Origin of the sequence: Micromonospora sp. WMMA1363 (genome assembly GCF_030345795.1) — a bacterium.
Classification (GTDB): Bacteria; Actinomycetota; Actinomycetes; order Mycobacteriales; family Micromonosporaceae; genus Micromonospora.
Genome location: NZ_JAUALB010000001.1, coordinates 512197 through 569404 on the forward strand (window position 1 = coordinate 512197; position 57208 = coordinate 569404).

Sequence of the window (57208 nt, forward strand, 5' to 3'; positions counted from 1 at the left end):
AAAATCCCGGCACCAGTACGAATGTCGCCATCGCGATCCCCAATCTCGTGGTCTGGACGACAACTGTAGGATCGAATCCGGACAGATCCTGCCCGTTTTCGAGGAGTGTGCCGTGTCACATCCCGCCGGGAGAGTGCTCGGGCTGCTGGAGCTGTTGCAGAGCCACCACCGGCTCACCGGGGCCGAGCTGGCCACGCGGCTCGGCGTCGACGGGCGTACTGTCCGCCGGTACGCGGCCACGCTCGTGGAACTGGGCATTCCGGTGACCGCCGACCGGGGCCGGTACGGCGGGTACCGCCTGCGCCCCGGCTACAAGCTCCCCCCGCTGATGCTCACCGACGACGAGGCGGTCGCCGTCCTGCTCGGCCTGCTCGCCGCCGACCACCTCGGCCTCGGCACCGAGCAGCCGGCCACCGCCACCGCCACCGCCAAGATCCGCCGGGTGCTGCCCGCCGCGCTGGCCGACCGGCTCGCCGCCGTGGTGGAACACCTCGGGTTCACCCTGCGTCGCGTCGAGTCGACCGCCCGCCCCGCCACCGACACCCTGCTCGCGCTCGCCGACGCGGCCCGGCACGGCCGGCGCGTCCGGGTGACGCACCGTTCGCGGGCCGGCGACACCGCCGAGCGGGAGCTCGACCCGTACGGGCTGGTCTTCCACGCCGGCCGGTGGTACGTCACCGGCCACGACCACCGGCGCGCGGAGGTCCGCACCTTCCGGCTGGATCGGCTCGGCGCGGTGACGTCGGGGGACGAGACGTTCGTCGCGCCCAAGGGCTTCGACCCGGTGGCCCAGGTGGCCCGGTCCCTGGCCGCCGTCCCGTGGGCACACGAGGTCGAGGTGCTCCTGGCGGTCGACCTGGCAACCGCCCGGCGCCGCCTGCCGCCCAGCACGGCCGAGCTGTCCGCCACGGCCGACGGGGTGCTGATGCGGGTCCGGGCGGAGCGTCTGGACGGGATGGCGGTGCTGCTCGCCGGGCTCGGCTGGCCGTTCACGGTGGTCCGGCCGGACGCGCTGCGTGACGAGGTGGCCGCCCACGCGGAGCGGCTCGCCGACTGGGCGCGCCGGTGATCCCTACCTGTGGACGATGCGGGCGACGCGGGCCGTGGCTGGACTAGGCTGCCGGCGATGGACGAGGTGACCCGGATCCCGGTCGGCGGCGAGCGGCCGTACGACGTGCTGGTGGGCCGCGATCTGCTCGGCGAGCTGCCCGCCCTGCTGCCCGAGGCGACCCGCGCGGCGGTGCTGCACGCGCCGCCGCTCAAGGAATTGGCCGACGCGATCGGCGACCGGCTCCGGACCGCCGGAGTCACCCCGCTGCCGATCGAGGTGCCCGACGCCGAGGGTGGCAAGCACATCGATGTCGCGGCGGCCTGCTGGGACCGGCTCGGCGAGGTGGGCTTCACCCGTACCGACGCTGTGGTCGGCGTCGGCGGCGGCGCGGTCACCGACCTGGCCGGCTTCGTGGCGGCCTGCTGGCTGCGCGGTGTGCGGTGGGTGCCGGTGGCGACCTCCCTGCTCGGCATGGTGGACGCGGCCGTCGGCGGCAAGACCGGGATCAACACCGCCGCAGGCAAGAACCTGGTCGGGGCGTTCCACCCGCCGGTGGGGGTGCTGGCCGACCTCGGCACGCTCGACAGCCTGCCGACCGTGGACCTGGCGGCCGGGCTGGCCGAGGTGGTCAAGTGCGGGTTCGTCGCCGATCCGGTCATCCTCGACCTGGTCGAGCGGGACCCGGCCGTGGCCACCGACCCGGGTGCTCCGGTGACCCGCGAGCTGATCGAGCGGGCGATTCGGGTCAAGGCCGACGTGGTCTCCGGCGACCTGCGCGAGTCCGGTGTCCGCGAGGTGCTCAACTACGGCCACACGCTCGCCCACGCGATCGAGAAGGTCGAGGGCTACCGTTGGCGGCACGGCCACGCGGTGGCCGTCGGTCTGGTGTACGCCGCGGCGCTGGCCCGGCTCGCCGGCCGGCTCGACGGGGCCACGGCGGAGCGGCACCGCGCCGCGGTGGCCGCGCTCGGGCTGCCGACCCGGTACGCCGCCGACGCGTGGCCGCGGCTGCTGGCCACCATGCGGGTCGACAAGAAGGCCCGGGGCGACCGGCTGCGCTTCGTGGTGCTCGACGGTCTGGCTCGCCCGGGGGTCCTCGAGGGGCCCGACGACGAACTGTTGGCCGCGGCCTACCGCGAGGTCGCCGAATGAGGGTGTACGTGCTGAACGGCCCGAACCTGGGCTGCCTGGGCACCCGGCAGCCCGCGGTGTACGGCGGCACCAGCTACGCCGACCTGGTAGAGCTGTGCGAGCGGACCGGTCGGGGCCTCGGGCTGGACGTGACGGTGCGGCAGACCGACGCCGAGCACGAGTTGCTCGGCTGGCTGCACCGCGCGGCCGACGAGGAGGCGGCGGTGGTGCTCAATCCGGCGGCCTGGTCGCACTATTCGATCGCGCTCCGGGACGCCTGCGCGATGCTGCGTGCCCCGCTGGTCGAGGTGCACATCTCCAACATCCACGCCCGGGAGGAGTTCCGGCACCATTCCGTCGTCTCCGCCGTGGCGACCGGGGTGATCTGCGGGCTGGGTGTGGACGGCTACCGCCTCGCCCTGCACCACCTGGCGGCCCGCTCCGCCTGATCGGTGAAACGTCACGACACGTCCGGTCGTGGACACGCCGCGCCATGCGGAGCGTGAAGCGGGGGCCCGCCCGGTCGATCGCCGTCGCGCCGTTCATCACCGGGTCGTGGTACGGGCGCGTGCAGGACGAGGGCGCGGAGCCCGTCGGTTGCCGGCCGCGCGGTGTGACCGCGGGTGGACGGTGGCGGGCGGGGCGCCGCCGACGCTGCTAGTAGACTTGGCAGGTCTGTCCGCCAATTGATGATCAAGGCAGGAAATGGCCACCACCAACGACCTGAAGAACGGCCTGGTACTCAACCTCGATGGTGAGCTGTGGGCCGTCGTCGAGTTCCAGCACGTCAAGCCTGGTAAGGGTGGTGCGTTCGTGCGTACCACGCTGAAGAACGTGCTCTCCGGCAAGGTGGTCGACAAGACCTTCAACGCGGGCACCAAGGTCGAGACCGCCACAGTCGACAAGCGCACCATGCAGTACCTGTACGCCGACGGCGAGGACTACGTCTTCATGGACCTGGAGACGTTCGACCAGATCACCGTCCTCGGTGGCACGGTCGGTGAGGCGGCCAACTACCTGCTACCCGAGGCCGAGGTGATCGTCGCCACCCACGAGGGCGTGCCGCTCTACGTCGAGCTGCCGACCAGCGTGGTGCTGGAAATCACGTACACCGAGCCCGGCCTCCAGGGTGACCGCTCGACCGGCGGCAACAAGCCGGCCACCGTCGAGACCGGCGCGACCGTGCAGGTGCCGCTCTTCATCACCACCGGCGAGAAGATCAAGGTCGACACTCGCGACGGCCGTTACCTCGGCCGCGCCTGATGGCCGAGGGTCCCAAACAGCAGATGCCGGCGCGCCGCAAGGCGCGCAAGCGGGCGCTGGACGTGCTCTTCGAGGCCGACCTGCGGGGCCGTCCACCGATCGAGGTGCTCGCCGGCTACGTCGAGCGGATCGAGAAGCCGCGCCCGGAGCACCTGGGGTATGCGGTCAGCCTGGTCGAGGGGGTCGCTGGCCACCTCGACCGGATCGACGAGCTGATCGCCAGCTACGCCGAGGGTTGGACGCTGGACCGGATGCCGGCAGTGGACCGCAACCTCGCCCGGATCGCCGTCTACGAGCTGCTCTACGTCGACGAGATCGACGACGCGGTGGCGATCAGCGAGGCTGCGGAGCTGGCCCGGCAGATGTCGACCGACGACTCGCCACGCTTCCTCAACGGAATCCTGGGGCGGATCGCCGAGTACGCGACCCGCTGAGCTGTGTCGGCGCGCGACGCGACAGGAACTTCGTCGCGCGACGCGACAGGGACGACGAAAGGGCCCGTGCCGGACGCGGACGGCACGGGCCCTTTGCGGTCGTCGGTGCTCAGGAGGCGAAGAACGCCCGCGGATCGGCGACGAGCACACCGTGCTCGGTCAGCCGCTCGATCAGTCCGGACGGCGAGGCGTCGTAGACGATCGCCAGGGCGCGCAGGTCGTCGGCGCGGATCGACAGGACCCGTCCGTTGTAGTCCCCGCGCTGCTGCTGGATCGCCCGAGCGTACCGGGCGACGTAGGCGAGCTCCTCCGAGGCCTCGTCGTAGAGCCGCTCGAGGTCGAGCACGATCTTGCTGGTTGGCTCGTGGCGGACACCGCTGCCGTCGGGCAGCAGCTCGGAGACGGGAACGCGGTAGAAGTCGGCCAGCTCGGCGAGACGGGACACGGTGACGGCTCGGTCGCCGCGCTCGTACGAGCCGACCACCACGGCCTTCCACCGCCCGTTCGACTTCTCCTCCACGCCCTGCAGGGACAGGCCCTGCTGCTGGCGGATGGAGCGCAGGCGGGCGCCCAGCGACTTGGCGTACTCAGAGGGCATTCGGACACTCCCAGTGCTGCTCGGGGTTCTCCCGTCGATCGCTACGGAGCGTGACGGTACGGGGATTGCGACAGCCGGTCAAGTGGTCGTGACCTTACCGTTGGGAGTGCTGCGGGAGTTGTCCCCATTTCGTCGCCCTGAGCGCCGGGTCAGCGCCCGGCGACTGTCCGGGCCGTGACCACTGGTAACGTGGTCAGAGCCCCGGCCGGTCCCTGCGATTCGTGCCGGTCTTCCGACGTCCTTTAACGACCCGTCCCGTGAGGCGGGAAAGGGGGTCCGCCGTGGCCTACTCACCGGCTGCCCGCTCGACGACCGCGCCGCAACCCTCGGTGAAGGTGATCCTCGCCAGTGCCGACGTGCAGCGCGTGGTCGACCGTATCGCCCACCAGATCCTGGAGAAGACCCAGGGCGCCCAGCACACCGTGCTGCTCGGCATCCCGACCCGAGGTGCGCCCCTCGCCCGGCGGCTCGCCGCCCGGATCAGCGCCTTCGAGGGGGTCGACGTCCCCGTCGGCGTGCTCGACATCACCTTGTACCGCGACGACCTTCGCCAGCACGCCACCCGCGCGGTCGGGCCCACGGAGCTGCCTGTCGGCGGTATCGACGGCAAGCGGGTGGTCCTCGTTGACGACGTGCTGTTCTCCGGCCGTACCGTGCGTGCCGCGCTCGACGCGCTGAACGACGTCGGCCGCCCCGCGTCGGTCCAGCTCGCCGTCCTGGTCGACCGCGGCCACCGCGAGCTGCCCATCCGCGCCGACTATGTCGGCAAGAACATCCCGACCTCGCTGGCCGAGAGCGTGAAGGTCACCCTCGCGGAGACCGACGGCACGGACGAGGTCAAGCTTTTCGGGGGTGCCGCGTGAGCGCGAGGAGTGAGCTTGCGAGCCCCGCAGTCGCGAACGAGAGGTGGCGTCCGTGAGCGCGAGGAGTGAGCTTGCGAGCCCCGCAGTCGCGAACGAGAGGTGGCGTCCGTGAGCGCGAGGAGTGAGCTTGCGAGCCCCGCAGTCGCGAACGGAAGACCGGCAGAGCCCCGCATGATCCGTCACCTGCTTTCCGGCGCGGATCTGGACGCCGCCACCGCGACCCGGATCCTGGACACCGCCGCCGAGATGGCCACCGTCGCCGGGCGTGAGGTCAAGAAGCTGCCTGCGCTGCGCGGCCGGACCGTGGTGAATCTCTTCTACGAGGACTCCACCCGCACCCGGATCTCGTTCGAGGCCGCCGCCAAGCGGCTCAGCGCCGACGTGATCAACTTTTCGGCGAAGGGCTCCAGCGTTGCCAAGGGGGAGAGCCTGAAGGACACCGCGCTGACCCTCCAGGCGATGGGTGCCGACGCTGTCGTCGTCCGGCATCCCGCTTCCGGAGCGCCGCACCGGCTCGCCGACTGGGTCGACGGCTCGGTGGTCAACGCCGGCGACGGCACCCACGAGCACCCGACCCAGGCGCTGCTCGACGCGTACACGATGCGTTCCCGGTTGGGTCGGCTCGCCGGTCTCTCGGTCGCGGTGGTCGGGGACGTGTTGCACAGCCGGGTCGCCCGCTCCAACGTCCTACTGCTGTCCACCCTCGGCGCGAAGGTCACCCTGGTCGGCCCGCCGACACTCATCCCGGTGGACATCGCGGCGGCGCTCGCACCCGGCACCGACGTCTCGTATGACCTGGACGCGGTGCTTCCGCACTCGGACGTGGTGATCATGCTGCGGGTGCAGCGTGAGCGGATGAGTGACTCCTACTTCCCGTCCGCCCGCGAGTACGCCCGCCGCTACGGCCTCGACGGCCCGCGCATGCGCCGGCTGCCCGAGCACTCGATCGTCATGCATCCCGGCCCGATGAACCGGGGCATGGAGATCACGCCAGAGGTGGCCGACTCGCCCCGCTCCACCATCGTCGAACAGGTCGCCAACGGCGTTTCTGTCCGGATGGCCGTCCTCTATCTGCTGCTCGGAGGGAGCAACCGGTGACCGCGTACCTGATCACCAACGTGAGTGTCGTCGGCGCCGAGCCGACCGACCTGCTGATCCGCGACGGTGTCGTGACCGGGACCGGCGCGGGCATCGTCGCGCCGGACGCCACCGTGGTCGACGGCACCGGCCTGGTCGCTCTGCCCGGCCTGGTCGACCTACACACCCACCTGCGCGAGCCGGGCCGAGAGGACGCCGAAACGGTCGAGACCGGCTCGCGGGCGGCGGCGCTGGGCGGCTACACGGCGGTGTGCGCGATGGCGAACACCTCGCCGGTGGCCGACACCGCCGGAGTGGTGGAGCAGGTCTGGCGGCTGGGCCGGGAGGCCGGGTTGGTCGACGTGCAACCGATCGGCGCGGTCACCGTCGGCCTCGCCGGCGAGTACCTGGCCGAGTTGGGCGCGATGGCCGATTCCGCCGCCCAGGTAAGGATCTTCTCCGACGACGGGCACTGCGTCGCCGACCCGAAGCTGATGCGCCGGGCCCTGGAGTACGTCAAGGCGTTCGACGGCATCATCGCCCAGCACGCCGAGGAGCCCCGGCTCACCGAGGGCGCGCAGATGCACGAGGGTGAGGTGTCCACCCGCCTCGGCCTGACCGGCTGGCCGGCGGTCGCCGAGGAGGCGATCATCGCTCGGGACGTGCTGCTCGCCGAGCACGTGGGCAGCCGGTTGCACATCTGCCACGTCTCCACCGCGGGTAGCGTCGAGGTGCTGCGCCAGGCGAAGGCGCGGGGTGTGCGGGTCACCGCCGAGGTGACCCCGCACCACCTGCTACTCACCGACGAGGTCGTGGGCGGGAGGGGCGAGCTGGCGAGCCCCGCGCTCGCGAAGGACTGGAGCCCCACAGGCGCCTACGACCCGGTGTACAAGGTCAACCCACCGCTGCGCACCGGCGTCGACATCGCCGCGCTGCGCACCGCGCTGGCCGAGGGCGTGATCGACATCGTCGCCACCGACCACGCCCCGCACGCCGTGGAGGACAAGGAGTGCGAGTGGGCGTACGCCCGGCCGGGCATGCTCGGCCTGGAGACGGCGCTGTCGATCATGCTGGACGTGCTCGGCCCGCAGTGGGATCTCATCGCCGAGCGGATGTCCCGCGCCCCGGCCCGGATCGCCGGCCTGGCCGACCACGGCCACGATCCGGCACCCGGCGCGCCGGCCAACCTGACCCTGGTGGATCCGGCCGCCCGCCGCGCGATCGAGCCGGCGGAGTCGGCCAGCCGAAGCCGCAACACACCGTACGCCCGGATGACGCTGCCGGGTCGCATCGTGGCGACCTTCCTGCGCGGCGAGCCGACGGTCCTGGACGGAAAGGCTGTCAAGTGAGCGCGAGGAGCGTAGCGCGGCGGGGTACCGCAGTCGCGAACGAAAGGCGGGCACGGTAAATGGGCAGGCGCAGGCCCGCGATCCTCGTTCTCGAGGACGGGCGCACGTTCCACGGCGAGGCGTACGGCAGCGTCGGGGAGACCTTTGGCGAGGCCGTCTTCAACACCGGTATGACCGGCTACCAGGAGACCCTCACGGACCCGTCATACCATCGGCAGGTGGTGGTGCAGACCGCGCCCCACATCGGCAACACCGGCGTCAACGGTGAGGACGACGAGTCCAGCCGGATCTGGGTCGCCGGGTACGTGGTCCGCGACCCTGCGCGGGTCGGCTCGAACTGGCGTGCCACCGGCGGCCTTGAGGACCGGCTGGCCGCCGAGGGTGTGGCCGGCATCAGCGGCGTCGACACCCGGGCGCTGACCCGACACCTGCGTGAGCACGGCGCGATGCGGGTCGGCGTGTCCAGCGTCGAGACCGACCCGCGGGCGTTGCTGGCCCGGGTTCACGGGTCGCCGCAGATGGTGGGCGCGGACCTCTCCGCCGAGGTGACCACCCCGAAGCCGTACGTGGTCGATGCGGTGGGCACCCACCGGTTCACGGTCGCGGCCCTCGACCTGGGCATCAAGCGCAACGTGCCCCGGCGGCTCGCCGCGCGCGGCGTCACCACCCATGTGCTGCCCGTCCACTCGACCGTGGATGACCTGCTCGCCACCGGTGCCGACGCGGTCTTCTTCTCGCCCGGCCCGGGTGACCCGGGCACCGCCGACGGGCCGGTTGCGCTTGCTCGCGAGGTGCTGACCCGCGAGGTGCCGTTGTTCGGCATCTGCTTCGGGAGCCAGATCCTCGGCCGGGCGCTCGGCTTCGGCACGTACAAGCTGGGCTACGGCCACCGCGGCATCAACCAGCCGGTGCTCGACCGCGCCACCGGCAAGGTCGAGGTGACCAGCCACAATCACGGCTTCGCGGTCGCCTTCCCCGGCACCGAGCCGGGTGCCGTCGTGCCGAACCAGGTGATCGACACCGAGTTCGGGGGCGTCGAGGTCTCCCACGTGTGCCTCAACGACAACGTGGTCGAGGGGCTGCGGGCGAAGGACGTGCCCGCCTTCACCGTCCAGTACCACCCGGAGGCGGCGGCCGGTCCGCACGACGCGGACTACCTCTTCGACCGCTTCGCCGAGCTTATCGAAGGCGGGAAGAATGCCTAAGCGGACCGACCTGAAGCACGTCCTGGTGATCGGCTCCGGGCCGATCGTGATCGGGCAGGCCTGCGAGTTCGACTACTCCGGCACCCAGGCGTGCCGGGTGCTGCGCAGCGAGGGGATCCGGGTCAGCCTGGTCAACTCGAACCCCGCGACGATCATGACCGACCCGGAGTTCGCCGACGCCACCTACGTCGAGCCGATCACCCCGGAGTTCGTCGAACTGGTCATCGCGAAGGAGCGTCCGGACGCGGTGCTGCCCACCCTGGGCGGCCAGACGGCACTCAACACGGCTGTCGCGCTGCACGAGGCCGGTGTGCTGGAGAAGTACGGCGTCGAGCTGATCGGTGCCGACATCGACGCGATTCGGCGGGGTGAGGACCGGCAGCTGTTCAAGGACATCGTCGTCAGGGCGGGCGCCCGGATCGGTGTGCAGGATCCGGCCGCGCTGGTGCCCCGCTCCCGGGTCTGCCACTCGATGGACGAGGTCCGCGACACCGTCGGTGAGCTGGGCCTGCCGGTGGTGATCCGGCCCTCGTTCACGATGGGCGGCCTCGGCTCCGGCATGGCGCACACCGACGGGGACCTGGCGCGCATCGCCGGCGCCGGCCTGGCCGCCAGTCCGGTGCACGAGGTACTCATCGAGGAGAGCGTGCTCGGCTGGAAGGAGTACGAACTCGAGCTCATGCGGGACCGGCACGACAACGTGGTGGTGGTCTGCTCGATCGAGAATGTCGACCCGATGGGCGTGCACACCGGCGACAGCGTCACCGTGGCGCCGGCCATGACGCTCACCGACCGGGAGTACCAGCGCCTGCGCGACCTGGGCATCGCGGTGCTGCGCGAGGTCGGCGTGGACACCGGTGGCTGTAACATCCAGTTCGCGGTGAACCCGGCCGACGGTCGGATCGTTGTGATCGAGATGAACCCACGGGTGTCCCGCTCGTCGGCGCTCGCGTCGAAGGCGACCGGCTTCCCGATCGCGAAGATCGCCGCGAGGCTCGCCATCGGCTACACCCTCGACGAGATCCCCAATGACATCACGGGCAAGACCCCGGCGGCGTTCGAGCCGGCCCTGGATTACGTGGTGGTGAAGATCCCCCGGTTCGCGTTCGAGAAGTTCCCCGGCGCGGACCCGGAGCTGACCACCACGATGAAGTCCGTCGGCGAGGCGATGAGCCTGGGCCGCAACTTCACCGAGGCGCTCAACAAGGCGATGCGCTCGATGGAGACGAAGGCAGGCGGATTCTGGACGGTGCCGGATTCGGTCGTCGCTGCCGCGACGGGCGCCGGCCCGGCGGGCGCGACGAAGGAGGACACCCTCGCCGCCCTGCGGGTGCCGCACGACGGGCGGCTCTACACCGTCGAGCGGGCGCTGCGGCTGGGCGCGTCGGTCGCCGAGGTCGGCGCCGCGTCCGGCGGCATGGACCCGTGGTTCCTGGACCAGATCGCCGGCCTGGTGGAGCTGCGTGCCGAGATTGTCGACGCCCCGGTGCTCGACGTCGACCTGCTACGCCGCGCCAAGCGGGCCGGCCTGTCCGACCGGCAGCTCGCCGCGCTGCGTCCGGAGTTGGCGGCAGAGGACGGCGTCCGGACCCTGCGGCACCGGCTGGGTGTCCGGCCGGTCTACAAGACGGTGGACACCTGCGCCGCCGAGTTCGCGGCGACGACCCCGTACCACTATTCGTCGTATGACACGGAGACCGAGGTGCGCGGGTCGGACCGGCCCAAGGTGCTGATCCTCGGGTCGGGGCCGAACCGGATCGGGCAGGGCATCGAGTTCGACTACTCCTGCGTGCACGCGGTGATGGCGCTGCGGGACGTCGGCTTCGAGACCGTCATGGTCAACTGCAACCCGGAGACTGTCTCCACCGACTACGACACCGCCGACCGACTCTACTTCGAACCGTTGACCTTCGAGGACGTCCTGGAGGTGTGGCACGCCGAGCACTCCTCCGGGCGGGCGGCCGGCGGCCCGGGTGTGGTCGGGGTGATCGTGCAGCTCGGCGGGCAGACCCCGCTGGGCTTGGCGCAGCGGCTCAAGGATGCCGGCGTGCCGGTGGTCGGCACCTCCCCGGAGTCGATCCACCTGGCCGAGGAGCGGGGCGCCTTCGGTTCCCTGCTGGCGCGGGTCGGGCTGCGCGCTCCGGCGCACGGCACCGCCACCTCGTACGACGAGGCGAAGGCGATCGCCGAGGAGATCGGCTACCCGGTGCTGGTCCGCCCCTCGTACGTGCTCGGCGGGCGCGGCATGGAGATCGTGTACGACGACTCGACGCTGCGCGGCTACATCGGCCGGGCCACCGACATCTCACCGGACCACCCGGTCCTGGTGGACCGCTTCCTCGACGACGCGATCGAGATTGACGTGGACGCGCTCTGCGACGCCGACGGTGACGTCTACCTTGGCGGCGTGATGGAACACATCGAGGAGGCCGGCATCCACTCCGGTGACTCGTCCTGTGCGCTGCCGCCGATCACCCTCGCCGGCTCGCACGTCGCCCAGGTTCGTCGGTACACGGAGGCGATCGCCCGGGGCGTCGGCGTGCGCGGCCTGCTCAATGTGCAGTACGCGCTCAAGGACGACCAGTTGTGGGTGTTGGAGGCGAATCCACGCGCGTCGCGGACCGTTCCGTTCGTGTCCAAGGCGACGGCGGTGCCGCTGGCGAAGGCGGCGGCCCGGATCGCCCTCGGCGCCACCATCGCCGAGCTGCGCGCCGAGGGGCTGCTCCCGCCGAGCGGGGACGGTGGCTCGTTGCCGCCGGACGCGCCGATCGCGGTCAAGGAGGCGGTACTGCCGTTCAAGCGGTTCCGCACGCCGACCGGTAAGGGGATCGACTCGCTGCTCGGCCCGGAGATGAAATCCACCGGCGAGGTGATGGGCATCGACACGGCCTTTGGGCATGCCTTCGCCAAGTCGCAGTCCGCCGCGTACGGCTCGCTGCCGACCGCCGGCAAGATCTTCGTCTCGGTGGCCAACCGCGACAAGCGCGGGATGATCTTCCCGATCAAGCGCCTGGCCGATCTGGGCTTCGAGATCATCGCGACCGCCGGCACCGCCGAGGTGTTGCGTCGGCACGGCATCGCCTGCGAGCAGATCCGCAAGCACTACGAGTCCGGCGCGGGCGAGGACGCGGTGTCGATGATCCTGGGCGGCGACGTGGTGCTGGTGGTCAACACCCCGCAGGGCTCCGGTGCCAGCGCCCGCTCCGACGGGTACGAGATCCGCAGCGCCGCGGTCACCGCGGACATCCCCTGTGTCACCACGGTCCCTGGCGCCGCGGCTGCGGTGATGGGCATCGAGGCGCACATCCGTGGCGACGTGCAGGTCCGGCCCCTGCAGGACCTGCACGCGACCCTGCGGGCGCCCCGGTGACCGGCCGACCACCCGCACCCCGTCGTCTCGCAGCGACCGGTGGGCCGCCGGTTCCCCGGCGCCTGTCACCTCCGTGGCCGAGCCGGTGATCTGGTGGGGAGGTCGGCGGTGATCTTCGAGCGGGTTGTGCGGCCGATGCTGTTCCGGGTCGGAGGTGGCGACGCGGAGGCAGCGCACGAGTTCGCGCTGCGGCGGCTCGCGGGCCTGTCCCGGATGCCGGCGGCGCTGGCGGCGGTGCGGGCGCGGTACGCCGTGCGGGCGCCGCGGACGGTGTTCGGTGTCCGGTTTCCGAACCCGGTCGGGCTGGCCGCCGGGATGGACAAGGACGGTGTGGCGTTGCCGGCGTGGCCGGCGCTGGGCTTCGGGTTCGTCGAGGTCGGCACGGTGACCGCGCGTCCGCAGCCGGGCAACGACCGGCCGCGGCTGTTCCGGCTGCGCGACAGCGAGGCCGTGGTGAACGGGATGGGCTTCAACAACGCCGGCGCCGAGGCCCTCGCGGCCCGGCTGGCGGCGTTGCCCCGCCCGATCGGCGTGCCGCTGGGCATCTCCCTCGGCAAGTCCAAGGTCACTCCGCTGGCGGAGGCGGTCGAGGACTATCGGGCGTCGTATCGCGTGTTGCGGGCCCACGGCGACTACTTCGCCGTGAACGTCTCCTCTCCGAACACGCCGGGTCTGCGGTCGTTGCAGGACCGGACGCACCTCGACGCGTTGTTGGCGGCCCTCGTCGGGGAGAAGCCGGTGCTGGTCAAGATCGCGCCGGACCTCACCGAGCCGGCGATCGCCGAGCTGCTGGAGGTCTGCCTGGCCCGGGGCGCGGCCGGGGTGATCGCCACCAACACCACCCTGGCCCGCGACGGGCTGGCCCCGGTCGACCAGGCGCGGGGGGCGCTGACCGGTGGCATGTCCGGCCGCCCGCTGGCCGCCCGGGCCCGCGAGGTGGTCGCGTTCGTGCACCGGGAGACCGGCGGCCGGCTGCCGATCGTCGGCGTCGGCGGCATCGTCGACCCGGATGACGCGGCGCGGATGATGGACGCCGGGGCGTCCCTGGTCCAGCTTTTCACCGGTTTCATCTATCGAGGCCCGGCGCTGGTCCGCGCCGCGGCCCGCACGGCCGCCGCCGCGCCCGGGAAGGTCCCGTCGCGGTGAGGCGCCGGGCCGGAGCGGATCCACCGGCGGTACCCGGTCCGCCGGTGCGGCCTGGGCCGGGGGACTTCCGGCCCGGGACGAACTCCCGTGCTGTGTCCTCTGCTCTGCTTCACCCACACACCGCGCTGACGCCCTTTCTGAGCGTGTAGCGGTACGCGGAGCGAAGGTGGCGGGATGGCGAGGCCCCGGCGCCACGACCCGGGTGGGCAGGAAGGAGCTCAGGTGAGGCCAGAGCAGATCGCACGGATCCAGGCCATCGACGCGGCGCACGTGTGGCATCCGTACACGGCGGTGCCGCCGGCCAGTTCGCCGTACGTGGTCGAGAGCGCCCGGGGGTGCGGCTGCGGCTCGGCGACGGGCGGGACCTGGTCGACGGGATGTCGTCCTGGTGGGCGGCGATCCACGGCTACCGGCACCCGGTGCTCGACGCGGCGGTCACCGACCAGCTCGGTCGGATGAGCCACGTGATGTTCGGCGGGCTGACCCACGAGCCCGCCGTCACCCTGGCCCGCACCCTGGTCGAGCTGGCGCCGGACGGCCTGGAGCACGTCTTCCTCGCCGACTCCGGTTCGGTGAGTGTCGAGGTGGCCGTCAAGATGTGCCTGCAGTACCAGCGGGCCACCGGGCGGCCGGAGCGCCGCCGGCTGGGCACCTGGCGTGGCGGCTACCACGGTGACACCTTTCACCCGATGAGCGTCTGCGACCCCGAGGGCGGCATGCACCACCTGTGGGGGGACGTGCTCCCCCGGCAGGTGTTCGCCCCGGTGCCGCCGAACGGCTTCGACACGCCACCCGACCCGGCGTACGAGGCGGCGCTGGCCGACGCGGTCGCCCGGCACGCCCACGAGCTGGCCGCGGTCATCGTCGAGCCGGTCGTGCAGGGTGCCGGTGGCATGCGTTTCCACCACCCGCACTACCTGCGGGTGCTGCGGGAGGTGACCCGCGCTCACGGGGTGCTGTTGATCTTCGACGAGATCGCCACCGGGTTCGGCCGCACCGGCGCGATGTTCGCCGCCGAGCACGCCGGCGTGGCCCCTGACGTGCTCTGTGTGGGCAAGGCGCTCACCGGGGGATACCTGACCCTGGCGGCCGCGCTCTGCACCGCGGAGATCGCCCGGGGGATCTCCGCCGCCGGGGTGTTGGCGCACGGCCCCACGTTCATGGGCAATCCGCTTGCCTGCGCCGTCGCCAACGCCTCCCTCGACCTGCTGCGGGGCGGGGACTGGCCGGCCCAGGTGGGGCGGATCGAGGCGGGCCTGCGGGCCGGTCTGGAGCCGCTGCGCGCCGCCCCGGGCGTGGCGGACGTGCGGGTACTCGGCGCCATCGGGGTGGTGCAGCTCGACCACGACGTGGATCTTCCGGCGGCCACCGCCGCCGCGGTCGGCGAGGGCGTCTGGCTGCGACCGTTCCGGGACCTAGTCTACACCATGCCGCCGTACGTCGCCGACGACGCCGACCTGGCCCGGCTCCTCGCCGGGGTCGCGGCGGCGGTGAAGGCCGGCTGAGCCGCCTGGTCCAGACCAGTTGGGGAGTGCGTGGGGCGGCGCGGGTCGCGCCACGCAGACGCGCCGTCAGCGGGCGCGGGGACACGCGGGCCGGCACCGCCGACCGCCGAGGAGCGCGCGGTGGCGCGCGGAGGGAGAGCTGTGATGGAGAGCTTCGGCGCCCGGCTGCACCGGGCCGTGACCGAGCGGGGTCCGCTCTGTGTGGGCATCGACCCGCACCCGGGTCTCCTCGCCCGCTGGGGTCTCGACGACGATGTGTCGGGCCTCGACCGATTCGCCGGTACCGTCGTGGACGCCCTGGGCGACCGGGTCGCTGTGGTCAAGCCCCAGTCGGCCTTCTTCGAGCGTTTCGGGGCTCGTGGCGTCGCCGTCTTAGAGTCAACTATCCGACAGTTACGAAATTGCGGCTCGATCGTTCTGCTTGACGCCAAACGTGGGGACATCGGCTCGACCGTTGCCGCGTACGCCTCGGCGTACCTCGATCCATCGAGCCCGCTCTATGTCGACGCGGTGACGGCAAGCCCCTATCTGGGGGTCGGCGCCCTCGCTCCGATGTTCGATCTGGCCACCGCGCACGGCGGCGGCGTGTTCGTGCTGGCGCTCACCTCCAACCCTGAGGGAGCGGCCGTGCAGCGGGCCCGCGGCTCCGACGGGCGGACCGTCGCGCAAACGGTGATCGACGAGATTTCCCAGCTCAACGCGGGTGCACGGCCGCTGGGTAGCTTCGGGTTGGTGGTCGGAGCGACGATCGGCGAGACCGGCCACGACCTCTCCTCGGTCCACGGCCCGCTGCTGGCGCCGGGGCTCGGAGCCCAGGGTGCGACCGCCGCGGACCTCCGGATCGTCTTCGGTTCCAGCGTGCCCACGGTGCTGCCGTCGTACTCCCGCGAGGTGCTGAATGCCGGCCCCGACGTCACCGCCCTACGGGCCGCCGCGGACCGCGTGTTGGCCGACTGTCGGGCCGCCCTGGCTGGCCCCGGACTGACTGATGGCTCGGTCACTTTCGGTTGATCTTCGCGCGTCCACGTTGCCGAAAGCTCCGCTGACCGCTAGTTTTCCCCGCGCTGGGAACCACGGATCCCTTGGTTCACAGCGACACCACGTTTCACAGTGCGGCGGTGCGTCCCGCCCGTCGCGATAGGGACCTGAGGAGAACTGGTGCCGCTCCCGTCACTGACCCCCGAGCAGCGCGCAGCAGCGCTGGAGAAGGCCGCGGAGATCCGCAAGGCCCGTGCTGAGCTGAAGGAGCAGCTCAAGCAGGGCAAGACCACCCTCGGAGCCGTCCTCGAGCGGGCCGAGTCCGACGACGTCGTCGGCAAGCTGAAGGTGTCCGCCGTCCTGCAGGCGATGCCGGGCATCGGCAAGATCCGGGCGACCCAGATCATGGAGAAGCTGAAGATCGCCGATAGCCGGCGCCTGCGGGGCCTCGGCGAGCAGCAGCGCAAGGCCCTGCTTGGGGAGTTCGCCGCCAACTGAGGCCGGCAGCCGTGTAGAAACAAGCAGTGAGCACGGATGGCGAGACGCGCCCGGCGGCCCGGCTCACTGTCCTGACCGGGTCCTCGGGCGCCGGCCGGGACGGTGTCGCCGCGCTGGTCCGGGCGCGTTCTCCCGCCGTGTGGGCGCCGGTTCCGGTGACCACCCGGCCCCGACGCGACAACGAGGTGGACGGGGCCGACCGGGTCTTCCTCGCCTCCGCAGAGTTCGACCGGCTGCTCGCGGCCGGCAGCCTGCTGGAGTGGAGCCGGATGGGCCCGCACCGGCGCGGCACGCCGTCCGAGCCGCTGCGGACCCGGCTGGCCGCCGGTGATCCCGTCCTGCTCCCGCTCGACCTGGCCGGCGCGCTGTTGGTCCGGGCGGCGGTGCCGGACGCCCGGCTGGTCCTGCTGTATCCGCCCGGCGACGTCCCGGATCCGGTCACCGCGGCGCTCGTCGAACACTCCGTAGTACATGACCTGACCGAGCGGGTCGTGGACAAGCTGGTAGGATTGTTCGGTTCTTCTTTCCTGACTCCGGCCCGACCGCGCGTGCGCGGTTGACCGCCGGCACCGCGAGCGGTGTGAATGACGCAGAGGTCAACACGTGGGATCCATCGCCACCAACCCCGAGGGCATCACCAACCCGCCGATCGACGAGCTTCTCGAGAAGACCACGTCGAAGTACGCGCTGGTCATCTTCGCCGCCAAGCGCGCCCGACAGGTCAACGCCTACTACAACCAGCTCGGTGAGGGCCTGCTGGAGTATGTCGGCCCGCTGGTCGAGACCACTCCGCAGGAGAAGCCGCTCTCCATCGCCATGCGCGAGATCAACGCGGGCCTGCTCACCGCCGAGCCAACCGACCAGCCGTAACCCGCAGCGCGCCGATGCCCCCCCGGATCGTCCTCGGGGTCGGCGGCGGGATCGCCGCGTACAAGGCGTGCGAGCTGCTGCGGCTCTTCACCGAGTCGGGCCACCGGGTCCGGGTCGTCCCGACCGCGTCGGCGCTCCGCTTCGTCGGGGCGCCGACCTGGGCTGCCCTGTCCGGGCAGCCGGTCGCCGACGACGTCTGGTCCGACGTCCACGACGTGCCCCACGTCCGGCTCGGCCAACAGGCGGACCTCGTGGTCGTGGCGCCGGCGACCGCCGACTTGCTCGGCAAGGCCGCCCATGGGCTCGCCGACGACCTGCTCACCAACACGCTGCTCACCGCCCGCTGTCCGGTGCTCCTGGCACCCGCGATGCACACCGAGATGTGGGAGCACCCGGCCACGGTGACCAACGTCGCGACACTGCGGGCCCGCGGTGTCCGGGTCATCGAGCCGGCGGTCGGCCGGCTCACCGGCGCGGACAGCGGCAAGGGGCGGCTGCCCGACCCGGCGGAGATCTTCGCCGTCGCCCGGCGCGCTCTCGCCCGCGGCGTCACCGCCCCGGCGGACCTGATCGGCCGGCACGTCGTGGTCACCGCCGGCGGCACCCGGGAGCCCCTGGACCCGGTGCGCTTCCTCGGCAACCGCTCCTCGGGCAAGCAGGGGTACGCGTTCGCCCGTACCGCCGTGGCGCGGGGCGCGCGGGTCACCCTCATCTCGGCTAATGTCGGGCTGCCCGAGCCGGCCGGAGTCGATCTGATGCGGGTCGGCACGACGGGTGAGCTGCGTGAGGCCACGATCGAGGCAGCCGTCGACGCGGACGCGGTGGTCATGGCGGCGGCTCCGGCCGATTTCCGTCCGGCGACCTACGCGACTGGCAAAATCAAGAAGTCGGACGACGGCAGCGCGCCCACCATCGAACTCGTCACGAACCCGGACATCGCCGCCGAGCTCGGCCAACGCCGTCGCCCGGAGCAGGTGCTGGTGGTGTTCGCCGCGGAAACCGGCGACGCCGAGGCCAACGGCCGGGCCAAGCTCGCCCGTAAGCGGGCGGACCTCATCGTCATCAACGAGGTCGGTCCGGACAAGGTCTTCGGCGCCGAGACCAACGCGGCTACCGTCATCGGTGCGGACGGCTCGGTCAGCCAGCTGCCCGAGCGGTCCAAGGAGGACCTCGCCGACGGCGTGTGGGATCTCGTCGTCGCCCGGCTCGCCGTCCGTTCCTGACGGCTGGTATCGGGCACGACCGAAGGGGCCAACGCCGGACGCGGGTGACTAAACTGCCGCGGAACGACGTCCACAACTTAGGAGTGCCGTGACACGCCGCCTCTTCACTTCCGAATCGGTCACGGAAGGCCACCCCGACAAGATCGCTGATCAGATCAGTGACGGCATTCTCGATGCGCTCCTCGCGGAGGATCCGCGTAGCCGGGTCGCGGTGGAGACGTTGATCACGACTGGTCAGGTGCATATTGCGGGTGAGGTGACCACGAAGGCGTATGCCGACATCCCGGCGATCGTGCGTCGGACGATCTTGGAGATCGGGTATGACTCGTCGAAGAAGGGTTTTGATGGTGCCTCGTGTGGGGTGAGTGTGTCGATTGGGGCACAATCGGCTGATATCGCACAGGGGGTGGACAACGCCTTCGAGTTGCGGACGGGTGGCTCGGAGAGTGCGTTGGATGCGCAGGGTGCCGGTGATCAGGGGATGATGTTCGGTTTTGCGTGTTCGGAGACGCCGGAGTTGATGCCGCTGCCGATCGCGTTGGCGCATCGTCTGTCGCGGCGTTTGTCGCAGGTGCGGAAGGACGGTACGGTTCCGTATCTGCGTCCGGATGGTAAGACGCAGGTGACGGTCGAGTATGCGGGGTTGCGGCCGGTTCGGTTGAACACGGTGGTGGTGTCGTCGCAGCATGCGGCGGATATCTCGTTGGAGTCGTTGCTGACGCCGGATGTTCGTGATCATGTGATCGGGCCGGAGGTGGAGAGTCTCGGTTTGGATACCGAGGGTTACCGGTTGTTGGTGAATCCGACGGGTCGGTTCGAGATCGGTGGTCCGATGGGGGATGCGGGTCTGACCGGTCGGAAGATCATCGTGGATACCTATGGTGGGTATGCGCGGCATGGTGGTGGGGCGTTCTCGGGTAAGGATCCGTCGAAAGTGGATCGGTCGGGGGCGTACGCGATGCGGTGGGTGGCGAAGAACGTGGTCGCTGCGGGGCTGGCGGAGCGGTGCGAGGCGCAGGTGGCGTATGCGATCGGTAAGGCGCATCCGGTGAGTTTGTTCGTCGAGACGTTCGGTACGGAGACGGTGCCCGTGGAGCGGATCGAGCAGGCGGTGTTGGAGGTGTTCGATCTGCGGCCGGCGGCGATCATCCGGGATCTGAACCTGATGCGGCCGATTTACGCGCAGACCGCGGCGTATGGGCACTTTGGTCGGGAGTTGCCTGACTTCACGTGGGAGAGCACCGACCGCGCCGCAGACCTCAAGTCGGTAGCGAAAGCCTGAGCGGCACCACGCGCGGCGACCGGCGACCCGCCGAGGGGTCGCCGGTCGCTCGCGTCTGCGTCGACGTTCCCCTGGCCCACCTGGACCGTCCGTTCGACTACCTGGTGCCAGCGGCCCTGGACGCCGAGGCCCTCCCCGGCACCCGGGTGCGGGTCCGCTTCGCCGGACAGGTCGTCGACGGCTGGCTGCTGGAGCGGGTCGATGCCTCCGAGCACCCTCGGCTCTCGTACCTGGAGAAGGTCGTCTCCCCGGAACCGGTGCTGGCGCCGGAGATCGCGCGGCTGGCGCGCTCGGTCGCCGACCGGTACGCCGGCAGCCTCGCCGACGTGCTGCGCCTCGCCGTTCCACCCCGGCACGCCCGGTGGAGAAGGAACCGCACCAGCCGCCCGAGCCGGGCGAATCCCCGGCCGCCCTGGACGGCTGGCGTGACTACCCCGCCGGTCCGGCCCTGCTGCGGGCGTTCGCCGAGGGCCGGGCTGCCCGGGCGGTCTGGTCCGCGCTGCCCGGCGAGGCCTGGCCCGCCCGCTACGCCGAAGCGGTTGCCGCAGTCGTCGCGGGTGGTCGGGGCGCTGTCGTGGTGGTCGCCGACACCCGCGACCTCGACCGGCTCGACACGGCGCTGGCCGCAGCCCTCGGCCCCGACCAGCACGTGCGGCTCACCGCCGCGCTCGGCCCGGCCCGGCGGTACCGGGCCTTTCTCGCTGCCCGGCGCGGCGACGTCCCCGTGGTGATCGGCACCCGGGCGGCCATGTTCGCCCCGGTGCCCAGGCTCGGTTTGGTCGCCATCTGGGACGACGGTGACGACCTGCACGCCGAACCCCGGGCCCCGTATCCGCACGCCCGCGAGGTGCTGCTCACCCGCGCTCAGCTCGCCGACGCCGCGGCTCTGGTCGGCGGCTACACCCGCACCGCCGAGGGGCAGCTGCTGATCGAGACCGGGTGGGCCCGGGGGGTCGTGGCCGACCGGGCCACGGTGCGCGCCCGGATGCCGGCGATCGTGCCCACCGGCGACGATCCGCAGCTGGCCCGCGACCCCGGGGCGGCCACCGCCCGGTTGCCCAGCCTCACCTGGACCACCGCCCGCGCCGCACTGCGCGCCGACGCGCCGGTCCTGGTCCAGGTGCCCCGTCGCGGCTACCTGCCCTCGGTGGCCTGCGTCACCTGCCGCGCCCCGGCCCGCTGTCCGCAGTGTGCCGGGCCCCTCGCGCTCCCGTCGGCGCGGGGTGCCCCCGCCTGTCGCTGGTGCGGGCGCGTGGCCGCCGCGTACGCCTGTCCGGAGTGCGGCGGGCGGCGCCTGCGCGCCTCGGTCACCGGTGCCCGGCGTACCGCCGAGGAACTGGGTCGGGCCTTCCCCGACGTGCCGGTACGGACCTCCGGCCGGGACGAGGTGCTCGCGGCCGTCCCCGGTGGCGCCGGCCTCGTCATCGCCACCCCCGGCGCCGAACCGGTGGCCGACGGCGGCTACGGTGCCGTGCTGCTGCTCGATTCGTGGGCCCTGCTCACCCGGGCCGACCTGCGGGCGGGTGAGGAAGCGCTGCGGCGCTGGCTCGCCGCCGCCGCGCTGGCCCGGCCCGCGGCGGCCGGCGGCCGGGTCGTGGTGGTCGCCGACGGCGCGCTGGCCCCGGTGCAGGCGCTGCTGCGCTGGGACGCGGGCTGGTTCGCCGCCCGGGAACTGGCCGAACGCCGGGAACTGGGCTTTCCTCCGGCGGTGCGGATGGCCAGCGTCACCGGATCGCCCGCGGCCGTCGCCGACCTGCTCGCCGAGGCCCGCCTGCCGCAGGGGGCCGAGGTGCTCGGCCCGGTCCCCGCCGACGGTGAGCGGGAGCGGATGCTGGTCCGGGTGTCCCGGGCCCGGGCCGCCGCCCTGGCCGGGGCACTGCACACGGCGGCTGGGGTGCGCGCCGCCCGCAAGGCCGCCGACCCGGTCCGGCTCCAGGTCGACCCGCTGACCCTGTTCTGACCCACCGGCCCAGGCGACTTTGCGACGGGAAGCCGTAACGGTCCGTGACCGAAGTGGCAATGTCGGACACGCTGTGTGGGTGTAGGTGGGGATCCGGGTGATAGCATCGCCCGTCATGTCGAGGTGCCCGGGTAGCGCGACGGTGACGGGAGCGCCTCGGTGCGGCGCGACGTCGATGAGCACAATCAGCCGGTGATCAGGGGTGGACCAGTCGTGACCGTTCCTCAGTCGATCGTCTTCAACGGTGACCTCGGCAGCGGCAAGAGCACCGTCTCCGTGGAAATCGCCAAACGTCTCGGCATGCGCCGGGTCAGCGTCGGCGACCTCTACCGGCAGATGGCACAGGAGCGGCGGATGACCGCCCTCCAGCTCAACCTGCACGCGGAGTTGGACCAGGCCGTCGACGGCTACGTCGACCAACTCCAGCGGGACATCGCGGCCTCCGGCGAGCGGCTGGTGATGGACTCCCGGCTGGCCTGGCACTTCTTCACCGACGCGCTCAAGGTGCACATGATCACCGAGCCGGGCGAGGCGGCCCGACGGGTGCTGCTGCGGCCCTCCGGCCCCGCCGAGAGCTACACCTCGCTGGGGGAGGCAAAGGCCAAGCTCATGGAACGCAGCGAGAGCGAGCGGGGCCGGTTCATCGTCCGCTACGGCGTGGACAAGGCCCGACTGCGTAACTACGACCTCATCTGCGACACCACCCGGGCCGCCGCCGAGGAGGTGATCGCGCACATCATCGACGTGTACGAGGGCCGGCTCGGTGCCGACGTGCTGCGGGAGGCTCCGCCGCTCTTGCTGCTCGACCCGGCCCGGGTCTATCCGACCGAGGACGTCGCGGCCCTGCGTGACCTGTGGGACGGCGCGTTCGTCGGTGATGTCGCCGCCGCCGGCGACGAGGCGCTGGAGCCGCTGCGGATCGGCTACACCGGCGAGTACTTCTTTGTCATCGACGGGCATCGTCGGCTCAGCGCCGCGCTCCAGCGCGGGTTCCGGCTGGTGCCCGCCCGGCTGGTGGCCGAGGTGGAGGAGCCGGTCGTCGGCGGGATGAGCGCGATCGACTACTTCGCCACCCAGGTGCGGCCCAGCCTGATCCACGACTGGGAGGCCGCCCACAAGATCGAGCTACCGCTGCCGGAGCACGCGCTGCTGGGCGGAAGCGCGGTGCTGGCGGGGGAGCCCGGCGCCGGCGCCTGAGGCGTACCCACGGTCCGGACGGGTTCGCGGTTCGTGGCGGCGGCGCGCATGATGGAGGCTTCGACGCTCTTCGACCCGGGAGGTCGGCCATGGACGCCGCTGAGGCCCTCGCCCTGCTCATGTCGCCGGAGGGTCGGGTGGACCCCTATCCGACGTACGAGCGGCTGCGCGCCCACGGCCCGGTGACCCAGGTGGGGTCGGACCTCCACGTGGTCACCGGCTACGCCGAGGCCGACGCGATGCTCCGCGATCCCGCCTTCAGCGTGCTCGACGACGTGCTGCGCGACCGCTTCCTGCCCGGCTGGCGGGACAGCCCGGCGTTCGCCTCGATCTCCCGGTCGATGCTGCGTACCAACCCGCCCGATCACAGTCGGTTGCGCCGACTCGCGGCCGGGGCGTTCACCCCGCGGCGGATCGGGGCGATGCGTGCCGTGGTCACCGCGCAGGCGGACGCATTGGTCGACGTGATCGTCGAGCGCGCCCGCGCCGGTGAGCCGGTCGACTTCATGTCCGAGTTCGCGTACCCGCTACCGGTGGGGGTGATCTGCGCGCTGCTCGGCGTGCCCGCGGCCGACCGGCCGCTGTTCCGGCGCTGGGCCGGCGATCTGACCGGCGTGCTGGAGCCGGAGATCACTGCCGAGGAGTTGGCCGTCGCCGACCGGGGCGCCGTCGAGCTAAGCGGCTACTTCGGCGAGTTGATCGCAGCCCGCCGCCGTGCGCCCACCGATGACCTGACCACCGCCCTGGTGCAGGTGCACGATGCCGACGGTGACCGGCTCTCCGGCGAGGAACTGCTGGCCAACCTGGTGGTCCTGCTGGTCGCCGGATTTGAGACCACCACCAACCTGCTCGGCAACGGGCTCGTCGTGCTGCTGGAGCACCCCCGCGAGGCCGACGCGCTGTGTGATCACCCCGAGTTCGCCCCGGCGTACGTCGACGAGTTGCTCCGGTTCGACTCCCCGGTGCAGCTCACCACGCGGCTCACCGGCACCGGCACGTCGTACGACGGTGTCGACGTGCCGGCCGGGGGCTGGACGCTGCTGCTGCTCGGCGCGGCCAACCGGGACCCCCGGCGCTATCCGGAACCGGCACGCTTCGACCCGTGGCGCCCGCAGATCCACCCGCTGTCCTTCGGAGCGGGACCACACTACTGCCTGGGTGCCGGGCTGGCCCGCCTGGAGGCGCAGGTCGCCTTCCCACTGCTGCTGCGTCGGCTGCGCGGCCTCACGCTGGCCGGCGCGCCGCGCCGGCGGACCCGGCTGACCCTGCGCGGCTACGACACCCTCCCGGTCGCCGTCCCGGCCGCCGATCGCAGTGCGCCGGCCGGGACCAGCCCAGGCACTCCGTAGACTGGTACGGCAGACCCGTCCCCAGCCACGAAGGAGCCACCCCGCGTGACCGTCCAGCCCATCCGTCTGTTCGGCGATCCGGTGTTGCGCACACCGGCCGATCCGGTGGTCGACTTCGACGTCGAGCTGCGCAAGCTTGTCGCCGACCTGACCGACACGATGCGCGAGCAGAGCGGCGCCGGCCTCGCCGCGCCGCAGCTCGGCGTGGGGCTGCGGGTGTTCACCTTCGACGTCGACGACGTGGTCGGCCACCTGGTCAACCCGGTGCTGGAGTTTCCCGACGCCGAGGAGCAGGACGGCCCGGAGGGCTGCCTGTCCATTCCCGGACTCTACTTCGACACCAAGCGCCGGCAGAACGTGATCGCCAAGGGCTTCAACGGCTACGGCGATCCGGTGCAGATCGTCGGCACCGGCCTGATGGCCCGGTGCGTTCAGCACGAGACCGATCACCTCGACGGGGTGCTCTTCGTCGACCGGCTCGACCCGGCCGGCCGCAAGGAGGCGATGAAGGCGATCCGCCAGGCCGAGTGGTACGACCCCGCGGCTCCGCCCACGGTCAAGCTCAGCCCACACGCCGCCAGCAGCCCCTTCGGCCTTGGGAGGTGACCGGCCGGTGCGTGTGATATTCGCCGGAACTCCGGCCGTCGCCGTCCCCGCCGTAGCGGCCGTGGCCGCCTCCCATGACCTCGTGGCCGTCGTCACCCGACCGGATGCCCCCGCCGGGCGCGGTCGTGGGCTGTCCCGCTCTCCGGTGGGCGCCTGGGCCGACGAGCACGACGTCGAGGTGCTCACCCCCGCCCGGCCGCGCGAACCCGAATTCCTCGACCGGCTGCGCGCGCTGGCGCCGGACTGCGTGCCCGTGGTCGCGTATGGCGCGTTGGTTCCACCGGTGGCACTGGCGGTCCCCCGGCACGGGTGGATCAATCTGCACTTCTCGCTGCTGCCCGCGTGGCGGGGCGCCGCGCCCGTGCAGCACGCCGTCCTGCACGGCGACGAGCTGACCGGAGCCAGCGTCTTCCAGCTGGAGGAGGGACTGGACACCGGGCCGGTGTACGGCACCCTCACCGACGAGATCCGTTCGACCGACACGTCGGGGGACCTGCTGGAAAGGCTCGCGCACTCCGGTGCGGGGCTGCTGGTCGCCGTCCTGGACGCGATCTCCGACGGCACCGCGCGGGCCGAGCCGCAGCCCGCCGACGGGGTGTCCCTGGCGCCGAAGCTCACCGTCGAGGACGCTCGGGTGCGCTGGACCGACCCGGTGTTCGCGGTGGACCGGCGTATCCGCGCCTGCACTCCCGCCCCCGGGCCGTGGACCACCTTCCGCGACGAGCGGGTCAAGCTCGGCCCGGTCACGCCGGTCGCGAACGGCCCCGAGCTGAAGCCGGGCGAACTGCTGGCGGAGAAGTCCCGGGTACTGGCGGGCACCGCCACCACACCGGTGTGTCTCGGCGAGGTCCGGGCCGCGGGCAAGAAGGCCATGCCGGCGAGTGACTGGGCGCGCGGCGCCCGAGTGGCCACCGGGGAGGTCTTCGCGTGACCGGCCCGGCCGATCGCTCCGACCGCCCGGACTCCTCGCCTGCACAGCGTCCCGAACCCGACCGAGCCGGCCGGTCGGACGCTGCCCGCCCCGGCGATCCTGGTTCCCCGTCGGCTCGGCGCCCCGGTCGCGCTCGCGCGGTCCGGGCCGGGTCCGGGCGGCCGGGCGCGATCCGCGGGGAGCAGCCGGCCGGCGCCGGCCGTACCGACCGTGGAGCCCGGGCTGGCGGCGTCCTCGCCGGCCGCCGGTCGGCCCCGGCCGACCGACCCCGGTACGCGGCCTACCAGGCGATTGAGGCGGTCAACCGGGACGACGCGTACGCGAACCTGGTGCTCCCGGCGATCCTCCGCGACGCCGGGCTGACCGGCCGGGACGCCGCGTTCGTCACCGAGCTGACCTACGGCACGCTGCGCCACCTGGGCACGCTCGACGCGATCCTCACCGACGCCGCCGGCCGGGACGTGGCCCGCATCGATCCGCCGGTGCGTGACGCGCTGCGGCTCGGGGCGTACCAGCTACTGCACACCCGCGTCCCCGCCCACGCCGCGGTCTCGTCGACCGTCGACCTGGTCCGGACCGTCGGTCCGGGGGCGACCGGATTCGCCAACGCGGTGCTGCGGGAGGTGGCCGGCCGGGACATCGACGAGTGGGTGACGAAGCTGGCCCCGCCGATGGAGACCGACCCGATCGGGCATCTGTCCCTCGCGTACAGCCATCCGCAGTGGATCGTCCGGGCCTTCGCCGAGGCACTCGGCGGCGACCTCGGCGAGACTACCCGGCTGCTCATCGAGGACAATGAACGCCCGCCGGTGCACCTGTGCGCCCGTCCCGGGCTGACCGACCCGGCGGCGCTGGCCGACGAGGTCGGCGGCGCACCGGGCGCCTTCTCCCCGTACGCGGTCTACCTCGGCGGTGGCGCGCCGGGCGACCTGCCGGCGCTCGCCGAGGGCCGGACCCACGTCCAGGACGAGGGCTCGCAGCTGGTGGCCGGCGCGCTCGCAGTGGCGCCGCTGGACGGCCCGGACGGGCGGTGGCTGGACCTGTGCGCCGGGCCGGGCGGGAAGTCTGGGCTGCTGGGCGCCATGGCCGCCGAGCGCGGCAGCCGACTGACCGCGGTCGAGGTGTCCGAGCACCGTGCCGGCCTCGTCGCGCGGGCCACCCGGGGCCTGCCGGTCACGGTGCTGAACACCGACGGCCGTGCCGTCGGCGCCGACCCGAAGCTCCCCGAGGAGCACTTCGACCGGGTGCTGGTCGACGCGCCCTGCACCGGCCTGGGGTCGCTGCGCCGGAGACCCGAGGCGCGTTGGCGGCGCCAGCCGTCGGACCTGCCGGCGCTGACTCGTCTGCAGCGGGAACTGCTCGTCGCGGCGTTGCGGGCGGTACGCCCCGGTGGCGTGGTCGCCTACGTCACCTGCTCGCCACATACCGTGGAGACACACGTGACGGTCACCGAGGCGGCTCGCCGGGCCGGCGTGCCGATCGACTTCGTTGATGCCCGCCCGCTGATGCCCGCTGGTATGCCTGGGCTCGGCGACGGGCCGACGGTGCAGCTGTGGCCGCACCGCCACGGCACCGACGCCATGTTCCTCGCGGTGCTCCGCCGAACCTAGGCTGCCCGCTGGCCTCGTCCGGCCGCGCCGAGGCGGGTCGGCGGGTCGGCGGGTCGTCCGGGTACCGGTGTCGCATCCGGGTGAACCGCCGACGCGCCGGTCGCCGTCCGGTTTCCGTGCGGGCCGCCGATTTCCTTGCGGGCCGGCGATGGTCCGCGGGACAAGGACCGGTCAGGTTGCCGGCAGACCCTGCGGGCCCACGCCGCGCATGGAGCGGGTCAACTTCCGGTCGTCGCTCCACAGGAAACATCGCACGCCCCGGTCGCCCTCCTCCCACTCCCGCTCCGACGGCGGATAGAAGATCGACCCCGCCCGGTACGGCAGATCGCTGTTGTTGGGCACGTCGGCGAAGGCGGCGATGAGCCCCATGCAGCGCTGGTGGGCCCGCTGTTCGCCGCGGGTGAACTCCGCCCAGCTCATCTCGCGTTCCACATACACGCCGACGAACTCGGCCCGGTGCGGCTCGGTGCACAGCACGGGCGCCATGTAGTTGAGGTTGTCGTCGATCAACTTCGGGTCGAAGCAGCGGTGAACCAGCGTGGAGTCGCCGAGCATCGCCCCCCGCAGGCTGCCGGTGCGGTTGATCGGCCGGGTGTTGTCGATGCTGTCGGTTTCGCTGAGATCGCAGCGGAACCAGCGGGCGCCGGCCGCCCAGGCGGACACGGACGGCAGGGCGATGTTCAGCGTGAGCCGGGCGGAGTGCCAGTCGCCGCCGAGTATGTCGCGGACCCGCTGGTCGCAGTCGGCCCGGGCACCGCGCAGATCCGGCGAGCCCGGGTCAGGTCGGCGGGCCTTCGCCGCGACGGCGCCGTCGAAGGTCCCCACGTACATCGCCTCCGTCAGGTGGTTGCGGGCGCAGTCCACCGTTTCGTACGTGCTCGCCTGCACCACTGCGTTGATCCGCGGCAGGCAGACGGGCGCGGTCGGGACGAACAGCCGCGCCTCGGCGAGTGCGGGCCAGTCGTCGGTGAGGTCGCCGTCGGATCCGCCCGGCCGCACACAGCCGCTCAGTACGAGCGCGGCCGTGCCAACCAGCACCAGTGCCCTGAGAGGAAGCCACCGTCGCATCGTCCGCCCTTTCCGGGAGGCGGCGGTCGACCACCGGGACCACCGGCCGGCGCGCCGCCGGTGGTCGTAGCGCCCACGTCGCCGTCTCTGATGGAGTGTTGCCGCCTTTCCGTCTTCCGGCCAGTCACGGATGACCCTTCGTCCCGTTTCACCGGCCGGGAATGGCCAATCCGCACTGCAGGTCACCACCGGGTCACAGGGTGTTCCGGTTGCTGCCGTGCCGTGGGCGGCTGGTGGCCGCGTTCGTACACTGGCTCCGTGACCGTACCGCCGCCGATCGTCGCGCCGAGCATACTGGCCGCCGATTTCGCCCGCCTCGCCGACGAGGTCCGTGCCGTCGAAGATGCCGCCGACTGGCTGCACGTGGACGTCATGGACAACCACTTCGTGCCGAACCTGACCATCGGACTGCCGGTCGTGCAGAGTCTGCGGGGGGCTACCACGATCCCCTTCGACGTGCACCTGATGATCGAGGATCCGCGGCGGTGGGCCCCGGGATACGCCGACGCCGGGGCGTACAACGTCACCTTCCACGCCGAGGCCTGCGACGATCCGGTGGCGCTGGCCAAGGACCTTCGGTCGGCCGGGGCGAAGGCCGGGCTGGCGATCGACCGGGATACCCCGATCGAGTCGTACCTGGAACTGCTGCCCAGCTTCGACACGCTGCTGATCATGACCATCAAGGCCGGCTTCGGCGGGCAGCGCTTCATCCCGCACCTGCTCGACAAGGTTCGCGCCGCGCGCCGCCACGTCGAGACCGGCCACCTGGACGTGCGGATCGAGGTCGACGGCGGGATCACCGCCGACACCATCGCACAGGCCGCCGAGGCCGGTGCCGACGCCTTCGTCGCCGGCACCGCCGTCTACGGCGCGGACGATCCGGCCGAGGCTGTCCGGAAACTGCGGGCACGGGCGGAACACGCGGTCACCGGAGCCTGACGTGGAGCCCGCCGGCGACCGACCGGACGTCATCCTCGTCGTCGACGACGACGAGGACATCGCGCGTTTCGTGGAGTTCAACCTTCGGTTGCACGGCTACGAGGTGATCCACGCCGGCGACGGCCAGGAGGCCCTGGAGGTGATCGAGCGTCAGCGTCCCGACCTCGCGGTAATCGATCTGATGATGCCGCGCGTCGATGGTCTGGAGTTGACCCGGCGGCTGCGTGCCGATCCGATGACCGCGGTCCTGCCGGTGATCATGCTGACCGCCAAGGGAATGACGGTGGACAAGGTGCACGGCCTCAGCGCTGGCGCCGACGACTATCTGGTGAAGCCCTTCGACACCGCGGAACTGGTGGCCCGGGTCAGCTCCACCCTGCGGCGCAACAAGGAGTTCCGCGAGGTCTCACCACTGACCGGTTTGCCCGGAAATAGCCGTATACGCCGGGAGATTGCCGACCGGGTTCGGGTCGGGTCGGACTACGCGGTCGGTTACATCGACATCGACCGGTTCAAGAGCGTGAACGACCGGTACGGCTTCGTCCGGGGCGACGACTTCATCTCGGCGTTGGCCCGCAGCCTGCACCGGGCCGTGGTGTCGGTGGGCCTGCCGCCGGCTTTCCTGGGCCACGTCGGCGGCGACGACTTCGTCTTCGTCTGTACGCCGGAGCAGGTCCGGCCACTCACCTCGCGGGTCTCGACCGACTTCGAGAAGGCCGCCGACGCGCTCTACGACACGTCCGACGCCGCCCGCGGCTACGTCGAGCTGAAGGACCGGCGGGGAAACCTACGCCGGGCCGCTCTGGTCACCCTCTCCATCGGCGTCTCCGTCTCGGACGCCGACAAACGCATCACCAGCCCCTTGGCGGCGATGACGATCGCCTCGGAGATGAAGTCGGTGGCCAAGAGCCAGCCCGGTTCGTACGTGGCGGTGGATCGACGGCGCGGCGTCGCCGACTCGGGCGATCGGCATGTGAAGTAGCTCGCGGGGTGGCGACAGGCCCCCCAGAGCGTGTAAGACTTTCGGTGTACCCACCACGCGCTGGCGGGACTCGGTGTAATTCCGAACCGGCGGTGATCCACGGTGCGACCGTGGTAAGCCCGCGACCCGGGAGCGGTTCGTCCGCCCGGTGGACCTGGTGAGAATCCGGGGCCGACGGTTGGGTGTGGGCATGCCCGCAGCCAGACAGTCCGGATGGGAGACAGCGCGCGGGACGGACGGGCCGTACCAGCACCGCCACCTCGGCGTGCCGTGTCGGCCCCCCGGGGTCGGCCGTGCCGTCTCCCGGATTCTCCGCCGCCGCACGCCCGCGGCCCGATGCCGTCGCTCCTGTCGCCGCCCGCGTGCCGATCGGGCGAGTGAGAGGGCAGGCGCATGGCCGGCGTCTCGGTCGATGAGGCGATGCGTCGCGCGGTCGAACTCGCCGCGCGTGGTCTCGGCACCACCAGCCCCAACCCGGTCGTTGGCTGCGTGCTGCTCGACGCGGACGGCCAGATCGTGGGTGAGGGCTTCCATGTGTACGCCGGCGGTCCGCACGCCGAGATCGTCGCCCTCGCCCAGGCGGGGGAGCGCGCCCGTGGCGGTACCGCCGTGGTCACGCTGGAGCCGTGCGATCACACCGGTCGCACCGGCCCCTGTAGTACCGCGCTGGTGCAGGCCGGGGTCGCCCGGGTGGTCATCGCCGTGCCCGACCCGAACCCGGTCGCCGCCGGCGGCGCCGCCACCCTGCGCGCCGCCGGGGTCCAGGTGGACATCGGAGTAGGCACCAGCGAGGCCGAGGCCGGCAACGTCGCCTGGCTCACCTCGATGCGCCGCGGCTGGCCGTACGTCATCTGGAAGTACGCCGCGACGCTCGACGGTCGGTCGGCGGCCGCGGACGGCACCAGCATGTGGATCACCTCCGAGGCGGCCCGGATGGACGTGCACGCGCTGCGCGGCACCGTCGACGCCGTGATCGTCGGAGTGGGCACCGTGCTCGCCGACGATCCCCGCCTCACCGCCCGGAACCTGCGCGACGGCAGTCTCGCCATCCGGCAGCCGCTGCGGGTGGTGGTCGACTCCGCTGGGCGTACCCCAGCGGGGGCTCGGGTCCGCGACGGGGCATCGCGCACCTGGGTTGCCACCGCGGCTGAGGTCGGCGCCGGCCCGGACGGTCGGGTCGACCTGCCGGCGCTGCTCGCCGCCCTGCACGGCCGCGGGGTCCGGGCGGTGCTGCTGGAGGGCGGGCCGCGCCTGGCCGGCGCGTTCCTCGCCGCCGGGCTGGTTGACAAGATCGTCGGCTACGTCGCGCCCGGGCTGCTGGGTGCGGGCCCGACCGCGCTGGTCGACGCGGGCGTGACGACGATCGCCGAGGCCATCGACTGCGAGTTCGTCGACGTTACGCAGATCGGTCCGGATCTGCGGATCACCGCGCTGCCCCAGAAGAGGGAGGGCTGACATGTTCACCGGCATCGTCGAGGAGTTGGGCGAGGTCGTCCGGGTCACCGAGACCGCGGGGGACTCCGCGCTGGTCGCGATCCGTGGCCCGCTGGTCACCTCCGACGCTCGCCACGGCGACTCGATCGCGGTCAACGGCGTCTGCCTGACGGTGGTGGAGGCCGTCGACGGGACCTTCACCGCCGATGTGATGGGGGAGACGCTGCGTCGCTCCGCGCTCGGCGCGCTCGGACCAGGCGACCCGGTCAACCTGGAGCGCGCCGCTGCCCTCGGCAGTCGCCTCGGCGGGCACCTGGTGCAGGGGCACGTCGACGGTGTCGGTGCCCTGCTGGGCCGGGAGCCCGCCGCCCAGTGGGAGACCGTGCGGTTCCGTCTGCCGGCGGCCCTCGCCCGGTACGTGGTGGAGAAGGGCTCGATCACCGTCGACGGGGTGTCGCTGACCGTCGCCGACGTCGGACCGGACTGGTTCTCGGTCGGCCTGATCCCGACCACGCTCAAGCTCACCACCCTCGGCGCCCGAGGGGTCGGCGACCCGGTCAACCTGGAGGTCGACGTGCTGGCCAAGTACGTCGAGCGCCTGCTCGGCCCGCACCTGCCGGCGGGCCGGCCGGCCGGCGACCAGCCCGGTGCCCTCGGGCTGCCCGGCAGCGGGGGACTGTCCGGCGCGACGAACGCGGGCGGGGCGGCCTGATGGGCCCGCTCGGCTGGCTGCTCGACGCGCAGGCGAACGTCGCCGGCTCGCCCGTGCTGGTCCGCGAGGTCGCCGGCAGCGTGTTCGGCCTCGCCTCCGCCCTGCCACGCCGCCTGGTGGCGGACGTCGCGGCCAACCGCCCCGCCCCGATCCCACCGACCTACTCGGAGGCCGCCGCATGAGCGAGCGAAGCGCGCGAATCATCAGGCTCAGCCCGGAGGTGCCTCATGGCGGCACGAAGCGAAGTGGAGTGCCGGCATGAGTTCCTTCGCCAGCATCGAGCAGGCGGTGGCGGACATCGCCGCTGGCCGGCCCGTCGTCGTGGTCGACGACGCCGACCGGGAGAACGAGGGTGACCTCATTTTCGCGGCCGAGTTGGCCACGCCGGAGCTGCTCGCCTTCATGGTCCGGCACACCTCCGGCTACATCTGCGTGCCGCTCACCGAGAGCGAGTGCGACCGGCTGGACCTGCCGCCGATGTACCACACCAACCAGGACAAGCGCGGCACCGCCTACACGGTGACGGTCGACGCCCGGGAGGGCGTGAGCACCGGCATCTCGGCCGCCGACCGGGCACACACGGTCCGGCTGCTCGCCGACGCCGCCACCAGCCCCGCCGACCTGGCCCGACCCGGCCACGTCGTGCCGCTGCGGGCCCGGGAGGGCGGCGTGCTGCGCCGGCCGGGGCACACCGAGGCTGCGGTCGACCTGACCCGACTGGCCGGCCTGCGGCCGGCCGGAGTCCTCTGCGAGCTGGTCAACGACGACGGCACCATGATGCGGGTGCCGGACCTGGAGAAGTTCTGCGCCGAGCACGCGCTGACCCTGGTCACCATCGCCGAACTGATCGCGTACCGGCGGCGTACGGAGAAGCAGGTCGAGCTGGTCGCCGATGCCCGGATGCCCACCCGGCACGGGCGGTTCCGGGCGCTGGGCTACCGCAGCGACTACGACTCGGCGGAGCACGTGGCGCTGGTCATGGGTGAGATCGGCGATGGCCGGGATGTGCTGGTGCGGGTGCACTCCGAGTGCCTCACCGGTGACGTGTTCGGCTCCGTACGCTGCGACTGTGGCCCGCAGCTCAACGCCGCCCTGGAGCGGGTCGCCCGGGAGGGACGGGGCGTGGTGCTCTACGTCCGCGGTCACGAGGGGCGGGGCATCGGCCTGTTGCACAAGCTCCAGGCGTACCAGCTCCAGGACCTGGGCCGGGACACCGTCGACGCCAACCTCGACCTGGGCCTGCCGGCGGACGCGCGGGACTACGGCACCGGCGCGCAGATCCTCTACGACCTGGGCGTGCGCTCGATGCGGCTGCTGACCAACAACCCGGCCAAGCGGGCCGGACTGGAAGGGTACGGGCTGACCGTCATCGGGCGCGAGGGACTGCCGGTGCGACCGCACCCGGAGAACGTGCGCTACCTGCGCACCAAGCGGGACCGGATGGGGCACCTGCTGGACGAGTTGGACGAGGTTACCGAGGCGCCGATGGGCCGCCCGGTCGCCGGCGACGAGATCGGAGTGTAGCCATGGCGGGTTTCGGGGAGCCGGGCATCGACGCGGTCGACGCCACCGGCCTCACGGTGGGCGTCGTCGCGGCCCGGTGGCACGGCGACCTCACTGACCACATGCTGGACCGGGCGGTCGCCGCGGCTGAGGCCTGCGGGGCGCGCGCGGTGGTGGCCCGGGTGGCCGGTTCGGTGGAACTGCCGGTGGTGGCCCAGGCGCTCGCCCGCCGCTGCGACGTGGTGGTCGCTCTCGGCGTCGTGGTCCGGGGCGCCACCGCGCACTTTGACCACGTCTGCCGCTCGGTGACTGACGGGCTCACCCGCGTGGCGCTGGACGAGGGGAAGCCGGTGGCCCACGGCGTGCTGACCGTCAACACCATCGAGCAGGCCCGGGATCGGGCCGGCCTGCCCGGCTCGGCGGAGGACAAGGGCTGGTCGGCGACTGTCGCGGCGCTTGACGCCGCCTTGGCGGTCCGCAGTGTGTCCGTCGCCGGTGGCCATCGGGTCGGCTTCGGCGGCTGACGCCTCCACGACCGGCCCGCTCGCCGACCGGCCCGCGCCGTGACCCGGTCTCCGACCGGCGCCGCGGGCGGACGAGTCCGGGTCTGTCACGGGCCCGGTGCGGGTGGCGGGCGGTCCGGTTGAGAGAATCGGCGGGTGAAGACGTTCGAGGAGTTGTTCGCCGAGCTGCAGGCCAAGGCCACTGCCGGCACCCCGGGCTCGGGCACGGTCGCGGCCCTGGGAAAGGGGGTGCACTTCATCGGTAAGAAGGTCGTCGAGGAGGCCGCCGAGTCGTGGATGGCCGCCGAGCACGAGGGTCCCGAGCGGACCGCCGAGGAGATCTCCCAGCTGCTCTACCAGGTGCAGGTGCTCATGCTCGCCACCGGTCTCGACCTGAAGGACGTCTACCGACATCTGTGAGTGCGTCCCCCGCGTCGATCCTCCCCGATCATCAAGGAGCGCTCCGTCATGCTACGTGTCGCCGTACCCAACAAGGGCGCCCTCGCCGAGTCGGCCGCCCAGATGCTGCGCGAGGCGGGCTACCGCCAGCGTACCGAACCGAAGGACCTGGTCTGCCGGGACGAGTCCAACGACATCGAGTTCTTCTATCTGCGCCCGAAGGACATCGCCACCTACGTCGGCTCCGGTGACCTCGACGTCGGCATCACCGGCCGGGACCTGCTGATCGATTCCGGTGCCCCGGCGGAGGAGGTGGTCGACCTGGCCTTCGGTCGGGCCACCTTCCGCTTCGCCGCCCGACCAACGGACGTCGACTCGGTGCAGGAGCTGGGTGGGCACCGGATCGCCACCGCCTATCCGGGGCTGGTCGAGCGGCACCTCGTTGAACTGGGCGTCAAGGCCGACGTGATCCGCCTGGACGGCGCAGTGGAGAACGCCATCCGGCTGGGTGTCGCCGACGTGGTCGCCGACGTGGTGGAGACCGGTGCCACGCTGCGACAGGCCGGTCTGGTGGTGTTCGGCGAGCCGCTGCTGCGTTCCTCGGCGGTGCTGGTCCGCCGGGCCGACGCGCCGACCCACCCGCAGTGCGAGCAGCTCCTGCGTCGGCTGCACGGGGTGCTCGTGGCCCGGCGCTACGTGATGCTCGCCTACGACGTCCCGGCGGCCCTGCTGGACCGGGCCAGCTCGCTGACCCCGGGCATCGAGTCGCCGACCGTGTCCCCGCTGCACCGGGAGGGTTGGGTCGCCGTGCAGGCAATGGTGCTCCGCGAACACGTGCACCGGATCATGGACGAGTTGTATGAGCTCGGCGCCCGCGCGATTCTCGTCACGAACATCCACGCCTGCCGGCTGTGAACCCTGCGGGATCCATGGTGATCGGTTGACCTCCGGCCACCGCGGGTCGGCTCGCCGGCAACGGGTCACCCGGCGGAGACCCACTCCGGGGTATGCGTGGCAGGGGCGGGTCGGCCCGGGCGGGATGGCAGACTGATGGGGTGAGCGAAACCGAGTCGATCCGTATCCGGCCCCACCGCATCCGGCTGGTCTGCTGGGCCTCGGCGGCCGCGTTGGTCGTGGTGTTCAGCGTGCTGGCCACGTCGCTGACCGGTCCGACCGGCAACGGCTACGGCAGCTTCCAGCGGGGTGATCAGCTCGCCATGATCGGCCTCGGTGTCTTCGGCGCGCTCGGCGTCCTGCTGTTCACCCGTCCGATGGTGCAGGCCGACGCGCGTCGCGTCCGGGTGCGCAACGTGATCGGCTCGTACGAGCTGCCCTGGGAGGTCGTGCGGGGGGTCCGCTTCGACCGGGGTGCGCCCTGGGCGAGCCTGGAACTGCACGACGACGACCTGCTGCCGATGGTGGCCCTCCAGGCCGCCGACAAGGAGCTGGCCGTCGAGGGGGTTCGGGCGCTGCGCCGCCTGCACCAGGCCCATCTGACCGACCAGGCCGAGCGCACCCCCGGTCGCTGACCCACCACCGCCCCGCTCGGTTCCACGGCAGGGGCCGCAACGCGCGGTCAAGGCGTGCGCTCCCGCAGCGGGCTCGGGTTCGGGTTCGGCTGCTCGCCTCGGATGCTGGACGACGTCCCCGGGAGGCTGGACCGGGCGGGCCCGGGTCCTCTCCCGCCGCCCGGTTTGGGGAGGCCGCGACGGGGGTGTAGTGTTGTGGGGTCGACCAGGCTGTCCGCGGGTGCGCGGCGGTCATGAAAGTGGAGCGCCCTGCTCCCACCCGAGTCGCCGCACCGGTGGCCGGGTCCGGTCATCGGTTCCGGGCACGTCCCGGTTCCGGATGCGCGATCCTGTGATCGTGCCGACCGGTCGAGCGGGCCCTGGCATGTGCTGGGGCCTTCTGCTTTCCGGGGTCGGCTCCCATCCGGGAGCCGCGGGGTCGGCCACGCAGGAAGAATCGACTCGAGGAGGCCCCATCAGCGTCGAACCACGCGTGAACGAGCAGATCCGGGCACGTGAGGTCCGACTGGTCGGCCCTGAAGGTGAGCAGGTGGGCATCGTCCCGCTGGAGCGCGCCCTTCAGCTGGCCGCGGACGTCGACCTGGACCTGGTCGAGGTTGCGCCGATGGCGCGCCCACCGGTGTGCAAGCTCATGGACTTCGGCAAGTTCAAGTATGAGAGCGCACTGAAGGCGCGCGAAGCGCGGCGTAACCAGCAGCAGACCGTCATCAAGGAGATGAAGCTCCGGCCAAAGATCGACCCGCACGACTACGAGACCAAGAAGGGTCACGTGGTGCGGTTCCTCAAGGCCGGCGACAAGGTCAAGGTGACGATCATGTTCCGCGGTCGGGAGCAGAGCCGCCCGGAGCTGGGGTACCGGCTCCTGCGCCGACTCGAGTCCGAGATCTCGGAGCTGGGGTACGTCGAGGCCGCGCCGAAGCAGGACGGCCGAAATATGATCATGGTGCTTGCGCCGCACCGCGCCACCAAGGCCGCCGCCACGGCGGCCCGCGGTAGCGCACTGCCGCGGGGCGAGCGGGAATCCGGCGCCGCCGAGGCGCCGCCGGCCGAGGCGGCCGGGCCCGCCGGGAGCACCGGCGAGTAACAGGGGAGAAGACGTTCCACATGCCGAAGATGAAGAGCCACACCGGGATGGGTAAGCGCGTCCGGCTGACCGGCAAGGGCAAGGTCGTTGCCCAGCAGGCCGGCCTGCGTCACAACCTGGAGAAGAAGCCCTCCACCCGGACCCGCCGGCTGACCGGCACCGTCGAGCTGGCCAAGGCTGACGTGAAGCGCATCAAGAAGCTGCTCGGCCGCTGACGCGCGCCACCTGAACCGACGAAGGAGTTGAGATGGCACGCGTCAAGCGGGCTGTGAACGCCCAGAAGAAGCGCCGTACCCTGCTGGAGACCGCGAGCGGCTACCGCGGTCAGCGCTCCCGCCTGTACCGCAAGGCCAAGGAGCAGGTGCTGCACTCGATGCAGTACGCCTACCGGGACCGTCGCGACCGCAAGGGTGACTTCCGGCAGCTGTGGATCCAGCGGATCAACGCGGGCGCCCGCGCCAACGGGATGACCTACAACCGCCTGATCCAGGGACTGCGCCTGGCCGGCATCGAGGTCGACCGGAAGATCCTGGCCGACCTGGCCGTCAACGACGCCGCCGCGTTCGCGGCGATCGTCGAACTGGCCCGCGCCGCCGTGGCGGAGCAGGGCACCGGTGGCGCCGCGGCCCAGGCCGCCTGACCACCGCCCACGGTCGGATCGAGGCGTCTCCCATGCAGCCAGTACCGCGCGGGAGGCGCCTCGACGCCGTCTTGGGGCCGTTCACCCCGCGTACCCCGCGGGTCGTGGCCGCCCGCCGGCTTCAGCGCCGCCGCGACCGCGAGGCCACCGGCCGGTTCCTGACCGAGGGACCGCAGGCCGTCCGGGAAGCCCTCGCCCGGCCCCGCACGGTCCTGGAGCTCTTCGGCACGCCGGCGGCCCTCGACCGGTACTCGGATCTGGCCGCCCGGGCGGCCGCCGACGACGTTCCGGTCTCCGAGGTCACCGCGGAGGCGCTCGCCGCGCTCACCGAGACCGTCGCCCCGCAGGGCCTGGTAGCGGTGTGCCGGCACCTCGACGTGCCCCTGGACGCCGCCCTCGGGCGCCAGCCGCGGCTGGTCGCGGTCCTTGCCGGCATCCGCGACCCGGGTAACGCCGGCACCGTCCTGCGTACCGCCGACGCGGCCGGCGCGCAGACGGTCGTCTTCGCCGGCGAAGCCGTCGACCCCTACAACGGCAAGGCCGTGCGGGCGTCGGCCGGCAGCCTCTTCCACGTTGACGTGGTACGCGCGCCCGACTCCCTTGTGGTGGTCGGCGCGCTGCGGGCCGCCGGGCTCGCCGTGCTGGCCACCACCGGGTCCGGCGCGGCCGACCTGGACGACCTCGCCGACGCCGGCCGGCTGGTCGCTCCCACCGCGTGGCTTTTCGGCTCAGAGGCGCACGGGCTGCCCGAGGAACTGACCGCCGCCGCCGATGCCCGGGTCCGGGTGCCGCTGCACGGACGTGCCGAGAGCCTGAACCTGGCTGCGGCCGCGGCGGTGTGCCTGTACGCTTCAGCGAGAGCGCAGCGACGGCCGTCGAGTGGTCGCGCGGCCGAGACTGCAGGGGAGAGCAGCCGCCCATGAACGCGCCACGGCGTTCGTTTAGCCAGCCCGCCGGTGCCGGCGGGCGGCGGGCCTGACCTGCTCTCCGCACAACTCCCACCGGCGGGCTGCGGCACAGCCGCGCGTCCGTAGACTCGCCTCGCCGCCCGACAAGGGCCGGCGCCGCCGTGAGGGAGTGCCCGTACGCCATGACCTACCGCAACGACCCCTACGACCCGAAGCAGGCCGCCCTGCTCGACCCGGCCGCCCTGGCCGATGCCGTCGCCACCGCCGAGAAGGCGTTCACCGATGCCGCCGGCCCGGACGCCTTGGCCGCGCTGCGCCCCGCGCACCTCGGCGACCGGGCGCCGGTCTCGCTTGCCCGCCGTGAGATCGGCGGGCTGCCGCCGGCCGCCAAGGCCGACGCCGGCAAGCGGGTCAACGAGGCCCGGCGGGCGATCGAGAGCGCCTACGCCGCCCGCGCCGACGTGCTGGAGCGCGAGCAGACCGAGCGGATGCTGGTCGAGGAACGGGTCGACGTGACCCTGCCGTACGATCGGCGCCCGCGGGGCGCCCGCCACCCGGTCAGCACCCTGATGGAGCAGATCAGCGACTTCTTCGTCGGGATGGGCTACGAGGTGGCCGAGGGACCCGAGGTTGAGCTGGAGTGGACCAACTTCGACGCGCTCAACATCGGCCCGGACCACCCGGCACGCGGTCTGATGGACACCTTCCACGTCGCGCCGGAGAACTCCGGCCTGGTGCTGCGCACGCACACCTCGCCGGTGCAGGCGCGGACGATGCTGACCCGCAAGCCACCGATCTACGTGATCTGCCCGGGCCGGGTCTACCGCACCGACGAGTTGGACGCCACCCACGCGCCGGTCTTCCACCAGGTTGAGGGCCTGGTGGTCGACAAGGGAGTCACGATGGCGCACCTGCGCGGCACCCTGGACCACTTCGCCCGAGCGATGTTCGGCCCGGAGGCGAGGACCCGCTTTCGGCCGCACTACTTTCCGTTCACCGAACCGTCGGCGGAGTTCGACGTGTGGTTCCCGGAGCACCGCAAGGGCGCGCGGTGGGTCGAGTGGGGCGGCTGCGGCATGGTGAACCCGCGGGTGCTGCGGGCCTGCGGCATCGACCCGGAGGTCTACTCCGGATTCGCCTTCGGGATGGGCATCGACCGGACGGTCATGTTCCGCCACGGCGTCGGCGACATGCGGGACATGGTCGAGGGCGACGTCCGGTTCACCCGGGCGTTCGGGTACGGGGCGTGAGCGGCTTGCGAGCACGAGTAACGGAGACGGTGGTCTGAGTCATGCGAGTTTCTGTCAGTTGGCTGCGCGAGCACGTCGACCTGCCGACCCACCTGGCCCCGGCCGATGTGGAGCAGGCTCTGGTGAACCTCGGCCTCGAGGTCGAGTCCATCGTGGATTTGGGCGAGACGGTCACCGGGTCGCTGGTGGTGGGTGCGGTCCGCGAGATCGAGGAGCTGACCGGCTTCAAGAAGCCGATCCGGTTCTGCCTCGTCGACGTGGGCGGCGCCAACGGCACCGGCGAACTCCAGGAGATCGTTTGCGGCGCGCGGAATTTCGCCGTCGGTGACCGGGTGGTGGTGATCCTGCCCGGCGGCGTGCTGCCCGGCAACTTCGCCATCGGGGCGCGCAAGACGTACGGGCGCAACTCCAGCGGCATGATCTGCTCGGCGAAGGAACTGGGTCTGGGCGACGACCACGCGGGCATCATCGTGCTACCCGCGTCCAGCCCGGCCGAGCCGGGCGACGACGCCCGGCCGGCGGTCGGGCTCGACGACGTGGTGGTCGAGGTCGAGCTGACCCCGGACCGCGGCTACCAGATGTCGGTGCGCGGCATCGCCCGCGAGCTGGCCCAAGCCCTCGGGGTGCCGTTCCGCGACCCGGGGCTCGCGCCCGCGCCGGGCGCGACCGAGCAGCCGGCGTACCCGGTCGAGGTGCGGGACCCGGTCGGTTGCGACCGGTTCGCCGCCCGGATGGTCCGCGGTGTCGACCCGGCCGCGCCGTCGCCCGCCTGGATGGTGCGGCGGCTCACCACCGCCGGGATCCGGAGCCTCTCGCTTCCGGTGGACATCACCAACTACGTGATGCTCGAGCTGGGTCAGCCGATGCACGCGTTCGACGCCGACCGGATCGCCGGCCCGCTGGTGGTTCGCCGTGCCGAGTCGGGCGAGAAGCTGACCACCCTGGACGGTGTCTCCCGGGCACTCGTCGGGGAGGACATGGTGATCTGCGACGCCGGGCTGCCGAACCCCGTCGCGGGTGACGGCGCCGGCGCCCCGATCTCGCTCGCCGCGGTGATGGGTGGGGAGAACAGCGAGGTGGTCGGGGGCACCACGAACGTGCTCTTCGAGGCCGCCCACTGGGATCCGGTGACGGTCGGGCGCACCGCCCGCCGGCACAAGCTGTTCAGCGAGGCCGCGAAGCGCTGGGAGCGGGGGGTCGATCCGGCGCTGCCGTTGGTCGCCATCGAGCGGGCGGTCCGGCTGCTGGTCGAACACGGCGGTGGCACCGCCGGTGCGGAGATCCTCGACATCGACCACGTGCCGCCCCGGACGCCGGTCACCATTCCGGCCGACCTGCCCAGTCGGCGGGTCGGGGTGGAGTATTCCCCGACCCGGGTGGGCGCCCTGCTGGAACAGGTGGGCTGTGCGGTCGTGGTTGGCGCGGACCGGCTCGCCGAGGACCCGGGCGAGGTGGGCGTCCCGGCCGGCGGCGTGGTGGCGTTGACCGTCACCCCGCCGACCTGGCGGCCGGACCTCACCGACCCGGCCGACCTGGTCGAGGAGGTGGTCCGCCTCGACGGGTACGACAAGGTGCCGTCGGTGCTGCCGGTGGCGCCCGCCGGCCGGGGGTTGACCTGGCAGCAGCGACGCCGGCGGGCGGTCGCCCGGGCGCTCGCCGACCAGGGGTACGTCGAGGTGCTGGCGCAGCCGTTCGTCGCCCCCGAACTGGCCGACCTGCTCGGACTGTCGGCCGACGACCCGCGCCGGCATGCGGTCCGGCTGGCCAACCCGTTGTCGGAGGAGGAGCCGCTGCTGCGTACCACGCTGCTGGGCCCGCTGCTCGGCATGCTCCGGCGCAACCTCGGCCGGGGCCAGCGCGACCTCGCCCTGTACGAGATCGGCTCGGTTTTCCTCCCACGTCCGGACGCGGGTGTTCCACCGCGGATGGGGGTGGAACAGCGCCCGTCGGACGCGGTGTTCGCCGCCGCCGACGCGGTCCTGCCGGACCAGCCCCGGCACGTCGCCGTGGTGCTCGCCGGAGAGGTCGAGCAGACCGGCTGGTGGGGCGCGGGCCGCGCGGCCGGCTGGGCGGACGCCGTCCAGGCGGGTCGCGATGTCCTCGCCGTCGCCGGTGTCCCAGGCGGCCAGGTCACCGTGCGGGCTGCCGAGTACGCGCCCTGGCACCCCGGTCGGTGCGCGCAGCTGCTGGTCGGTGGCGCCGTCGTCGGGTACGCGGGCGAGCTGCATCCGGCGGTCGTCGCGGCGCTGGAGTTGCCGCGGCGCAGCTGCGCCATGGAGCTGAACCTGGACGCGGTGCCCGCCGCGCCGATGCTCCAGGCGCCGGCCGTCTCGTCGTTCCCGCCCGCGCTGATCGATGTCGCCCTGGTCGTCGACGCGTCGGTCCCCGCAGCGCAGGTTCAGCAGGCGCTGGTCGAGGGCGCCGGCGAGCTGCTGGAGTCGGTCCGCCTGTTCGACGTGTACGCCGCCGAGCAGCTGGGGGCGGGCCGCCGGTCGCTGGCGTACAAGCTGACGTTCCGGGCGCCCGACCGCACGCTGACGGTGGAGGAGGCGGTGGCCGCCCGCGACGCGGCGGTGGCCCGCGCCGCCGAACGCCACGACGCCACCCTCCGCGGCGCCTGAACAGTGGGGAAGGCCCCCTCTCGCGGCCATCCCGGTTCATCCCGCTGATCACCCGGCCCGCCCCGTTTCGTGCGGGGCGGGCCTCTTTGCCGGCTACCTGTCGGCATCCTCATCATTTACATGCAGCAGATTGCATGACCATGCGGTGGCTGTTAGTCTTCTTCGTATAGTCATGCGGAGGTGAGTATGGGAATCCGAGTCGCCGTCGCCGGGGCGAGCGGCTACGCCGGGGGCGAGCTGGTGCGCCTGGTCGCCGGGCACCCAGAGTTCGACCTGGTGTCCGCCACGGCGCACAGCCAGGCCGGGCACCGGCTCGACGCGGTGCACCCGCAGCTCACCGGACTGGACCTGGTGCTCACCGGGACCGACCCGATGGCCCTGGCCGACGTGGACCTCGTCTTCCTGGCTCTGCCACACGGGGAGTCGGCGGCGCTCGCCGCCCAACTTCCCCCCGACGCGCGCATCGTCGACCTCGGTGCCGATCATCGCCTCGCCGACCCGTACGACTGGGCCAACTACTACGGTGGCACCCACGCCGGGCAGTGGACCTACGGCCTGCCCGAGCTGCCCGGCCAACGGGAGCACATCGCCGCCGCCACCCGGGTGGCGAACACCGGCTGCTACGCAGCCGCGGTCACCCTGGCGCTCGCTCCGCTGATCGCCGCTGGTGCGGCCCAAGCCGAGGACGTGGTGGCGGTCGCCGCGTCCGGCGCCTCCGGCGCCGGCAGGACCGCCAAACCCCACCTGCTCGCCAGCGAGGTGATGGGGGACCTGTCGCCGTACCGGGTCGGCGCGCACCAGCACGTTCCGGAAATCAAGCAGGCCACCGGCGCGACCAGCCTGTCGTTTACCCCGGTGCTCGCGCCGATGCCGCGCGGCATCCTGGCCACCGTGACCGCCGTACCCGCCCGCGGCGTCGACCCGCAGGCGGTGCTCGCCGAGGCGTACGCCGACGCGCCGTTCGTGCACGTGCTGCCCGAGGGACGGTGGCCGCACACCGCCGCCACGCTCGGCTCGAACTCCTGCCACCTGCAGGCCACGGTGGATGTCGACTCCCGCCGGATGATCGTGGTGAGCGCGCTGGACAACCTCGGCAAGGGTGCCGCCGGCCAGGCCGTGCAGAACGCCAACATCATGTGCGGTCTGCCGGAGACGGCCGGTCTGTCGGTCTGGGGAACCACGCCGTGAGCACGAGGACCGTCGTCGCGACCGAAACCGCCACGGCGAGCGCGGGCGCCGCCGCGGCACGCGGCGTGGGCACCACCAGCTCGGCGTCGCTGAGTGAGGTGGGCGCGGTGGGCGCGGTGGGCGCGCTGAGCGAGGTGGGCGCGGTGGGCGCGCTGAGCGAGGTGGGCGCAGCGTGAGCGTCACGACTCCCCGGGGGTTCCGGGCAGCCGGAGTGGCCGCCGGGCTCAAGACCGGCGACGCGCCCGATGTCGCCCTCGTGGTCAACGACGGCCCGGACGCCGGCGTGGCCGGCGTCTTCACCGCCAACCGGGTCAAGGCCGCTCCGGTGCTCTGGACCCAGCAGGTTGTGCACGGCGGCGTGGTCCGGGCGGTGGTCCTCAACTCCGGTGGCGCCAACGCCTGCACCGGCCCGGGTGGCTTCCAGGACACCCACACCACCGCCGAGCACGCCGCCACCGCGCTGACGGCGGCCAGCCCGCGGCTGATGCTCGGCCCGGGTGAGGTCGCGGTCTGTTCGACGGGCCTGATCGGGGAGCGGCTGCCCATGCATCGGCTGCTTCCCGGCGTCCGCGACGCCGTCCGGGCGCTCGGCCGCGACGGAGGATCGGCCGCCGCCGAGGCGATCATGACCACCGACACCCGGCAGAAGAGCGCGGTGGCCCACGGCAGTGGCTGGATTGTGGGGGGCATGGCCAAGGGCGCGGGGATGCTCGCCCCGTCGCTGGCGACGATGCTCTGCGTGCTCACCACCGACGCGGTCGCCGGGCCGGAGCTGCTGGACGCCGCGCTGCGGGCCGCCTGCCGGGTGACCTTCGACCGGATCGACTCCGACGGTTGCATGTCCACCAACGACACGGTCTTGCTGCTGGCCAGCGGCGCGAGTGGTATCACCCCGACCGAGGCGGACCTGACCGCCGTGGTCACCGCCGCCGCTCACGACCTGGCGCAGCAGCTCATCGCCGACGCCGAGGGCGCCACCAAGCAGATCGCGATCGACGTGGTCGGGGCCGCGAGTGAGGACGACGCCGTCGAGGTGGGCCGCAGCGTTGCGCGTAACAGCCTGGTCAAGACCGCGCTGTTCGGCAACGACCCGAACTGGGGGCGGATCCTTGCCGCGGTTGGCACCGCCGCCGCGGTGTTCGAGCCGGACGCGGTCGACGTGGCGGTCAACGGCGTGTGGGTCTGCCGAAGCGGGGCAGCCGCGGAGGACCGGTCGAAGGTCGACCTGTCCGGCCGGGACGTCACGATCCGGATCGACCTACAGGCCGGCGGCGCCGCCGCGACCATCTGGACCAACGACCTGTCGCACGCGTACGTGCACGAGAACTCGGCGTACCCGACGTGAGCGCGAACAACGCGACGGAGCGGGGTCCCGCGGTCGCGAAGGGAAAGACGGGCACGGACATGAGCCTCACCACCGATCTCACCTGCGCCCAGGCCAAAGCCGCCACGTTGATCGAGGCGCTGCCCTGGCTGGCCCGTTACTCCGGCTCGACCGTCGTGGTCAAGTACGGCGGCAACGCGATGGTCGACCCGGAGCTGCAACGGGCGTTCGCCGCCGACATGGTGTTCCTGCGCTACGCTGGCCTGAAGCCCGTGGTGGTGCACGGCGGGGGCCCGCAGATCTCGGCGATGCTCGGCCGGCTCGGCATCAGCAGCGAGTTCCGGGGCGGCCTGCGGGTCACCACCGCCGAGGCGATGGACGTGGTCCGGATGGTGCTCGTCGGCCAGGTCGGCCGGGAACTGGTCGGGCTGATCAACGCGCACGGCCCGTTCGCCGTCGGCCTCTCCGGCGAGGACGCCGGCCTGTTCACCGCGGTGCGACGGCCCGCGTACGTCGACGGGCAACCGATCGACGTCGGCCAGGTCGGCGACGTGGAGTCGGTGGACGTCTCAGCGGTCACCGACCTGATCGCGGCCGGCCGGATCCCGGTCATCTCGACCGTCGCGCCCGACGCCGACGGCGTGCTGCACAACCTCAACGCGGACACCGCCGCCGCCGCGCTCGCGGTCGCCCTGCAGGCTCGCAAGCTGGTTGTCCTCACCGACGTGCCCGGCCTCTACACCGACTGGCCGGACACCGGCAGCCTGGTCAGCGAGATCAGCGCGGCCGAGTTGGCGAGGCTGCTGCCGTCCCTGGAGTCGGGCATGGTTCCGAAGATGGAGGCCTGTCTGCGGGCGGTGCGTGGCGGGGTGCCCGCCGCGCACGTCGTCGACGGCCGCGTCGCCCACTCCACGCTGCTGGAGGTGTTCACGTCGGAAGGCTTCGGAACGATGGTCGTGAGCGCGAGGAGTGAGCTTGCGAGCCCCGCAGTCGCGAACGGGGAAGGTGTCGTGAGCGCGAGGAGTGAGCTTGCGAGCCCCGCAGTCGCGAACAGGGAAGGCACGGTCTCGTCATGAGTGCGCTCGTCCGACGCTGGCAGCAGTCCATGATGGACAACTACGGCACACCGCCGCTCGCGCTGGTGGACGGTTCCGGCGCCGTGGTGGTCGACGACGCCGGCCGGAGGTATGTGGACCTGCTCGGCGGTATCGCCGTCAACGCCCTCGGGCACGCCCACCCGGCCGTGGTGGCCGCCGTGTCCAAGCAGGTCGCGACTCTCGGCCACGTCTCCAACCTGTATGTCGCCGAGCCGCCGGTGGCCTTGGCCGAGCTGCTTCTCGCGCTCGCTGGCCGGCCCGGGCGGGTGTTCTTCGCCAACTCCGGCGCGGAGGCCAACGAGGCGGCGTTCAAACTCTCCCGTCTCACCGGTCGTACCCACGTCGTGGCCGCTCGGGGTGGCTTCCACGGCCGGACCATGGGTGCCCTCGCGCTGACCGGCCAGCCGGCCAAGGCGGACCCGTTCCGCCCGCTGCCCGGCGAGGTCACCCACGTCGAGTACGGCGACGTGGCCGCGCTGGAGGCGGCGGTCACCGACACCACCGCCATGGTGATCCTGGAACCGATTCAGGGCGAGAACGGCGTCGTCGTTCCGCCCCCCGGCTACCTGGCCGCGGCCCGGCGGATCACCGCCCGACACGGCGCGCTGCTGGTCCTGGACGAGGTGCAGACGGGCATCGGCCGCACCGGCCACTGGTTCGCCCACCAGGCGCACGGCGTGGAGCCGGACGTCGTCACCCTGGCCAAGGGACTCGGCGGTGGCCTGCCGCTCGGCGCCTGCCTCGCCTTCGGCCCGGCCGCCGACCTGCTTCGTCCGGGCTCGCACGGCACCACCTTCGGTGGTAACCCGGTGAGCTGCGCCGCCGCCCTCGCGGTGGTGGCCACGATTGCCAACGAGGGGCTGCTCGACCACGTCAAGCGGATCGGGGAGCGGCTGCGTCGGGGGGTGGAGTCGCTCGGCCACTGCCTGGTCGACGGCGTCCGCGGCGCCGGGTTGCTGCTCGGAATCGCGTTGACCGCCCCGGTCGCTGCGGTCGTCACCGAGGCGCTGCGGGAGGCCGGCTTCCTGGTGAACGCCGTGCAGCCGGGCGTGATCCGACTCGCCCCGCCGCTGGTCTTGACCGTCGCCCAGGTCGACGCGTTCCTGGCCGCCCTTCCCGCGGCCCTCGACGCCGCCGCACCGCCGACCGGGCCGACTGGATCCACCGCGGCTCATGGAGCGGAAGGATCCCCGGAGGGACCGAATCCCGCGAACATCCCGACGTCGACCACCGCACCCGTGATGGAGGCCAGCGCATGATCCGGCACTTTCTGCGAGATGACGACCTGGTGCCCGGCGAGCAGGCGGCCGTGCTCGACCTCGCCACGCGGATGAAGGCGGACCGGTTCGCCCACAAGCCCCTCGCGGGGCCGCGGTCGGTGGCGGTGCTGTTCGACAAGCAGAGCCTGCGCACCCGGACCTCCTTCGACGCTGGCATCGCCGAGCTGGGCGGGCACCCGCTCGTCATGGAAACGCAGGTCACCCACTTCGGGCGGGGCGAGACCCTCGCCGACGCCGGGCGGGTGCTCTCCCGTTACGTGGCGGCGATTGTGCTCCGGACCCATGGCGACGACCGCATCGCCGAGGTCGCCGCGCACGCCACCGTGCCGGTCGTCAACGCCCTCACCGACACCTACCACCCCTGCCAACTCCTGGCGGACCTGCTCACCGTGCGGGAACGTTTCGGCGGCGTCGCCGGGCGGACCCTCGCCTACGTGGGGGACGCGGCGAACAACATGGCCCACTCGTACCTGCTCGCCGGGGCGACCGCCGGGATGCACGTCCGGGTCGCCGGCCCGGTCGGCTTCCAACCTGACCCGGACGTGCGGGCCCGCGCCGAGAAGATCGCCACCGGCACCGGCGGCTCGGTCCGTGCCGGCACCGACCCGGTCGAGGCGGTCCGTGGCGCCGACGTGGTCGCCACCGACACCTGGACTTCGATGGGCCAGGAGGGCGACGGGCTGGACCGGGCCGCGCCGTTCCTGCCGTACCAGGTCAACGCCGCCCTGCTCGGGCATGCCGCGCCGCACGCGATCGTGCTGCACTGCCTGCCGGCGCACCGCGGCGAGGAGATTACCGACGAGGTGCTCGACGGCCCGCAGAGCGCGGTCTTCGACCAGGCGGAGAATCGGCTGCACGCCCAGAAGGCGCTGCTGACGTTCCTCCTCGGTGCCGCACCCGCCCCGGACGTGGTGGCATCGGACGCCACCACCAGGACGACGCCGTGACCGCCCCGCTGACCCGGACCGCCCGTCACGCCCGCATCGTCGAGCTGATCCGCGACAAGGCGATCCATTCGCAGACCGAGCTGGCCGACCTGCTGGCCGGTGATGGCATTCAGGTCACCCAGGCCACCCTGTCCCGGGACCTCAAGGAGTTGGGGGCGGTGACCGCCCGCGGCGGCGACGGGCGCGGCGTCTACCTGATCCCCGAGGACGGCCACCGCCCGCTTCGTGAGGCGGAGAACGCGCCGGCCCGCCTCGTCCGGCTGCTGCGTGAGTTGCTCAACGGGGTCGACTCCAGCGGCAACATCGCCGTGCTGCGTACCCCGCCGGGCGCAGCGCACTACCTGGCCAGCGCGTTGGACCGAGCGGGCCTACCCGAGGTCGTCGGCACGATCGCCGGCGACGACACCATCCTCGTCGTGGCCCGCGAGGCCGACGGTGGGGCCGCGTTCGGCGACAAGCTCGCCGGCTGGGCCCGCCGCGAAGACACTGTTGAAGGGAGCACCACACCATGACCGAGCGGGTCGTCCTGGCGTACTCGGGAGGGCTGGACACCTCCGTCGCCATTCCGTACCTGGCCGAGCAGACCGGTGCCGAGGTGATCGCCGTGGCGGTCGACGTCGGGCAGGGCGGCGAGGACCTGAACGCGATCCGACAGCGCGCGCTGGACTGCGGCGCGGTGGAGTCCGAGGTGGTCGACGCGCGCGACGAGTTCGCCGCCGACTACTGCCTCCCGGCGATTCGCGCCAACGCCCTCTACATGGACCGCTATCCGCTGGTCTCCGCGCTGAGCCGGCCGCTGATCGTCAAGCACCTGGTCGCCGCGGCCCGCAAGCACGGCGGCACCATCGTGTCGCACGGCTGCACGGGCAAGGGCAACGACCAGGTCCGCTTCGAGGTCGGCCTGGGCGCGCTCGCTCCCGACCTGAGGATCGTCGCACCGGCCCGGGACTTCGCCTGGACCCGGGACAAGGCCATCGCCTTCGCTGAGGAGAAGGGCCTGCCGATCGACGTGACCGCGAAGTCGCCGTATTCGATCGACCAGAACCTGTGGGGCCGCGCCGTGGAGACCGGCTTCCTGGAGAACATCTGGAATGGCCCGATCGAGAACCTGTACGCGTACACCGCGGATCCGGCGCAGGAGCGTGACGCCGACGAGGTGGTCATCACCTTCGACGCCGGTAACCCGGTCGCGATCGACGGTGAGACGGTCACCCCGTACCAGGCGATCGTGGAACTGAACCGGCGGGCCGGCGCCCAGGGCGTCGGCCGGCTGGACATGGTGGAGGACCGCCTGGTCGGTATCAAGAGCCGCGAGGTGTACGAGGCGCCGGGCGCGATCGCCCTGATCACCGCGCACCAGGAGTTGGAGGCGGTGACCGTCGAGCGGGACCTGGCCCGGTTCAAGCGCGGCGTGGACCAGCGCTGGGGCGAGCTGGTCTACGACGGTCTCTGGTTCTCGCCGCTGAAGGATGCGCTGGACGCCTTCGTCGCCGATGCGCAGCAGCGCGTCTCTGGCGAGGTGCGGCTCACCCTGCACGGCGGCCGGGCCACCGTCACCGGCCGGCGTTCCGAGGCGAGCCTGTACGACTTCGGTCTGGCCACGTACGACACGGGTGATACCTTCGACCAGTCGCTCGCCAAGGGATTCGTGCAGCTGTGGGGCCTGCCCAGCAAGATGGCCGCAGCCCGGGACGCCCGGTTGGGTGGGTCGGAGTCTTGACCGTGCGGGCGAGGGCGCGCAGTGAACAAGCGCCGCGAGTGAGCCCCGCAGTCGGGAGCGAAGGGTGAGCGCTGCAACAATGGGCGGGGTGGACGACAAGAGCCTGACCGAGAATAGCGCCGTCACCAACCGGACGAGCCTGTGGGGAGGCCGGTTCGCCGGTGGCCCAGCCGAGGCCCTCGCGCGACTGTCGGTGAGCGTGCAGTTCGACTGGCGCCTGGCGCCGTACGACATCGCGGGATCCCGGGCGCATGCCCGGGTCCTGGCCGGTGCCGGACTGCTCGACCCGGAGGAACTGGGGCGGATCCTGGCCGCCCTGGACGACCTGGAGGCGGCCTGCGCCTCCGGGCAGTTCCGCCCCACGGTCGACGACGAGGACGTGCACACCGCCCTGGAACGCGGCCTGCTGGAGCGGCTCGGCAGCCTCGGCGGCAAGCTGCGTGCCGGGCGGTCCCGAAACGACCAGGTCGCCACCGACCTGCGGCTCTACCTGCGCGACCATGCTCGCGGTGTGGCCGCTCGGCTGGTCGAGCTGGCCGAGGCACTGGTCGAGCAGGCGGAGCGGCACGTGGACACCGCCGCGCCGGGCATGACGCACCTCCAGCACGCCCAGCCGGTCACCTTCGGGCACTGGCTGCTCGCCCACGTGCAGCCGCTCCTGCGTGACCTGGAACGGCTGCGTGACTGGGACCACCGCACCGCGATCAGCCCGCTCGGCGCCGGCGCGTTGGCCGGCTCGGGTCTGCCGTTGGACCCGGTGGCGGTCTCCAAGGAACTGGGCTTCCGGACGTCCTTCGCCAACTCGATGGACGCCGTCGCCGACCGGGACTTCGTCGCCGAGCTCCTCTTCTGCACCGCGCTGATCGGCGTGCACCTGTCCCGGCTCGGTGAGGAGGTGGTGCTCTGGACGTCGCAGGAGTTCGGCTGGGTCGAGCTGGACGACGCCTTCGCCACCGGTTCGTCGATCATGCCGCAGAAGAAGAACGCGGACATCGCCGAACTGGCCCGGGGCAAGTCCGGCCGGCTCGTCGGTGGCCTGATGAGCGTGCTCACCATGCTCAAGGGCCTGCCGATGACGTACGACCGGGACATGCAGGAGGACAAGGAGCCGGCCTTCGACGCGGTCGACACCCTGGAGTTGCTGCTACCCGCGCTCGCCGGCATGGTTTCCACGATGACGGTCCGGGTCGACCGGTTGGTCGCTGCCGCGCCGGTCGGCTTCTCCCTCGCCACCGAGGTGGCCGACTGGCTGGTTCGCAAGGGTGTGCCGTTCCGCGACGCGCACGAGATCACCGGCAAGCTGGTGGCACTCTGCGTCGCCCGGGGCTGTGCCCTCGACGAGGTCTCCGACGGCGACCTGGCGGCGGTCAGCGAACACCTCGACCCGTCGGTGCGGGACGTGCTCTCGGTGCGCTCCGCCCTGGCGGCTCGGACCACGCCCGGCTCCACCGGCCCCGGCCCGGTCGCCGACCAGCTCGCGACCGCTGCCGACCAGCTCGTCGGCTGGAAGGAGTGGGCGGCCGAGCGGGTCGTCCCCCGCTGACCCGCCGCACGTTGCCCGGCCGCGGCTTTGGCGGTGGCGTCGGTGGCGTTGACCCTGGCTGGCGGTCAGCGCGTCGGAGAGGAGACATGTCGCGTCGGAGCGGTATTCCTGACAGGAATATCTATGCCTGCCAGGAATACCGCTCCTGACGGTCAGTGTGTCTTCGGACGGCTCACCGGCAACGGCCACCCACCGCCGTGGGGTCGGCCATCGCCGCAGGGCCGCTCACGCCGGGGGCCGCTCACGCTTCGGCAGCTTGGCCACCACCGCGTCGTACGAGGCGTCGACCGCCACGGTCAGCTCCTCGTCCTCGATCTCGCCGTCCAGGCGCAGCGTGTTCCACCCGGACCGGCCGATGTACGGCGACGGTTTCGCGTCGGCCGGGTACCGGTGGATCCACTCGTCGGCGACGTCCCGGCTCGGGCCGCACTTCACCCCGACCCTCGGCTCCCCATCGGGAGAGCCGAGAAAGGCGAAGATCCGGCTGCCCACCTTGACCACCTCGTCGCCCTCCCACGGCTGGTCGAGCCAGGCGCCCGACTTGCCCAGGCAGTATGCTCGCATCTCCTCGCGCTCCATCACACCCTCCCGCCGGCCGGCTCACGTTCGCCCAGTCTCCTACGCTCGCCGTCGTGAATCCCATCAGCTCACCGACGGGGTCGAGACGATCCCGCGCTGTTGCGCGGACCGGTAGGGCATCGACCGATTCGGGCACCTGATGCGGTCGGCCTCCGTCGGGTAGACCCGCCCTCAGATGCGGACCGCCACCGCCGCACCCGTCAGGGGCGCGGCGAGCCGGCCAAGCACGGTCCGGAGTCCGAGTCGCCAAGCGACCACGCCAACCCCGACCGCCAGGGCGATGAACCCGGCTCGGCTCAGCGCCGCGCCGACCCCGGTCGGCATCAGGTAGACCGCCGCGGCGAGTAGCGGTGAGCGTGGCCGGGCCACCAGCGTCGCGAGTGCCAGCACCGCCAGCGCGGCGAGCAGTGCGGCAGCGGCATTGGGGTAGGTGAACAGCGAGGCGCCCCGCCAGAGCCGGCCCTCCACCGGTACGGCGAACCGGGACAGGTGTCCGGCCACTCCTGCCCAGCCGGTCAAACCCACCGCCGCACCGGCGACGATCAGGGTCTCGGCGAGCCGGATCCGGTGGGCTGTGGTGGCGTGGACGACCAGTGACGACGCCAGCCAGAAGCTGAGCAGCGTGGCCGCGTACCCCGCTGCGACGGGGTAGCTCTCCGCGGGCACCGCCCGTACCAGTGCCCAGGTCGCCAGCGTGGCACACGACAGGGCCAGCGGGCGCAGCAGCCGGGGCGGCCGGCGCCACAGCGCAGGTGTCACCGCGGCGGCGAGGGTAGGCGTGAGCAGGAGGACCCGGCCCGGCGGGTAGTAGGCGCCCTGGGCCGCGATGCCGGCGGCCAGTGCGGTTGTCAGCAGTACCACTCCAGCCGGCAGGCCACGTTCCACTATGGAACGTGGCCCGAGTCGCAGTGCGGTGCCTACCATCGACCTCCCCCGCGTCGCCGTCCCCGAATGGGCTACGGGGACTACACAAGGAGGCGGCAGGGGTGGTTGCGGTCGGGAAGGTAACGCCTGGCCCTATCCCTAGCCCGGGCGACCCACGTCACGGCCGGGATAGGGTCTCAGCCGTGGTGGCGTACCCCGAACGACGGTTCGACGATCTCGCGCGGTTGGCCGACCTGCTCGTCGGGCCGGTCGTGCCGGCGGCGCGTGGCCTGCTCGGCGCCCGGCTCTGCGCCGGCGGGGTCAGCGTCCGGATCACCGAGGTCGAGGCGTACGCGGGCATGGCCGGCGACCCGCCCTCGCACGCCCACCGGGGGCGCACACCCCGCAACGCGGTGATGTTCGGCCCGGCCGGGCGCGCCTACGTCTACTTCACCTACGGCATGCACTGGTGCGTGAACGTGGTGACCGGGCCGGACGGGGAGGCGTCGGCGGTGCTGCTACGGGCCGGCGAGGTGGTCGAGGGTCTCGACGTGGCCCGGGCACGGCGGAGCGCCGTACGCCGGGACGCGGACCTCGCGCGCGGACCGGCCCGGCTCTGCGCGGCGCTGGGGATCGACAAGTCGGTGTACGGCCGCTACCTGCTCGGCGACGGGCCGGCGCGGCTGCGTCCGGCGGCCGATCCGGTTCCGGCGGAGGCGGTGAGCGCCGGCCCGCGCGTCGGGGTGACCGGCGCGCACGACGTGCCGTGGCGGTTCTGGATCGCCGGCGACCCGACGGTCAGTGCCTACCGCCGCCACGTCCCCCGGCGGCGTGGTGCCGACCCGGACCGGCCGGCGTAGGAAGACACCCGGCAGGCCAGCGACGTCGTACGCGTACCGGGTCAGCACCGGACAGGCACTGCGGTGGATCCTTCGTCGGAGCAGCGCCATCCCTTGACCAGCCGGACAGCCTTGAGTCTGTGCTGACCAGCGCGTTGCTCCGACACCCGTGAACAGTCGCCGCACCTTGCCGCTGTCGAGTCATCAGCGGGGCGTGCGAAGTAGGCAGGCCCGGGGCGGGTGCTGGGCTCCGGCGCGGTCGACCCGAACGACGTGCGTCGTCCCCGCCCGCCTCGGCTGCCGTACGTGAACCAGGGAGCGACGTGAACTCGATCGCTGAGCGGGGGGCACCGCAGCGATGATCCATGTGACCGGAGAACGCCTCCATACACCTGCGCGGCAAGAGTCCACGGGGCTTGGCCGATTGGCAATTGACATCTAACATGTCAGTTGTGGATCTCAAAGCGGTGGGCCGGACCCTCCTGCGTGACCAGGCGTACGCCGCCATCAGGTCGGCGATCGTCGCCGGGACGCTCGCGCCCGGCCAGGTGGTGCGCGACCGGGACCTCGCCGAGCGGCTGGGCTTCTCCCGGGCGCCCGTCCGCGACGCCCTCGCCCGGCTCGCCGACGAGGGGCTGGTCGAGTCCAAGCCGCAGAGCCACACCCGGGTCACGCCGCTGATCCTGCGCGACGTCCGCGACGCCCTGGTCGTCGTGCGGACGATGCACGAGGTGGCGGCCCGCGCGGCGGTGCACCGGCTGAGCCCGGCCGACCTCGACACGATGCGCGCGGCCAACACCGAGTTCGCCCGGGCCGTGCGCGCAGGCGACGTGGAGCGCGCGCTGACCGCCGACGACAGCCTGCACGACGTTCTCGTGGTGGCCGGCGGCAACCGGGCGGTCGCCGCCACGATCGACCGCTACACCCCGCTCATCCGCCGACTCGAGCGGCAGCGGTTCGGGACCGTGCCCGGCGAGGGATCGATCCGCCGGCACGAGGCGCTGATCCAGGCGTGCGCGGCCCGCGACCCGGGCGCCGCCACCGAGATCACCGCCACCATCTGGTCGAGCCTCGACGAGATCCTGCGCGCCGACGTCCAGCCGCTGTCCGACGAGCTTTCCGAGGAGACGCCATGACCCCCACGCTCGACTCCTTCGCCCGGTACCCGCTGCTGTTCGGCCCGTCGCCGGTGCACCCGCTGGAGCGGCTCACCGCGCACCTCGGCGGCGCCCAGGTGTGGGCCAAGCGGGAGGACTGCAACTCCGGCATCGCGTTCGGCGGCAACAAGACCCGCAAGCTGGAGTACCTGGTCGCCGAGGCGCTCGCGCGGGGCTGCGACACGCTGGTCTCGATCGGCGGCGTGCAGTCAAACCACACCCGGCAGGTCGCGGCCGTGGCGGCCCGGGCGGGGCTGCGCTGCGTCCTGGTCCAGGAGAGCTGGGTGGACTGGCCGGACGCGGTCTACGACAAGGTCGGCAACATCCTGCTGTCCCGCCTGGCCGGGGCGGACGTCCGGCTGGTGCGCGCGGGCTTCGGCATCGGCTTCAAGGAGAGCTGGCAGCGGGCACTCCGGGAAATCGAGGAGGCCGGCGGGAAGCCGTACGCGATCCCGGCCGGCGCCTCCGACCACCGCCTCGGCGGCCTCGGCTTCGGCCGGTGGGCGTACGAGGTGGCCGAGCAGGAGCGCGAGCTGGGGGTCTTCTTCGACACCATCGTCGTCTGCTCGGTGACCGGCAGCACCCAGGCCGGCATGATCGCCGGCTTCGCCGCCCTTGCGGCGGCCGGCGGTCGGCCCCGCCGGGTCATCGGCGTCGACGGCTCCGCCAAGCCGGCGGAGACCCGGGACCAGGTGGCCCGGATCGCCCGCGGCACCGCCGCCCTCATCGGGCTCGACCGACCGCTGACCGACGACGAGATCATCCTGGATGACCGCTACCACGCCGGCACGTACGGCATCCCCGACGAGCGCACGCTCGACGCGATGCGGACCGCCGCGCGGACGGAGGGGATGATCACCGACCCGGTGTACGAGGGGAAGTCGATGGCCGGCCTCGTCGACCTGGTCGGCACCGGTGAGATCGGCCGGGACTCGACCGTGCTCTACGCGCACCTCGGCGGCCAGCCCGCGCTGAACGGCTACAGCGCGCTGTTCTCCTGAGGCCGGTCACTCCAGTGAGCGGCGCGTCATGCAGTTCGGGGTCTTCACCGTTGGTGACATCACGGTCGACCCGACCAACGGTCGGGAGCCGACGGAGCGTGAGCGGTCAGCGCGTGTGCTCGACCAGCCCCGGTCAGCGTGCCTGCCGGTACGGGTGGGCCACCAGCACCGGGCAGTGAGCGTGCTGCACCAGTGACTGGCTTACCGAGCCGAGCAACATCCCGGTGAAACCGCCCCGCCCCCGGGTGCCCACCACCACCAGACCGGCTCCGCCGCTCGCCTCGATCAGCGCCGACTCGGGCTTGTCGGCCCGCAGCAGCCGGACCGTGACGGTCAGCCCGGGGTGGCTTCCCCGGGTGGCCGCGACGGCTGTGTCGAGCAGCGCCTGGGTCTCCGCCGGACCTTCCTCGCCCGGTGCACGCACGTGCACGAGCACCAGCTCGACCTCCCGCCGGGCGGCCTCGTCGGCGGCGTACCCGACGGCCAGTTCGGCCCCCTCGGAGCCGTCCACCCCGACCAGCACCGGACCCTGGACTGGGATCGGCTCCTCGGCGGGGCGCACCACCAGCACCGGGCAGCGTGCGTGGGCCGCGACCTGGGC

General features: G+C 72.4%; 55 protein-coding genes, 3 pseudogenes and 1 riboswitch (2 of these 59 running past the window's edge). Of the genes and pseudogenes, 52 read left to right on the top strand and 6 right to left on the bottom strand.

The genetic code is table 11. The features are described from left to right. Positions 1-31, bottom strand: partial view of an alpha/beta fold hydrolase gene (locus QTQ03_RS02440; protein ID WP_289276516.1) — the beginning only. 707 nt of this gene lie to the left of the window's left edge; 31 of the gene's 738 nt are visible here — the first part of the coding sequence; the start codon lies at positions 29-31; its stop codon lies off the left edge, out of view. Positions 32-112: 81 nt separating this feature from the next. Here QTQ03_RS02440 and QTQ03_RS02445 point away from each other — a divergent pair, with 81 nt between their 5' ends. The 5 genes from QTQ03_RS02445 (at position 113) to nusB (ending at position 3879) form a co-directional block, all read left to right on the top strand. Further along, the gene (locus tag QTQ03_RS02445; RefSeq protein ID WP_289276517.1) at positions 113-1069 is read left to right on the top strand and encodes a helix-turn-helix transcriptional regulator; all 957 of its coding nucleotides are present in this window, start codon (positions 113-115) and stop codon (positions 1067-1069) included. A 57-nt stretch (positions 1070-1126) separates the two neighbouring features. After that, positions 1127-2203 carry a 3-dehydroquinate synthase gene (gene aroB / locus QTQ03_RS02450; RefSeq protein WP_289276518.1) on the top strand — a complete coding sequence of 359 codons (1077 nt, stop codon included), beginning with the start codon at positions 1127-1129 and terminating at the stop codon, positions 2201-2203. Further along, positions 2200-2631 carry a type II 3-dehydroquinate dehydratase gene (aroQ, locus tag QTQ03_RS02455; protein ID WP_289276519.1) on the top strand — a complete coding sequence of 144 codons (432 nt, stop codon included), beginning with the start codon at positions 2200-2202 and terminating at the stop codon, positions 2629-2631. The genes aroB and aroQ overlap by 4 nt, the downstream gene beginning before the upstream one ends. Before the next feature lie 256 nt (positions 2632-2887). Continuing rightward, positions 2888-3445: an elongation factor P gene (gene efp / locus QTQ03_RS02460; protein ID WP_289276520.1), complete on the top strand. Its 558-nt coding sequence runs from the start codon at positions 2888-2890 to the stop codon at positions 3443-3445. Between the two features lie 23 nt (positions 3446-3468). Next, positions 3469-3879, top strand: a complete 411-nt coding sequence (gene nusB / locus QTQ03_RS02465) for a transcription antitermination factor NusB (protein WP_289280642.1) — start codon at positions 3469-3471, stop codon at positions 3877-3879. A 109-nt stretch (positions 3880-3988) separates the two neighbouring features. Here the strand turns inward: nusB and bldD are convergent, their stop codons facing one another. Next, entirely contained in the window at positions 3989-4477 is a 489-nt protein-coding gene (bldD, locus tag QTQ03_RS02470; RefSeq protein ID WP_091436620.1) for a transcriptional regulator BldD, read from the bottom strand. Between the two features lie 281 nt (positions 4478-4758). Here bldD and pyrR point away from each other — a divergent pair, with 281 nt between their 5' ends. The 19 genes and pseudogenes from pyrR to QTQ03_RS02565 all read left to right on the top strand — a co-directional run bounded on the left by pyrR (position 4759) and on the right by QTQ03_RS02565 (position 27496). Then, the gene (gene pyrR / locus QTQ03_RS02475; RefSeq protein ID WP_289276521.1) at positions 4759-5340 is read left to right on the top strand and encodes a bifunctional pyr operon transcriptional regulator/uracil phosphoribosyltransferase PyrR; all 582 of its coding nucleotides are present in this window, start codon (positions 4759-4761) and stop codon (positions 5338-5340) included. A 171-nt stretch (positions 5341-5511) separates the two neighbouring features. Then, complete coding sequence (locus QTQ03_RS02480) at positions 5512-6438, top strand: aspartate carbamoyltransferase catalytic subunit (RefSeq protein ID WP_289276522.1); 927 nt, start codon at positions 5512-5514, stop codon at positions 6436-6438. Beyond that, positions 6435-7766 carry a dihydroorotase gene (locus tag QTQ03_RS02485; protein WP_289276523.1) on the top strand — a complete coding sequence of 444 codons (1332 nt, stop codon included), beginning with the start codon at positions 6435-6437 and terminating at the stop codon, positions 7764-7766. Before QTQ03_RS02480 ends, QTQ03_RS02485 begins: the two co-directional genes overlap by 4 nt. A gap of 59 nt (positions 7767-7825) precedes the next feature. Next, the gene (gene carA, locus QTQ03_RS02490; RefSeq protein WP_289276524.1) at positions 7826-8971 is read left to right on the top strand and encodes a glutamine-hydrolyzing carbamoyl-phosphate synthase small subunit; all 1146 of its coding nucleotides are present in this window, start codon (positions 7826-7828) and stop codon (positions 8969-8971) included. After that, the gene (gene carB / locus QTQ03_RS02495) at positions 8964-12341 is read left to right on the top strand and encodes a carbamoyl-phosphate synthase large subunit (protein WP_289276525.1); all 3378 of its coding nucleotides are present in this window, start codon (positions 8964-8966) and stop codon (positions 12339-12341) included. Before carA ends, carB begins: the two co-directional genes overlap by 8 nt. A 108-nt stretch (positions 12342-12449) precedes the next feature. Continuing rightward, the gene (locus QTQ03_RS02500; protein WP_289276526.1) at positions 12450-13487 is read left to right on the top strand and encodes a quinone-dependent dihydroorotate dehydrogenase; all 1038 of its coding nucleotides are present in this window, start codon (positions 12450-12452) and stop codon (positions 13485-13487) included. Positions 13488-13661: 174 nt separating this feature from the next. Next, a pseudogene (locus tag QTQ03_RS02505) lies at positions 13662-14992 on the top strand (adenosylmethionine--8-amino-7-oxononanoate transaminase). Between the two features lie 144 nt (positions 14993-15136). Then, positions 15137-16003, top strand: coding sequence for an orotidine-5'-phosphate decarboxylase (gene pyrF / locus QTQ03_RS02510; protein WP_289276527.1), 867 nt, complete (start codon positions 15137-15139; stop codon positions 16001-16003). Between the two features lie 147 nt (positions 16004-16150). After that, positions 16151-16468 carry an integration host factor, actinobacterial type gene (mihF, locus tag QTQ03_RS02515; protein WP_007458370.1) on the top strand — a complete coding sequence of 106 codons (318 nt, stop codon included), beginning with the start codon at positions 16151-16153 and terminating at the stop codon, positions 16466-16468. Positions 16469-16494: 26 nt separating this feature from the next. After that, positions 16495-17028: a nucleoside/nucleotide kinase family protein gene (locus QTQ03_RS02520; protein WP_289276528.1), complete on the top strand. Its 534-nt coding sequence runs from the start codon at positions 16495-16497 to the stop codon at positions 17026-17028. A 43-nt stretch (positions 17029-17071) separates the two neighbouring features. Next, positions 17072-17338, top strand: a complete 267-nt coding sequence (gene rpoZ / locus QTQ03_RS02525; RefSeq protein ID WP_289276529.1) for a DNA-directed RNA polymerase subunit omega — start codon at positions 17072-17074, stop codon at positions 17336-17338. A 14-nt stretch (positions 17339-17352) separates the two neighbouring features. Continuing rightward, positions 17353-18561 carry a bifunctional phosphopantothenoylcysteine decarboxylase/phosphopantothenate--cysteine ligase CoaBC gene (gene coaBC, locus QTQ03_RS02530; RefSeq protein ID WP_289276530.1) on the top strand — a complete coding sequence of 403 codons (1209 nt, stop codon included), beginning with the start codon at positions 17353-17355 and terminating at the stop codon, positions 18559-18561. 88 nt (positions 18562-18649) lie between these two features. After that, positions 18650-19843, top strand: coding sequence for a methionine adenosyltransferase (metK, locus tag QTQ03_RS02535; protein WP_289276531.1), 1194 nt, complete (start codon positions 18650-18652; stop codon positions 19841-19843). A gap of 71 nt (positions 19844-19914) precedes the next feature. Further along, a pseudogene (locus QTQ03_RS02540) lies at positions 19915-21803 on the top strand (primosomal protein N'). Between the two features lie 213 nt (positions 21804-22016). Beyond that, positions 22017-23000, top strand: coding sequence for an AAA family ATPase (locus QTQ03_RS02545; protein ID WP_289276532.1), 984 nt, complete (start codon positions 22017-22019; stop codon positions 22998-23000). 89 nt (positions 23001-23089) lie between these two features. Beyond that, a complete protein-coding gene (locus QTQ03_RS02550) occupies positions 23090-24349 on the top strand; it encodes a cytochrome P450 (protein WP_289276533.1) in 1260 nt (419 codons plus the stop codon). 45 nt (positions 24350-24394) lie between these two features. Beyond that, positions 24395-24955, top strand: coding sequence for a peptide deformylase (gene def, locus QTQ03_RS02555; protein ID WP_289276534.1), 561 nt, complete (start codon positions 24395-24397; stop codon positions 24953-24955). A 7-nt stretch (positions 24956-24962) separates the two neighbouring features. After that, on the top strand, positions 24963-25886 hold the full coding sequence (gene fmt, locus QTQ03_RS02560; protein ID WP_289276535.1) for a methionyl-tRNA formyltransferase: 924 nt from the start codon (positions 24963-24965) through the stop codon (positions 25884-25886). Between the two features lie 170 nt (positions 25887-26056). Next, a complete protein-coding gene (locus QTQ03_RS02565) occupies positions 26057-27496 on the top strand; it encodes an RsmB/NOP family class I SAM-dependent RNA methyltransferase (protein WP_289280643.1) in 1440 nt (479 codons plus the stop codon). A gap of 171 nt (positions 27497-27667) precedes the next feature. Here QTQ03_RS02565 and QTQ03_RS02570 read toward each other — a convergent pair whose 3' ends face one another. Further along, positions 27668-28534 (bottom strand): septum formation family protein, encoded by an 867-nt coding sequence (locus tag QTQ03_RS02570; RefSeq protein WP_353890558.1) that lies wholly within the window; start codon positions 28532-28534, stop codon positions 27668-27670. Positions 28535-28822: 288 nt separating this feature from the next. Between QTQ03_RS02570 and rpe the strand changes: the two genes are divergently transcribed. The 25 genes and pseudogenes from rpe (at position 28823) to argH (ending at position 52167) form a co-directional block, all read left to right on the top strand. Beyond that, entirely contained in the window at positions 28823-29503 is a 681-nt protein-coding gene (gene rpe, locus QTQ03_RS02575; protein WP_289276537.1) for a ribulose-phosphate 3-epimerase, read from the top strand. Continuing rightward, complete coding sequence (locus tag QTQ03_RS02580) at positions 29454-30485, top strand: GGDEF domain-containing response regulator (protein WP_502889834.1); 1032 nt, start codon at positions 29454-29456, stop codon at positions 30483-30485. The genes rpe and QTQ03_RS02580 overlap by 50 nt, the downstream gene beginning before the upstream one ends. Positions 30486-30540: 55 nt before the next feature. Continuing rightward, positions 30541-30714, top strand: a riboswitch (FMN riboswitch). A 164-nt stretch (positions 30715-30878) separates the two neighbouring features. Then, on the top strand, positions 30879-31940 hold the full coding sequence (gene ribD / locus QTQ03_RS02585) for a bifunctional diaminohydroxyphosphoribosylaminopyrimidine deaminase/5-amino-6-(5-phosphoribosylamino)uracil reductase RibD (protein WP_289276539.1): 1062 nt from the start codon (positions 30879-30881) through the stop codon (positions 31938-31940). Position 31941: 1 nt separating this feature from the next. Beyond that, a complete protein-coding gene (locus tag QTQ03_RS02590; protein WP_289276540.1) occupies positions 31942-32631 on the top strand; it encodes a riboflavin synthase in 690 nt (229 codons plus the stop codon). Then, positions 32631-32735, top strand: a pseudogene (locus tag QTQ03_RS02595) (nicotinamide riboside transporter PnuC); the annotation flags it as partial. The gene QTQ03_RS02590 and the pseudogene QTQ03_RS02595, both read left to right, overlap by 1 nt. Positions 32736-32889: 154 nt before the next feature. Then, positions 32890-34155, top strand: coding sequence for a bifunctional 3,4-dihydroxy-2-butanone-4-phosphate synthase/GTP cyclohydrolase II (locus QTQ03_RS02600; protein ID WP_289276541.1), 1266 nt, complete (start codon positions 32890-32892; stop codon positions 34153-34155). A 2-nt stretch (positions 34156-34157) separates the two neighbouring features. Further along, complete coding sequence (ribH, locus tag QTQ03_RS02605) at positions 34158-34658, top strand: 6,7-dimethyl-8-ribityllumazine synthase (RefSeq protein WP_289276542.1); 501 nt, start codon at positions 34158-34160, stop codon at positions 34656-34658. Positions 34659-34793: 135 nt separating this feature from the next. Next, a complete protein-coding gene (locus QTQ03_RS02610) occupies positions 34794-35057 on the top strand; it encodes a phosphoribosyl-ATP diphosphatase (protein WP_289276543.1) in 264 nt (87 codons plus the stop codon). 48 nt (positions 35058-35105) lie between these two features. Beyond that, entirely contained in the window at positions 35106-35951 is an 846-nt protein-coding gene (gene hisG / locus QTQ03_RS02615) for an ATP phosphoribosyltransferase (protein WP_289276544.1), read from the top strand. Between the two features lie 140 nt (positions 35952-36091). Beyond that, entirely contained in the window at positions 36092-36565 is a 474-nt protein-coding gene (locus QTQ03_RS02620) for a PH domain-containing protein (protein ID WP_289276545.1), read from the top strand. Positions 36566-37037: 472 nt separating this feature from the next. Beyond that, positions 37038-37649 (top strand): translation initiation factor IF-3, encoded by a 612-nt coding sequence (gene infC, locus QTQ03_RS02625; protein ID WP_289276546.1) that lies wholly within the window; start codon positions 37038-37040, stop codon positions 37647-37649. Positions 37650-37669: 20 nt separating this feature from the next. Beyond that, complete coding sequence (rpmI, locus tag QTQ03_RS02630) at positions 37670-37864, top strand: 50S ribosomal protein L35 (protein ID WP_088994773.1); 195 nt, start codon at positions 37670-37672, stop codon at positions 37862-37864. A 32-nt stretch (positions 37865-37896) separates the two neighbouring features. Continuing rightward, positions 37897-38289 (top strand): 50S ribosomal protein L20, encoded by a 393-nt coding sequence (rplT, locus tag QTQ03_RS02635; RefSeq protein ID WP_289276547.1) that lies wholly within the window; start codon positions 37897-37899, stop codon positions 38287-38289. A gap of 32 nt (positions 38290-38321) precedes the next feature. Further along, complete coding sequence (locus QTQ03_RS02640; protein WP_289276548.1) at positions 38322-39212, top strand: TrmH family RNA methyltransferase; 891 nt, start codon at positions 38322-38324, stop codon at positions 39210-39212. A gap of 167 nt (positions 39213-39379) precedes the next feature. After that, positions 39380-40447: a phenylalanine--tRNA ligase subunit alpha gene (gene pheS / locus QTQ03_RS02645; protein ID WP_289276549.1), complete on the top strand. Its 1068-nt coding sequence runs from the start codon at positions 39380-39382 to the stop codon at positions 40445-40447. A 41-nt stretch (positions 40448-40488) separates the two neighbouring features. After that, positions 40489-43068, top strand: a complete 2580-nt coding sequence (pheT, locus tag QTQ03_RS02650) for a phenylalanine--tRNA ligase subunit beta (protein ID WP_289276550.1) — start codon at positions 40489-40491, stop codon at positions 43066-43068. A 186-nt stretch (positions 43069-43254) separates the two neighbouring features. Continuing rightward, a complete protein-coding gene (argC, locus tag QTQ03_RS02655; protein ID WP_289276551.1) occupies positions 43255-44256 on the top strand; it encodes an N-acetyl-gamma-glutamyl-phosphate reductase in 1002 nt (333 codons plus the stop codon). Next, positions 44253-44432 carry a hypothetical protein gene (locus QTQ03_RS02660; protein WP_289276552.1) on the top strand — a complete coding sequence of 60 codons (180 nt, stop codon included), beginning with the start codon at positions 44253-44255 and terminating at the stop codon, positions 44430-44432. The genes argC and QTQ03_RS02660 overlap by 4 nt, the downstream gene beginning before the upstream one ends. Further along, positions 44429-45601, top strand: coding sequence for a bifunctional glutamate N-acetyltransferase/amino-acid acetyltransferase ArgJ (gene argJ / locus QTQ03_RS02665; protein WP_289276553.1), 1173 nt, complete (start codon positions 44429-44431; stop codon positions 45599-45601). Before QTQ03_RS02660 ends, argJ begins: the two co-directional genes overlap by 4 nt. Positions 45602-45660: 59 nt before the next feature. Beyond that, positions 45661-46656: an acetylglutamate kinase gene (argB, locus tag QTQ03_RS02670; RefSeq protein ID WP_289276554.1), complete on the top strand. Its 996-nt coding sequence runs from the start codon at positions 45661-45663 to the stop codon at positions 46654-46656. Then, entirely contained in the window at positions 46653-47936 is a 1284-nt protein-coding gene (locus tag QTQ03_RS02675; protein WP_289276555.1) for an acetylornithine transaminase, read from the top strand. Before argB ends, QTQ03_RS02675 begins: the two co-directional genes overlap by 4 nt. Then, positions 47933-48904, top strand: coding sequence for an ornithine carbamoyltransferase (gene argF / locus QTQ03_RS02680; protein ID WP_289276556.1), 972 nt, complete (start codon positions 47933-47935; stop codon positions 48902-48904). Before QTQ03_RS02675 ends, argF begins: the two co-directional genes overlap by 4 nt. Further along, on the top strand, positions 48901-49416 hold the full coding sequence (locus QTQ03_RS02685; RefSeq protein WP_289276557.1) for an arginine repressor: 516 nt from the start codon (positions 48901-48903) through the stop codon (positions 49414-49416). The genes argF and QTQ03_RS02685 overlap by 4 nt, the downstream gene beginning before the upstream one ends. Further along, entirely contained in the window at positions 49413-50624 is a 1212-nt protein-coding gene (locus QTQ03_RS02690) for an argininosuccinate synthase (protein WP_289276558.1), read from the top strand. The genes QTQ03_RS02685 and QTQ03_RS02690 overlap by 4 nt, the downstream gene beginning before the upstream one ends. Positions 50625-50703: 79 nt before the next feature. After that, positions 50704-52167, top strand: coding sequence for an argininosuccinate lyase (argH, locus tag QTQ03_RS02695; RefSeq protein ID WP_289280644.1), 1464 nt, complete (start codon positions 50704-50706; stop codon positions 52165-52167). Between the two features lie 225 nt (positions 52168-52392). Here the strand turns inward: argH and QTQ03_RS02700 are convergent, their stop codons facing one another. Beyond that, positions 52393-52746, bottom strand: a complete 354-nt coding sequence (locus tag QTQ03_RS02700; RefSeq protein WP_289276559.1) for an MmcQ/YjbR family DNA-binding protein — start codon at positions 52744-52746, stop codon at positions 52393-52395. Between the two features lie 171 nt (positions 52747-52917). Further along, positions 52918-53631 carry a hypothetical protein gene (locus QTQ03_RS02705; protein WP_289276560.1) on the bottom strand — a complete coding sequence of 238 codons (714 nt, stop codon included), beginning with the start codon at positions 53629-53631 and terminating at the stop codon, positions 52918-52920. A 182-nt stretch (positions 53632-53813) separates the two neighbouring features. On the opposite strand from QTQ03_RS02705, the gene QTQ03_RS02710 reads away from it, so the two are divergent. The 3 genes from QTQ03_RS02710 (at position 53814) to QTQ03_RS02720 (ending at position 56607) form a co-directional block, all read left to right on the top strand. Next, positions 53814-54470 (top strand): DNA-3-methyladenine glycosylase, encoded by a 657-nt coding sequence (locus QTQ03_RS02710; RefSeq protein WP_289276561.1) that lies wholly within the window; start codon positions 53814-53816, stop codon positions 54468-54470. A 431-nt stretch (positions 54471-54901) separates the two neighbouring features. After that, entirely contained in the window at positions 54902-55585 is a 684-nt protein-coding gene (locus tag QTQ03_RS02715) for a GntR family transcriptional regulator (RefSeq protein WP_289276562.1), read from the top strand. Beyond that, positions 55582-56607: a 1-aminocyclopropane-1-carboxylate deaminase gene (locus QTQ03_RS02720; RefSeq protein WP_289276563.1), complete on the top strand. Its 1026-nt coding sequence runs from the start codon at positions 55582-55584 to the stop codon at positions 56605-56607. Before QTQ03_RS02715 ends, QTQ03_RS02720 begins: the two co-directional genes overlap by 4 nt. A 133-nt stretch (positions 56608-56740) precedes the next feature. Here the strand turns inward: QTQ03_RS02720 and QTQ03_RS02725 are convergent, their stop codons facing one another. Continuing rightward, positions 56741-57208, bottom strand: partial view of a universal stress protein gene (locus tag QTQ03_RS02725; RefSeq protein WP_289276564.1) — the 3' portion only. Its footprint extends 375 nt past the window's final position; only the last 468 of its 843 coding nucleotides appear in the window; its start codon lies off the right edge, out of view; the stop codon is at positions 56741-56743.

What these genes read in the sequence shown, in the direction of transcription:
- aroB (WP_289276518.1), top strand. Translation starts at nt 1,127, where the DNA reads ATGGACGAGGTGACCCGGATCCCGGTCGGCGGCGAGCGGCCGTACGAC.
- aroQ (WP_289276519.1), top strand. Translation starts at nt 2,200, where the DNA reads ATGAGGGTGTACGTGCTGAACGGCCCGAACCTGGGCTGCCTGGGCACC.
- efp (WP_289276520.1), top strand. Translation starts at nt 2,888, where the DNA reads ATGGCCACCACCAACGACCTGAAGAACGGCCTGGTACTCAACCTCGAT.
- nusB (WP_289280642.1), top strand. Translation starts at nt 3,469, where the DNA reads ATGCCGGCGCGCCGCAAGGCGCGCAAGCGGGCGCTGGACGTGCTCTTC.
- bldD (WP_091436620.1), bottom strand. Translation starts at nt 4,477, where the DNA reads ATGCCCTCTGAGTACGCCAAGTCGCTGGGCGCCCGCCTGCGCTCCATC.
- QTQ03_RS02480 (WP_289276522.1), top strand. Translation starts at nt 5,512, where the DNA reads ATGATCCGTCACCTGCTTTCCGGCGCGGATCTGGACGCCGCCACCGCG.
- carA (WP_289276524.1), top strand. Translation starts at nt 7,826, where the DNA reads ATGGGCAGGCGCAGGCCCGCGATCCTCGTTCTCGAGGACGGGCGCACG.
- carB (WP_289276525.1), top strand. Translation starts at nt 8,964, where the DNA reads ATGCCTAAGCGGACCGACCTGAAGCACGTCCTGGTGATCGGCTCCGGG.
- pyrF (WP_289276527.1), top strand. Translation starts at nt 15,137, where the DNA reads ATGGAGAGCTTCGGCGCCCGGCTGCACCGGGCCGTGACCGAGCGGGGT.
- coaBC (WP_289276530.1), top strand. Translation starts at nt 17,353, where the DNA reads ATGCCCCCCCGGATCGTCCTCGGGGTCGGCGGCGGGATCGCCGCGTAC.
- QTQ03_RS02550 (WP_289276533.1), top strand. Translation starts at nt 23,090, where the DNA reads ATGGACGCCGCTGAGGCCCTCGCCCTGCTCATGTCGCCGGAGGGTCGG.
- ribD (WP_289276539.1), top strand. Translation starts at nt 30,879, where the DNA reads ATGGCCGGCGTCTCGGTCGATGAGGCGATGCGTCGCGCGGTCGAACTC.
- QTQ03_RS02590 (WP_289276540.1), top strand. Translation starts at nt 31,942, where the DNA reads ATGTTCACCGGCATCGTCGAGGAGTTGGGCGAGGTCGTCCGGGTCACC.
- QTQ03_RS02600 (WP_289276541.1), top strand. Translation starts at nt 32,890, where the DNA reads ATGAGTTCCTTCGCCAGCATCGAGCAGGCGGTGGCGGACATCGCCGCT.
- ribH (WP_289276542.1), top strand. Translation starts at nt 34,158, where the DNA reads ATGGCGGGTTTCGGGGAGCCGGGCATCGACGCGGTCGACGCCACCGGC.
- hisG (WP_289276544.1), top strand. Translation starts at nt 35,106, where the DNA reads ATGCTACGTGTCGCCGTACCCAACAAGGGCGCCCTCGCCGAGTCGGCC.
- rpmI (WP_088994773.1), top strand. Translation starts at nt 37,670, where the DNA reads ATGCCGAAGATGAAGAGCCACACCGGGATGGGTAAGCGCGTCCGGCTG.
- rplT (WP_289276547.1), top strand. Translation starts at nt 37,897, where the DNA reads ATGGCACGCGTCAAGCGGGCTGTGAACGCCCAGAAGAAGCGCCGTACC.
- QTQ03_RS02640 (WP_289276548.1), top strand. Translation starts at nt 38,322, where the DNA reads ATGCAGCCAGTACCGCGCGGGAGGCGCCTCGACGCCGTCTTGGGGCCG.
- pheS (WP_289276549.1), top strand. Translation starts at nt 39,380, where the DNA reads ATGACCTACCGCAACGACCCCTACGACCCGAAGCAGGCCGCCCTGCTC.
- pheT (WP_289276550.1), top strand. Translation starts at nt 40,489, where the DNA reads ATGCGAGTTTCTGTCAGTTGGCTGCGCGAGCACGTCGACCTGCCGACC.
- argC (WP_289276551.1), top strand. Translation starts at nt 43,255, where the DNA reads ATGGGAATCCGAGTCGCCGTCGCCGGGGCGAGCGGCTACGCCGGGGGC.
- argB (WP_289276554.1), top strand. Translation starts at nt 45,661, where the DNA reads ATGAGCCTCACCACCGATCTCACCTGCGCCCAGGCCAAAGCCGCCACG.
- QTQ03_RS02675 (WP_289276555.1), top strand. Translation starts at nt 46,653, where the DNA reads ATGAGTGCGCTCGTCCGACGCTGGCAGCAGTCCATGATGGACAACTAC.
- argF (WP_289276556.1), top strand. Translation starts at nt 47,933, where the DNA reads ATGATCCGGCACTTTCTGCGAGATGACGACCTGGTGCCCGGCGAGCAG.
- QTQ03_RS02690 (WP_289276558.1), top strand. Translation starts at nt 49,413, where the DNA reads ATGACCGAGCGGGTCGTCCTGGCGTACTCGGGAGGGCTGGACACCTCC.
- argH (WP_289280644.1), top strand. Translation starts at nt 50,704, where the DNA reads ATGGGCGGGGTGGACGACAAGAGCCTGACCGAGAATAGCGCCGTCACC.
- QTQ03_RS02700 (WP_289276559.1), bottom strand. Translation starts at nt 52,746, where the DNA reads ATGGAGCGCGAGGAGATGCGAGCATACTGCCTGGGCAAGTCGGGCGCC.
- QTQ03_RS02720 (WP_289276563.1), top strand. Translation starts at nt 55,582, where the DNA reads ATGACCCCCACGCTCGACTCCTTCGCCCGGTACCCGCTGCTGTTCGGC.